We start from the raw sequence: 40,964 nt of genomic DNA on the forward strand, positions 1-40,964 counted from the left end.
ACATCCTCGACGGCTGGCACGGCGATTCCTCGCGCATGTACCCGGTCGGCACGATCAAGCGCGCCGCCGAGCGCTTGCTCGAAGTCACCCATGAATGCCTGATGCGCGGCATCGCGGCGATCAGGCCCGGCGCCCGCATCGGCGCCATCGGTGCAGCCATCCAGACCTATGCCGAGGGCGAGCGCTGTTCGGTGGTGCGCGACTTCTGCGGCCACGGCGTCGGCCAGCTCTTTCACGATGCCCCGAACATCCTGCACTATGGCAGCGCCAATGAGGGCGTCGAAATGCGGCCCGGCATGATCTTCACCGTCGAACCGATGATCAATCTCGGCCGCCCGCATGTGAAGGTCCTGTCGGACGGCTGGACCGCGGTGACCCGCGACCGTTCGCTGTCGGCGCAGTATGAACACACGATCGGCGTGACCGACACCGGCTGCGAGATCTTCACGCTGTCGCCCAAGAAGCTCGACCGCCCCGGCCTACCGGCTTAATCTTGTTCCGCCGGGTTCTTCCGGCCAGGAAATGCGGAGCGGGGTTGTGGGGACAGGAAGCGACGACGACGAGCGAGGCTTCTTTTCCGAAGTGCCGATGCGGCCGGCGGCGAAGGCCAAGCCGCTCGAGGAAAAACCGCACTATCTCGGCCATCGCGACCGCTTGCGCGAGCGCTTTGCCTCGGCCGGTTCGGACGCCCTGCCCGACTACGAATTGCTGGAACTTCTGCTCTTCCGTCTGATCCCCCGCGCCGACACCAAACCAGTCGCCAAGGCGCTGCTGGCACGCTTTGGCACGCTGGCCGAAGTGCTCGGTGCTCCGCTCGGCCTGCTGCAGGAGGTCAAGGGCATCGGCCCGGCGGTGGCGCTCGACCTGAAGGTCGTCGCGGCGACCGCGCAGCGCATGGCGCGCGGCGAGGTCCGCGGCCGCGAGATCCTCTCCTCATGGACGCAGCTTCTCGACTATTGCCGCTCGGCAATGGCGTTCGAGGAGCGCGAGCAGTTCCGCGGTCTTATGTAGCAAACGCACCAAACCCCGACGACCAAAGGAGGGGACCGTGAGCTAGGCGGCGCGCCGTGTGGGCGCAAGCGGCATGGGCCGCTGTCTTTTGCCGGCGCTTCCTACCTGCTAGTCTGTCGGGATGGGGTGGCTTTACAGAAAGATTCGAGAATTCGAGTGGATTGTGTCGCTATGGGCTTTGGCGACGACCTCTCCAACTTTCTGGCTTGTGGTTGCTGCGGTGGCCGCAGTGCTGACCGCAGTTGGATCAGTCCTCTACGATGCGGCATCGTGGATCAATGGGTATGGCCGGTCGGGATGGATACTGGCCGTTGTCGCGGCCATAATTTTGGTGTGCGGGGTTATCGTGAGTGTAACTGCGGCTTGGCGTGGCATCCGCAGCATTCGATCTGGAACCCGCACTCCCCAATCAAGCGAAGCGAATGGTCGGGCCGAAGCGCGTGAAAGCGCTAGGGATGAAACGCTTCGCAGAATAGACAGGTCGATCTTTCTGTTGCTTGTAAGCGCGACGGATGAAGGGACGCATAGAGCACTGTGGAAGGCTTATAAGGCGCTTCCGGAACGATCCAGCGGTGACAGCGATGACGCCTTGCTACGGATTGCAAACGGCCTGAAGGGTCACGAAAGTGAGACTGGCGCGGCATTGAACGGCACCCGATGGTGGGGTGAATTTTCGGTCGCGATGGCGGATGCGCTCTATCTGGCCGATGTTGAATTGCGCACGGCAAAACTGCCAGACGGCATCCATCCAATGATCTATCGTGAATATGCGATTGCGGATCGAAAACGCGAAGCCCTGAAAACGTTCCTAGAGAACGCAATCTCTACTTCTGACAACAATAGAGACTATACACTTGGCATGCTCAGGGATCAGAAAAAGTTTCACGACAAAGCCTAGCCCCCCAACATTAGGCTCTTGGTCCCTAAAGCCGTAAGGCATTGCAGGAGAAAGGCGGCTGTAAACTTGCCCCTAGAGAGCTTATTCCGCACGTTCACTTCCTTCTCGTCAACGCCAATCGCATTCAGCTTTTCTACGAGCTGCGAATAGGTCACACCCTTCCGCTTCAATTCGGCTTTCAGGAGGTTAGCCGCTAGGGCTTCGTAGTCCGTCTTTTCCGCCATGGTATCGCCTTTGCAGGAAAATGTATCGAAATCGATACATATGCCCTTGTATGGGATACGTCAACGTACTACATTCGTTACTTAGGTAACGGAAACAGTACGTCATGACCCAGCACTTCCTCCTTTCCGCCGAAAGCCGCACCCTATCTCTCAAGGAGATTTACAAGGGTGGCGAGGAAAAGGCTTACGACACGTTCAAGCGCCTTCGTTGGGCTTCGACGCAAGGCGAGCCTGTTTGCCCGAAATGCGGGTGCCTGGATCATTACGACATTCCGACCCGTCGCAAATTCAAGTGTGCCGCTTGCGGTGCGCAGTTCTCTGTCACGTCAGGCTCTATCTTCGCTTCGCGCAAGCTGTCGTTCACCGATTTGCTGGCGGCGATCTGCCTGTTTGTGAACGGCTCCAAGGGCATGTCGTCGGTCCAGTTCTCCCGCGATTTGGACGTCCAGTACAAGACCGCCTTCGTGCTGTCGCACAAGCTGCGCGAAGCCCTGTCGGCTGAAACCAAGAACGAAATCCTGGAAGGCGAAATCGAAATCGACGGTGCATTTTTCGGAGGTGTGGTGCGCCCTGAGAACCGCGTAGAGGACCGCAAGGACCGTCGCATGAAGGAACACCAGTCAGACCGTCGCCGCGTCGTCATCGCCCTGCGTGAGCGCGCTGGCCGCACCCTAACCTTTGTCCGCAACCGTGAAGCCGAAGGCGTCGAGATCGCCCGCGCTCGGATGCTGGCCGGATCAAAGCTGTTCGCCGACGAAGCCAATCATTGGGACGCCTTGGAAGTTGATTACGCTTCGACCCGCATCAACCACTCGGAAAGCTACAGCGACGGCCACGGCAAGCACACCAACATGGTCGAAAGCTATTTCAGCCGCCTTCGCCGCATGGTCGTCGGCCAGCACCACCACGTTTCGCACAAGTACCTCTATCAGTACGCGAACCATGCCGCTTGGCTGGAAGATCACCGTCGCCGCTCAAACGGCGGTAACGCCTTCGCCATCCTTGGCGGAGCGCTCAATCATCCGGTGTCGCGGGTGTGGGCTGGGTATTGGCAGCGTGAAAGTGCTTAACCCTCGCGCAAGCTAGACCGTGGTACAAGGAGCTATACGCCTGATGGCGTATTGCAACTACGCCAGTAACCTCTATATGCTGGCGTTGGACTTAACCCGTCCAACCACCGGAGAATACCATGAATCAGAAACTGCGAGTGATCTGCTATCAGGATCACGGCGTGTGGCTTGCGCAGGGACTGGAACACGATATCTGTGTGCAGGCCGAGACCCTAGACGACCTCTGCGGTCGTTTGGAGGTAGCCGTACGGTTAGAATGTGAAGACGGCGGGCTTGATCACATTGGGCCAGCACCCGAACACTTCCAGCGTATGTGGGACCGGAAATCGGGTAATTTTACGCCGATGGGCTCCAACGCCGGCGAATACGAACTGGCGCTAGCAGCATAAGGTTTCGCAGATGGCCTACCCTTTCGGAGGCCATCCGCGCCTTGCCGACTACATTGGACAAGCGCGACAAGATCACGGTGCCACGTGTCAAAGCGGCACCGCCGCTGACAGTTCGGGCAAGGCCCATGCCGTCAGCAAGATCAAAGTTCCGTCCGGTAAATCGGTCGTCGTCGTCGGAATGGACCAAACCGACCATCTGACCCCTTCGATGGTCGGATACCTTGATCGCCGGCTGGAAATCACTTCGCCGTGGTTTTCGGTCGATCCGGGCGATAACAACCCGTTTGCAGAATAGATGGGCTTTTCGCGTCGCTTAGCAGGCCTCTGGCCTTCCGCCTTCGCCGGACCTTGGCAGTATTGACGCACTGCCTGATCCGTTCGACCAGCGACGGCTCCCAGCCCTTCATTTGAACAATTCGCTGGGCCGTCTCTTTGTTGGCCTTGCTGCCTTCCGCCTCGCACTTCAGAATTAGCCGGTAAAGCTCGCCCTTGCGGAACCGATTCGGCTTCCGTCGCAGCGGCACGATTTGGGACGGGTCGCCCTTGTAGCCAAGGATTAGAAGCACCGCGTCTATGTGCTGGAGGTGGTGAGCCAGGTCCGCACCCTTGAAGCGGATTAGGCCGGATATCTCGGCCCGCTTGGCAACAAGCGTGTTGATGGCGTGCTGGTATCGGGTGGAGCGGACAGTCGGCGCTACTCTTGGCATCCCACGGATTTTATGGGAACCCACTCAAAAGAGCGCGCGGGAAGTTGGTGCGTTTGCTACATAAGACCGCAGTTCCGCATCCTGTTCCTCGACAAGAAGAACGCGCTGATCGCCGATGAGGTGCAGCAGGTCGGCACCGTCGACCACACGCCTGTCTACCCGCGCGAGGTGATCAAGCGCGCGCTCGACCTCTCGGCGACCGCGATCATTCTGGTGCACAATCATCCGTCAGGCGACCCGACGCCGTCGCGCGCCGACATCGAGATGACGAAGGAAATCGTCGACGCCGGCAAGCGGCTGGGTATCGCCGTGCATGACCACATCATCATCGGGCGCAAAGGCCATTCCAGCATGAAGGGCCTGCTGCTGATCTAAGGCCTCGCCAAACCTGGCGGCCGCACCATCCGCCGCCGCTGCCAGCAAGGCGCTAAGCCTCGTAGTAGTGAAGCTCGAGCAGCAGGCATCCGGTATGCGACCGGAAGGGGCCGTGATAGACGCCAGGCGGCCGGCAGGCGTAGGTGTTCGGGCCAAAACTCAGCGACGGCTCTTTGACAGAAGATCCACCGACGATGAGGTCTCCTGATACGAGAAATACCTCTTCCCAGTATTCATGCGCGAACGGCACCGTCGTATAGGCACCCGGCGCAAACCGCAGCAGCCGCGTGCGGTTCCCGGTCTTGCCCGCCTCGTCGAGCCGGCCGGCAAGAATCTTCTGCTCGATGTCGGGCGGGTAACCAGGCGGCGAATGCCAGCCCTCGCCGGTCATGTCGATCGTGTGAAATTCCTTGTGTTCCTTTCGGATCGGCATGGCAACCTCAAGCGGCAACCAGAGCGGCGCGGTCGACCTCGTCCTCAAGCGAATAGCTGTCCAGCATGTGATCGACGAGCTGCGTGCAGCGGTCCCAGTCGAAGGTGCGGAAGCTGTGCCCCTTGGTCACGAAGGTGGCGCCGGCATAGAACATCTCGTACTGCGTGTGGCGCGAGGCGAACTCCGAGCCGACTGCGTCCCAAGCGAGCTTGAAGAATTTTACCCGGCCCTCCGACGAGGCGACCGGCGATTGCTGCGTCTTTTCAATCAGACTGCGCAACTCCGGATCGGCGAAATCCTGGACGGAGGAAGGCAGCATGATCAGTCCGCCGCCCGCCAGCTCGCGCAGGGCGAGGATCACCCCGGCATAGAGTTGCTGTGTCAGCACCTGAGCTGAATAGAGCGTATGCGCGTCGGGCGCGAAATAGGCGCCGTGCATGTGGCCTTTCACCTCCATGGCGTGCACCAGCGCGTCGACCATCGTGTTCTGTGCCGCTAGCGCTCCCAGCGTCTCGCGCACCTGCGGAAAGTTGATGACACCGTTGGTCTCGACGATGCGCCGGGCGATGCCGACGAGAAAGCGCATCTTCACCATCAGGCGGATCTGGGCCTGGTAGTTCTGGAAGACATGCGCCGGCGTGGCATGGAACTGCCGTTGGCACATGGCGATGTCCCGGTTGACAAAGACGCGCTCCCAGGGAACTTTCACATCGGCGAAGTAGAGCACGGCATCGTTCTCGTCGAAGCGGCTGGCGAGTGGATTGTCGAAGACACTGACGGCGCTCTCCTCGTAGGATTTGCGAGACAGGATCTTCAGCCCGCCGGCGTTCATCGGCACGGCGAAGGACACTGCATAGGGCTCGTCGCCCTCGCGCAGCGGCTGGATGCAGGTGACGAACACCTCGTTTGCCATGATGCCGCCGGTGGCCAGCATCTTGGCGCCGCGGATCGTCAGGCCTGCGGCGTCCTGGTCGACGACGCCGGCGGTGAGGAAGCGGTCCTCCTGCTCGCCGGCGGACTTCGAGCGGTCGGCCTGCGGATTGAGGATGGCATAGGTGAGATAGAGGTCGTTGTCGCGAGCGTAACGGTAGTAGTCGGCAAGTGCCGCGGCGCGCGCCTTGTCATAGGCCTCGAAGACCTCGATCCCCATGAACATGCCGGAAATGCAGGAGGCGACGTGGTCCGGGGCGCGGCCGAGAAAGCCGTAGTGAAGCTCCGTCCAGGCTTCCAGCGCCTTGCGCCGCTCGACAAGGTCGGCATGGCTGCGCGGCAGCTGCCAAATGCGGTTGGCCCGCTGCCCGCCGCGTTCGGGGACTTCGAAGGTCATCAGCTCCCGGTTGTCCGGCCGCGCCTGGAAGTCGTAGAGCGTGCCGACAGACTGGATCGTGTGGCGGAAGGCGGTATGCGCAGTGACGTCACCGGCCGCCTGGCCGTTGATGTAGACCTGCCTGCCGTCCTTCAGCATCTCGATATGCTGTGCCCCGGTCTTGATCATCTTACCCTCCAAGATCAGTAGTGGATATCGAGCGGCCAGAGCGGCGCCTTGAACTCCGTCGCCTGCAGCGCCGCGTAGCGCCCCCTGTTGAAAACCAGTGGCTGCCGGTCGGCGAAGGACCGGAAGTGCTTCACCCTGGCGATGAACAGCACGTGGTCGCCGGCTTCGTGCCTGGCCCATGGCTCGCAATCGAACAGCGCCGCCGCGCCGGGCAACACCGGGGCGCCCGAGCGGCCCTGCTCGAACCGCACCCCTTCCCACTTGCTGGAAAGCGGCTTGGCGAAGCGGTTGGAAATGTCCTTCTGGTTTTCCGAGAGAACGTTGACCGCGTATCTCGCAGCCTTCTGCCAGAGCGGCAGGCTGGCTGAACGACGGTCGATGCTGAACAGCACGAGCGGCGGGTCGAGAGACAGCGAGTTGAACGAGCTCATCGTCATGCCGAGTTGCTCGCCGTCGGCCAGACAGGTGACGACGCAGACGCCGGTCGGAAACTGTGCCAGCGCCTGCCGGAACGCGCGCACGTCGAAAGCCGTTTCTCTTTCGATGATCATGTTCCGGCCCTTTCGGCACCGATCTGTTAAGTCACAAAATTCGATCTACCAATTCCGTTGACCAACTGCCCGCCGCCACTGTGTGTTTCGACCGTTCGGACGCCTCGCGGATGCGAACGCCGCGGCCCCTCTTACTGCGCCGCCACCGCCGGCCTGCGCACGGTTGCCGCCGACCCCCAGCCCGCCGCCACCGGCAGCCGCAAGGCGACGAGCGTCCGCGCCAGATGCTCGGCAACAGAAGCGGCCGCCTGCTCGGGCTGTCCGCGGCGTATGCCCTCGACAATCGCAGCGTGCTCGGCAAGCACGCTGTCGCCGCGCCCGCCGGAGATCGTGATGACATGCACGCCCATCCGCAACTGGCGGTCCCGCAGGCTCTCATAGAAGTCGGCGAGCACCGGATTGCCGGCGGCGCGCACGATCGTGCGATGAAACTCCCGGTCGCATTCGATGAACGCCACGGGATCGTGCCGCACCTCCACCTGTCGGGCGATCAGCCTGTCAAGTTCCGCCGCGAGCATGTCGCCGAAGCCGGCCGCCTGCCGCACGCACCACTCTTCGACCAGGCAGCGGGCCTGCATGACCGCTTCGATCTCCGCCTCGGTGATCGGCGGAACATAGGCACCCTTCTTCGGCACGATCTGTAGGAGGCCGTCGGCTTCGAGCCGCAATAGCGCTTCGCGCACCGGAGTCCGCGACGTTCCCGTCTCTCGGCAAACCTCCGCCTCGGTAAGGAACGTGCCCTCGCGGCTGGGCAAGGTAAGCACGTGCCGCTTCAGCCAGCGATAGACGACGTCCTGCGCAGCATCGGCGCGTTGCCCTATGGCAGGGCGTTGTGATTGATGTCGCCAACTCATAGACAGAATGTATACATGTTGTTTCCAAGAGATTCAAGCCCGAACTGCTGCTGGAAAATGCGTCTCCACCAGAGTAGCAGAGAAGCCGTTCAGCCGTTCCGAGCGGCGGAAGCGAGAAAGATAAGTGTTCGGAACCCGTGGTTGATCGGGACGTCAGAGTACTGAGAAAATGCGATCGTGCCTAAGCGAGGAAAATCACGAGTAGTCACTTGATACATACCCCAGTTAGCTGCCCCAGCTCTCCACCATAGGCGCACAAGTATTTGATATCCGTGACGATTTTATCAGTTATGCTTTGATCCACAATCATCCGTCAGGCGACCCGACGCCGTCGCGCGCCGACATCGAGATGACGAAGGAAATCGTCGACGCCGGCAAGCGGCTGGGCATCGCCGTGCATGACCACATCATCATCGGGCGCAAGGGATACGCCAGCATGAAGGGCCTGCTGCTGATTTAGCTGGGGCCACGACCAATATGCTGACGAAGTCGCGTTCGACGAGAGGAAAGCCAGGCGTTCGCCCGTGACGCGTCGGGTGGCGCCGCGCTTGAGTTCGCGCTGATCGCGCCTTTCATGCTCCTGTCCGGCATCTTCGCCTTCGGCTGGTCGATGAATGCCATGTCGAGCGTCCGCGATACGCTGGGCGCGTCCTCGCGCTCGCCGCAGTTCCAGTGCCGCCGGTTGGCGGCTAGGACCATGGTCTGGCCGGCATGGGACTTCAGTGCCGTCGCGGCTTTATGGCATTGATTTGTATGGAATATCAAATGATTATGGCACCTGCGGGTCGTTCCGCTCGCGCATTGAGAACGCATTTCTCTAAAGTTTACTCCGTAGAATTAGTGATTTCTCATATGACGCGATTCTAGCGGTTGGGCGGTGGCGGCGATTCATCGAGGAGACACCATGACAAACCGAAAAACTCTGTTCGCGGCGCTTGCCGCATTGGCGCTTCTGGCGTCTCCGGCGCTCGCCGGAGCCGGCGGCAACGGTAACGGCGGCGGCAATGCTGGCGGCCACGGCAACGGCGGCAACGGGCACGGCCATGCCGGCGGCAATGGCAAGAGCGGGGCTTCGCATGGCAAGTCTGCGTCGGCCCCAGGGCGGGTGGCCAAGGTGGAAACGGACACCACGACCGACACCACGGTCAATACGAAGTCCGTGCCCAAGGACAAGAACATCCATGCCAAGCTTGGCCGGTTGAACTCGCTGCAGCGCAACATCAACGCCTATCTGAACTCCAAGAGCCCGAAGTTCGCCGCCATTCAGGCCTTCGTGACGCAATCCGCGAAAGCCAAGAACGCTCAGGCCGCGGCTGACGAGGCAGCCGACAAGGCGGCCGCCGCCCAGACCCAACTGAATACCCTGAATGCTGAGCTGACCGCGCTGCAACTGGACCCGTCCGCCACGGCTGCACAGATCAAGGCTCTGCAAGATCAGATCACTGCTCAGCAGGCGATTGTCGACGCCGATAACGCGGCCGCCGACCAGGCTCAGGCCGCGGCTGACGCGGCAACGGTCGGCACCGATCAGGCATCGCTCGACGCGGCGCTGGCGGACATGGCCAACAAGCCCGTCGACGCCGAGGTCACGGATTGGGCCGAGGGCGTCCTTGCCGACAAGATCGACCAAATGGCCGCCGCGCTTCAAGCGCAGCAGACACCGTAGCCATCGCGAGCCGAACGGTAGCAGCAATCAAACAAGATGCCGCCAGGCCCTCGCCTGGCGGCATTGCTGTTTCCTGGTCGTCGAGAAGAGAATCGGTCGCCAACGCGACCCGGCGTGATCCATTTGTCAAAGAAGCCAATCTGTCGCCGGCCCTGAGCGGTTTTGGCGCGCACAGCGACATCGGCCCGCCGACCGGCCTTGGCACACTCCGACCGTCAAATTCGGCCCTGGCGATTCGACGCAGGCGCATCAGCCGAACGAACGCGTCTCGGTGCGCAATCGCCGTCGAGAAATGGCGCCGCTGGTCTGGAAACGGCCCTTTTCGAAGGGTCGCGGCGGCCAAAAGGCGGCATTTTTCCCGTCAAGATAGTCGGCTCTGGAATTTCGACCGAAAAGAGAGCTATGATGATCTTGGCATTCGCCGGAACAGCTTCGCGCTCCTTGAATGCCGGGAGGACGGGACATGGCCGTAGCGCTTGTACTCGTTTTGATCGTCGTGGGCTCGGTGTTGTTTCACCTCCTGAGCCCATGGTGGTGGACGCCGATTGCCTCGAACTGGAGCTATATCGACAGCACCATCATCATTACCTTCTGGATCACCGGCGTCGTCTTCGCCGCCGTGGTTCTATTCATGGCCTATTGCGTCTTCCGCTTCCGTCATCGGGAAGGAAACCAGGCTGCCTACGAACCGGAAAACAAGCGGCTCGAATCGTGGCTGACGATCGTCACCGCGGTCGGGGTCACGGCGTTGCTGGTTCCCGGCCTGTTCGTCTGGAGCCGGTTTGTCAACGTCCCGAGCGACGCGACCGAGGTCGAAGTCGTCGGCCAGCAGTGGCAGTGGAGTTTCCGCCTGCCCGGCAAGGACGGCAAGCTTGGAACATCCGACACCCGCGACGTCACCGCCGACAATCCGCTGGGCGTGATCGCCAAGGATCCCAATGGCCAGGACGATGTCGTGGTCGAAGCGGCCGATCTGCATCTGCCGGTCGGCAAACCGGTCAAGATGCTGCTCCGCTCGATCGATGTGCTGCATGATTTCTATGTGCCGGAATTCCGCGCCAAGATGGACATGATCCCGGGCTCGGTCACCTATTTCTGGTTCACCCCGACCAAGACCGGGACCTTTCAGGTCTTGTGCGCCGAACTTTGCGGCCAAGGCCATCCCATGATGCACGGTGTGGTCATGGTCGACACCCAGCAAGACTACGTGGCCTGGCTTGGCCAGCAGCAGACGTTCGCGCAGTTGTCGGCACCCCAGCAAACGGGCTCGGCAGACCAGGCGCCGGGCAAGACGATGGCGTCAGGTTTGAAAATTGCAGCAGGGCTCGAAACGGTCGGGTCTCGCTGAAAAGGACACGGAGGTGTTCCTATGGTCGACATCACGCCTGCAGATGGCATCCCGCCGGCCGAAGTCGCGGAAGTCGAACTCTATCATCCGCACAGTTGGTGGACGAGATACGTCTTCTCGCAGGACGCCAAGGTCATCGCCATCCAGTATTCGGCGACAGCAACGGGAATCGGCCTGGTCGCCCTGGTGCTGTCCTGGCTGATGCGGCTGCAGCTCGGCTTCCCCGGTACGTTCGACTTCATCACCCCTGAAGCCTACTACCAGTTCATCACCATGCACGGCATGATCATGGTGATCTACCTGCTCACCGCCCTCTTCCTCGGCGGCTTTGGCAACTATCTGATCCCGTTGATGGTCGGCGCGCGCGACATGGTCTTTCCCTATGTCAACATGCTGAGCTACTGGATCTACCTGCTCGCGGTACTGGTTCTGGTGTCGAGCTTCTTTGCGCCCGGCGGACCGACCGGGGCCGGCTGGACGCTCTACCCGCCGCAAGCCATCATGAGCGGCACACCAGGCGGCCAGGACTGGGGCATCATCCTGATGCTCTCCTCGCTGATCCTGTTCATCATCGGCTTCACGATGGGCGGCCTGAACTACGTGGTGACAGTGCTGCAGGGCCGCACGCGCGGCATGACAATGATGCGCCTGCCGCTGACCGTCTGGGGCATCTTCACCGCGACCGTCATGGCGCTGCTGGCCTTTCCGGCGCTGTTCGTCGCCTGCGTGATGATGCTGCTTGACCGCGCCCTCGGCACCAGCTTCTTCATGCCGGCGATCTCCGAAATGGGCGAGCAACTGCAGCACAATGGCGGCAGCCCGATCCTGTTCCAGCACCTGTTCTGGTTCTTCGGCCATCCCGAGGTCTACATCGTGGCGCTGCCGGCGTTCGGCATCGTATCCGACCTGATCAGCACCCATGCACGCAAGAACATCTTCGGCTACCGGATGATGGTCTGGGCCATCGTCGGCATTGGCGCGCTGAGCTTCGTGGTCTGGGCGCACCACATGTATGTCAGCGGCATGCACCCCTATTTTGGCTTCTTCTTCGCCACCACGACGCTGATCATCGCCATTCCGACCGCCATCAAGGTCTACAATTGGGTGCTGACCCTGTGGCGTGGCGACATCCATCTCACCATACCCATGCTCTTTGCCCTGGCTTTCATCGTCACCTTTGTGAACGGCGGGCTGACCGGGTTGTTTCTCGGCAATGTCGTCGTCGATGTTCCGCTGTCCGACACGATGTTCGTCGTCGCCCATTTCCATATGGTGATGGGTGTTGCGCCGATCCTCGTGGTGTTTGGCGCGATCTACCATTGGTACCCGAAGGTCACCGGCCGGATGCTCGACGAGATGTTGGGCCGGTTCCATTTCTGGGTCACCTTCCTCGGCGCCTACCTGATTTTCTTCCCCATGCACTACCTCGGCCTGATGGGCGTGCCGCGGCGTTACGCTGAACTGACCGACATGACCATCATGACGGAGTCGGCCCACCACCTGAACTCGTTCATCAGCATCATGGCGTTCATCGTCGGCTTTGCCCAAATGGTGTTCCTGTTCAACCTGATCTGGAGCATCCGCCATGGCCGCGAGGCCGGCGGCAATCCGTGGCGGGCCACGACCCTCGAATGGCAGACGCCTCAAACACCGCCGGCCCACGGCAATTTCGGCAAGGATCTGCCGATCGTCTATCGCTGGGCTTATGATTACAGCGTACCGGGCGCCAAGGAGGACTTCATCCCGCAGAACATGCCGGGCTCCTTCGGCCCCTCAAGGGAACCGGCATGAGCGTTATCCTGGTCTTCCTGCTCGTCATCGCCGGTTTTGCCGGATGGTGGCTTTCGCACCAGAGGCTGATGACCAAGCCATGGCTCGAGCAAGGTCTGGCCGGCGATTTTGTCGGCCTCGACCGCTCGGCCCTGCCCACCGCCAAGATCGGCCTCGGTGTCTTCCTCGCCGTCGTCGGCTGCCTGTTCGCGCTCTTCACCAGCGCCTATTTCATGCGGATGGCGGTATCGGACTGGCAGCCGCTGCCGCTGCCGCGGCTGCTCTGGCTCAACACCGGCGTGTTGGTCCTGAGCAGCATAGCCCTGCAATGCGCCGTCGTCGCCGCGCGCAAGGGTCAGATCGACATGGTCAGGCTCGGCCTTGCCACGGCCGGGCTCACGGCGCTTGCCTTCCTGGTCGGCCAGTTGATGGCATGGCGGCAACTGACCGAAGACGGCTATCTGCTGAGCTCCAACCCGGCCAACAGCTTTTTCTACCTGATCACCGGCATGCATGGCCTGCACATACTGGGAGGGCTGGTGGGCCTCGGCAGAACGACCGCCGGCGCCTGGAATGGAGCGCGGCCGGAACGGCTTCGCCTCGGCGTCGAGCTGTGCGCCATGTACTGGCATTTCCTGCTTTTCGTCTGGCTCGCCATCTTCGTCCTGCTGGCCGGGTGGGCCGCGACGTTCATCGACATTTGCCGACAGTTGCTGACCTGAGGGGATCAAGCGGATGGCAGAGACACTGACGCATATCGGCCAGACAGAGCCCCGGCCCACGGGCTGGCGAGGCATTGCCGCCGACTGGTCCTCGGATCAGCGCGCGTTCAAGAACGTGTCCTGGGGCAAGGCCATGATGTGGATCTTCCTGCTCAGCGACACCTTCATCTTCGGTTGCTTCCTGCTCTCCTACATGACCGCGCGCATTTCGACACGCGAGCCGTGGCCCAATCCGAGCGAGGTCTTCGCGCTGCGTATCGGCGGCTCGGAGATCCCGCTGATCCTTATTGCCATCATGACCTTCGTGCTGATCTCAAGCAGCGGAACAATGGCCATGGCGGTCAATTTCGGCTATCGCCGCGACCGCCGCAAGACGGCAATCCTCATGCTTCTGACTGCGGCACTCGGCGCGACCTTTGTTGGCATGCAAGCGTTCGAATGGACCAAGCTGATCACTGAAGGGGTCCGGCCCTGGGGCAATCCCTGGGGCGCTGCACAATTCGGTTCGTCTTTCTTCATGATCACCGGTTTCCACGGCACCCATGTGACGATCGGGGTGATCTTCCTGATCATCGTGGCGCGAAAGGTCTGGCGCGGAGATTTCGACACCGGACGGCGCGGCTTCTTCACCAGCCGCAAGGGCCGCTACGAGAACGTCGAGATCATGGGGCTGTATTGGCACTTCGTCGACCTGGTGTGGGTGTTCATCTTCGCTTTCTTCTATCTTTGGTGAGAGGCAGACATGGCTGAAGCAACCGCAAACGGCCTCGGACAACACGCACTTCATGCCGGTCATGCACATGAAGCGCCGGCGGTCGCCGCCCATGCCGACGTTCATCAGGAGCACCCGATCAAGCTCTATCTGGTGGTCTGGGCATGGCTGTTCATCCTCAGCACCGGCTCCTACCTGGTCGATTATTTCGGCTTGCAAGGCTATCTCAGATGGTCGTTGATCCTGATCTTCATGATCCTCAAGGCAGGGCTGATCGTCGCCGTCTTCATGCACATGGCCTGGGAACGGCTGGCGCTGGCCTACGCGATCATCCTGCCGCCGGTACTGGTGCTGGTGTTCGTGACGATGATGGTCTTCGAAGCCGACTACACGCTTTTCACCCGGCTGGCGTTTTTCGGATCCGGGCCCTGACGCGCAACCCGGATTGGCATGGCATTTCCCGTCAAGGTCCACGCAGGCGGGGTGCGCGTGCAGTTCGGTTGCCGGGTCTTGAAACAATCGGCAGCTGGTCCATTTTTGCTAGAGCATGATCCCGAAAAGTGGATCCGGTTTTTGCTGCGCTGATCTTCGGCACCGAAAAGATCATGCTCAAACAAAAAGAGAGAGCCGATTCGATCGGGATAGAACAGGCTCTGGTACCGGAAACGACGTTGCCCTCGTTTCCCGTGCGTCGCGAACCCCGGCAAGGGAGGCCAAGATGGCGATCGCAAACAGACTGAAGGACTTCATCGACGGCAAGGGAATTTCCTACGACACCGTCGCACATCATCGCACTTCAACGAGCCGGCAGTCGGCAATAGCCGCGCATGTGCCCGGCAGCATCATGGCGAAAACCGTGGTCGTTCACCACGAGCTTGGCTATACGCTGGCCGTGGTTCCGAGCACCCACAGGATCGAACTTGGCAGGTTGCAGGACGTCATGGACAAGCGTCTGGGACTCGCTTCCGAAGACGAGGTGGTTTCGCTCTTCGGTGATTGCGACACCGGCGCCATCCCGCCGATCGGCGCGGCCTACGATGTGCCGGTGATTGTCGATGAAAGCCTGGGCGATGCCGCCGACGTCTACTTCGAAGGCGGCGATCATAGAACACTGGTGCATGTCAGCGGCAAGGATTTCCGCAACCTGACGATGGGCGCATATCACGCCCGCTTCAGTCACCCGGCTTACTGACGGCTTCGATCAGACTTGCACCGGCTCCCCTCGCCGGTGCGAGCCAGAACGTCCTCAACTCGCCGGTCTGGCGGGCGACTCCACGACCTTGCGGTAGACATGCCAGGTGGCGTGACCGAGGATCGGCAACACGACGGCCAGCCCGGCGAACACCGGCAGCGAGCCGATGATCAGGGCGACGGCAACGATCAGTCCCCAGACGGCCATGGTGATCGGGTTCGCCAGCACCGCACGCACCGAGGTATGGATGGCCTCGTAGGCGCCGACGTCGCGGTCGAGCAACAATGGGAAGGCGACGACCGTTGTGCACAACACCACCACAGCGAAGACGAAGCCGATGGCGTGCCCCAGGATAATTAGCGTCCAGCCGCGTCCGGTGGCAAATATTTCATTGATGAAGCCGGATATCGATTCCGGCGGAGCCGGGCCAAAAAGATATTCGTAGAACATCTGCGCCGTCAGAAGCCAGGCGATGAAGATTGCAAACAGCATGATCCCGACCGCCGCGATGGCCGGCAGCGCCGGAGAATTCCTGACCTGGAAAGCGTGCCTCCAGGAGGTGTCGAGTCCGGCTTCCCGTCTGCGGCTGATCTCATAGAGGCCGATCGCCGCGAACGGGCCAATCAGCGCAAAACCGGAGACCAGCGGAAACAACAACGGCAATGCATTGGCGCCCGACGTCCAGGCGGCGAGCACGACGCCCACGAGCGGATAGATCAGGCAGAGAAAAACGATGTGCGACGGCTTGACCATGAAATCGTCGACGCCCCGCTTGAGCGCGTCGAAAAGGTCGGAAATACCGATTTTTCGAATTTTGGTATGTTCCAGCGTCTCGCTGGCGCCTGCTATCACATGAAAGCTTGCCATGACCATTCCTCCAGACCAGGTCCGGTAAGGTCGCGGTTTCGCGGTGCTGCCGTTCTGCGTAACTGGCCACGCAAAACCGCGACCTGCACCGCAACCAACATACTCTCTTGCCAGAGACTTGTCGCCCTTTGTCAGAAGAGTTCCGGCGATCTACTAGCTCTGGCAGTCTTTTTTCGATATTCTCGTACAGCGCCGCGCGCCCTTTTTTGGGCGCGCAAAGGTTGAAGGTCATGGACGGAAGGACGCTTCTCATACTCGGCCTTGGCATAGTCGCCCTGCTGATCCTGGGATTCTGTGCGATACCATCGTGATGTTCGAGCCTATCCTGGCCTGCAGCGTCTTCATGCAGCAATTACAAACCGGCCGTCTCGACCTGGCGAGCATTCCGACAACAGTTGTTATGCGGCTGACATGAGCCCTCGCATTGCGATGGTGTCGGCAAGCAGTATGGCGAAGATCGCGAAAAGATAGAGAATCGAGAAGGCAAACAGCGCCTTTGCGGGCTTCATCTCCTTGTCTGGAGCGACCAGGACCTTCCAGGCATGCCAGATGAAACCCGTGCCCAATGCGGCCGAAGCAATTCCGTAGAACCCGCTCGCGTATCCGAACGCCCAGGGCAGCACGCCGATTGGCGCCAGGAACAATGAATAGGCGAATATCTGTTTTCTGGTCGAGGCCTGGCCAGCCACGTTCGGCATCATCGGGATGCCGGCAGCGGCGTAGTCGCCGACCTTGAACAGCGCGAGCGCCCAGAAATGCGGCGGCGTCCACAGAAAGATGATCAGAAACAGGATCAGGCTTTCGACGCCGATGGCGCCAGTTGCGGCCGCCCAGCCAATGACGGGAGGAAGGGCACCCGCCGCGCCGCCGATGACGATGTTCTGCGGCGTCGAGCGTTTCAGCCACATCGTATAGATGACGACGTAGAAGAAGATGGTGAAGGCCAGCAGCGATGCGGCAAGCCAGCTCACCAGCACGCCGAGCGTCATGACCGAAAGCGCGGACAGCACCAGGCCGAAGCCGAGAGCTTCGCCCGGCGCGACGCGGCCCGACGGAACCGGCCGCTTTGACGTGCGCGACATCAGCGCGTCGATGTCCGCGTCGTACCACATGTTGAGGGCCCCGGCCGCTCCCGCTCCGATCGCAATCGCACCGATTGCAATCACGGCGATGACCGGATTCGTCGCGCCAGGCGCCACCATCAGGCCGACGAAAGCGGTGAACACCGCGAGCGCCATGACCCGCGGCTTCAAAAGCGCGAAGAAATCGGCCGCCGTCGCTTCCGAAAGGCGGATGCCGGTATCCTTGAGGCGGTTTTCCCTAGTCGACATCTCAGACCGATGGAAGCAGGCAACCCGGGCCATGATCCAGAACTGAAGGCGCGCGAGCGAAAACTGAAACCCGGTTTTTGCTTACGCCGCCCTCGGCTCGGATAAGATCACGATAAAACAAGAGGTTAGACGCCTGGCGGAAGGCCAGGTCACTTGGAGAACGTTTTCAGATAGGCAATGACGTTGGCCACGTCCGCATCGTTCTTGAGGCCGGGAAACGCCATCTTGGTCCCTTTGACCATGGCCTTGGGATCGTGAAGATAGGTCGTCAGCGTTGGTTCGTCCCATTTGACGCCGGACTTGCCGGCGGCAATCATGGCATCGGAATATTTGAAATCCGGATGCGTACCGGCGATGCGGCCGATGACGCCGTGCAGCGATGGACCGATCTTGTTCTTATCCTCGTCCGCGATGTGGCAGACCTTGCATTTGGTGAAGACCTTCTCGCCAGCCGCCGCGTCCTGGGCCTGCGATGGGTTGGCGACGAAGGTTGCAACAGACACGACGGCGAAAAACGCGACCAAGCGCATGACTTTTCCTCCCTGATCGTCAAATGTGCCTAAGGCGATCTGCGCATACCGGGACCACCAGCAACGCGCTTTGCACGGCACAACAGATTATCCGCTTCTCCCCCCATACGGAATTGCGGCATCTATATACCACAGAATCTGGCCGGCAGGTAGAAGAGGTCGGTCGTACAAAGGTTTAGGTGGCCTGCAGCGGCTCAAGGTACATCCGTGTTGCAGCTGCCGGCAATTTGGGCGACCGCCTCGCCAAGTCCGGTGAGGTCGAAATCGGCCTCGCCGCGTCCCGACAGCAGGCCGAACCGCCAGGACAGCCCCAACCGGCTCGCCGACACCAGTTGCTTGACGCCGTCCGCGCCATCCCTGACAAGCATTCTGCCACGGGCGCCGACGGACCAGCTTTCATTGACCCGGTCGCCCTGGTCGACCGAGACCGACATCGTGATTTTCCGGCTGGCGGAGACGGCATCGTTGAGCTGCAGCCATTCGCTCCAGCGCGGTTGGCCGCCGGGTCGGCAGGCGATGGTCAACACCGGGCTATAGCCCAAGGCGCCACCGCCGGTGAAAAGCTTGTTGGTGGCATAGAGCGAGGCAGTGACCAGACCGTCGCTGCCGGTGTCGAAGCGCCAGTTGTCGAGAACGTTGTCAGCCTGGGCGACGCCCCAGACCGAAGCGACAAGCAGCGCTGCGGCAACCACTCCACCCATCTGGACGAACAGTCTCAACGATGCCTCCAACGGCCTGCGTTCTGCAACACAGCAGATAATCATCAAGAGTTCGTACTACCAGCCGCCAACCAGCATTTGCCGGAGAGTCTGTTGCTTCGGCGCCACAACGAAAAAGGCCGCCTCGTGGGCGGCCTCTTTGAAATTCTGTTATCGGACGCTTATTCGGCGTCCTTGGCGGCCTTCTTCTTCGGCGCGGCCTTTTTCTTGGGCTCTTCCGCGTCGTCGGCCTTCTGGTCGTCGGCCTTCTTGGCGGCAGCCTTCTTCGCCGGCTTCGCCTTGACGGCGGTATCGGCCTCCTCGTCGTCGGCCAGCAGCTCTTCCTTGCTGACCTTGACGTCGGTGACCGAGATCTGGCCGAGCAGATGGTCGACCACCTTCTCCTCGAACATCGGTGCCCGCAGCGTGTTCAGCGCTTCCGGGTTGCTGCGGTAGAACTCGAAGACCTCCTGCTGCTGATTGCCCGGATAGCGGCGCACCTGCTCGAACAGGCCGCGCTGCAGTTCCTCGTCCGACACGGTGACGCCGGCCTTCTCGCCGATTTCGGCCAGCACCAGGCCAAGGCGCACGCGGCGCTCGGCAAGACGCAGATATTCGGCGCGTGCCTCTTCTTCCGTCGTCTCTTCGTCGGCGAAGGTGCGGCCGGCCGCTTCCAGGTCGCGATTGACCTGCGCCCAGATGTTGTTGAACTCGGCGTCGACGAGCTTCGACGGCGCCTCGAACGAATAGGACGCGTCGAGCTGATCGAGCAACTGGCGCTTGACCTTCTGGCGCGTCATGGCGCCGAACTGGTTTTCGATCTGGCCGCGCACGACGTCGCGCAGGCGCTCCAGCGACTCGAGGCCGAGGTTCTTGGCGGTCTCGTCGTTGATTTCCAGTGCGCCGGGCTGGGACACTTCCTTGACGGTGACGTCGAAGGTCGCTTCCTTGCCGGCCAGATGCGCCGCCTGATAGTTTTCCGGGAAGGTTACGGTGATCTGCTTTTCGTCACCGGCCTTGGCGCCGACCAGCTGATCCTCGAAGCCGGGGATGAACTCCTTCGAACCCAGCACCAGCGGCTGATCGGTGCCGGCGCCGCCATTGAAGGCCTCGCCGTCGATCTTGCCGACATAGTCGATGGTGACGCGGTCGCCATTGGCGGCCTTGCCGGTCTTCGGCTCGTAGCTGCGTGCCGATTCGGCAACCCGCTGGACCTGCTCGTCGATCTCGGTGTCCGGCACGTCGAACACCTGGCGTGTCACCTTGATGTCGGAGAAATCCTTGATCTCGATCGCCGGAATGACCTCGTAGTTGAGGCGGAATTCGAAGTCGGCGCCGCCGGCCAGGATCTTCTCGGCTTCCTTCTCGTCCTCCGTCATGATGACTTCGGGCTGCATGGCAGCCTTTTCGCCGCGCCCGGTAATGATCGTGCGGGTCGAATCATTGAGGATTTCGTTGACCACTTCGGCCATGAACGACTTGCCATAGACCTTGCGCAGGTGCTGCACCGGCACCTTGCCGGGGCGGAAGCCGTTGATGCGGACCTTGTTCCTGGCATCCGAAAGCCGCGCCATCAGCTTGGCTTCCATATCACCGGCCGGCACGGTGATCTTGATCTCGCGCTTGAGACCGGAGTTGAGTGTTTCGGTGACCTGCATCGTAAAACCTTTGTTTTCACCAATGAGACTGCCACGGCCTCTGCCGTTCACAGCCTGCCGGTATAATCTTGCCGGGAATGGCTTTTGGTACGGAACCTGGCGATTTGACCGAAAATGCGGCTCAAACTCTCCCAAACTGCGTTCCAAAATGTGAATAAGTTCTTGTTTTTCCTACTTCTTATCACATTTTGCAGAAGCGGATCGTCGCGTCCCGTCACATTCGACACGCCTTTTGTCACAGGCGGGGCCAATTTTCAACCATCTTCGCATTTCGGCGAATAACCAACATTTTGGCCCTGATCCAACCTTTGGCCCAGACCCCGACACTTTGTTCCTGACATTGACAGAATGATGGCTACATGGGATTGCCGGTCCATGCGGATGTGGCGGAACTGGTAGACGCCCTGGATTTAGGTTCCAGTGCCGAAAGGCGTGGGGGTTCGAGTCCCTTCATCCGCACCACCCTTCGCTCTTCGTGCTACGGGTGGCGGGTCACCTGAAGCTCGTTAGGCGAAGTCCTCCGAAGCCTTCGCGAAGAATGGCATTGTCGCGACGCTAGCTTCTGATGACCTCGTCAATGACCGCTATCGCGTCGACCTCTATGAGGTAGCCTGGGGACATTATCGCTACCCCGACCACCACATTGGCTGGTTTGTGATCTCCAAACAGCGAAATCTGCGCTTCTTCGATGATCGGAACGTGTTCATCGCGCTTATAATCGACAATGTAGATTGTGATCTTGCAAACTTGCTCAGGCCGTGCACCTGCCGCACTGAGCGCTCGGCCTAAATTGCCGAATGCCAGACGCGCTTGTGCCGCAAAATCACCATGCCCAACGCGCTTGCCGTGTATGTCTTCGGGCTGCTGACCTGAGACGAATACCAGCTTGGATCCCGTCGCGACGACAACCTGCGTGTACATCTCTGGAATTGGCAGATCATCGGGGTTGATGAGTTCGAGCGCCACTAAATAATCTCCTACTACGTTCGACTGATATCGACATTTGTGATCACCGCGTCGCTGGCACACAGGGCTAATAGGAAAGCGGCGGTGCGCGTGACGATCAGCGGCATGGCCCCGCGCGAATTCGTCCAGGGCGACGCGCTAGCGCCAGCGCCGATTGGGCTTAACGCCATCCCCCGGCTGACGCACTGCATCTCGCATGTGGTGTCCGGCGATGATTGATCAGTTGACAGTGTGCTGTCAATTGATCCGGTCATCGCCGCTGCGTTCGCCGTTCCGGCAGCGATCGCCGGATACCGCGCAGTGCTCGGGCTATCGCAGATCGGCGTGACCCTCACTCCTCTGACGCGTTCCGAAGCCTTGGCAAAGGAGGACCGGTGCAGGTTCCAACTCCATCCGTCGACAGGCACACAACCGATGGCCGCGACCGTCCTTGCATCGGCGCCTACACCGCGAACACTCTCCCCGTGAACCACTCGGCCAGGTTCGCCAGTTCGGGCCCCAGCACGCGATCGTCGTCGACAGGCGGCACGATGTCTCTGAGTTCATCGACGAATGACCGCAGTGCCGGCGGCGCGGCGCGTTCGGTGACGTAGAGCGCCTGCGAGGCCATCATCGCCAGCATCGCCATCGCCGCGTCGACGCAGCGGCCGGCGGTCGCCTCCTTGCTCCAGGCGAAGAACGCCGTCGTGGCGACGTCGTCCTGCCCGGCGCCGGCCGATTCCGTTCCAGGAATGAAGGTGCGCTGCGCGGCGAGCTTGGCCTGCTCGAGATAGCCGGTGATCGCCATCGGCACATAGCCGACATTGCCGTGGCCGTCGCTGTCGGCCCAATGCCGCCCGGTCATCAAGAGGTGGGGCAACAGCGACACCTTGCCGTTCAGAAGCTTGGAGGCATGACGGTCGCAGAGCAGGCAGATGTCGGCCCATATCGCCGCAAGATCGTCCAGCGCCGGCGTCGCCATGGCGTTGTGATAGCCGCCGGTGCTGATGCAGCGACCGAACGGGTGCGCGTCGTCCGGCGGGATAAAGACCGGATTGTCCGATATCGAGGCCAGCGACACGGTGGCGGCCCGCTCGGCGGTCGACAGTGCGCGATGCGCCTGGCCGAGCACGCGCGGCACGATCCGATAGCTGACCGGTGCCTGATAGTTGCGCCGCCCGTCTCCGGCGCCGGCCAGAAATTCCCGCAATCCCTGGAGGGCCGCTGCTTCATGTTCATCACCCCAGAGCGTGTCGAGCGCCGCGTCGTAGTGCTCGAGCGGGGCGCGAAACGCTTCGATCGACAGCGCGAACACCTTGTGCGCCATCCGGATGCGGCGGCGTGCCGCGAGCGCTGCGTCGGCCACCAGCGCGGCGGCGCAGGGCGAGCCGTTGATCAGCGAGCCCCGCTCCTTGACCTCCAGGTCAAAGCGCGCCGAAAGCTCGGCAAACAGGGGATAAAGCGCCAGGATTTCTCCGGCGCCGCCCTGACCGGAGGCCGGCACCGCTGGCATCGGGCCGCCGTCGAGCATCGCGGCAACGGCGAGCGCGATGCGCGGCGTGGTGGCGGCGTTGCCCTCGATGAAGTTCGTCAGGCGGGCAAGCACGATCGCCCTGACCACACGATCCGGCAAGGGATCGCCGAACGAGGTCGCCGCGGCGAACGCCTTGATGCGCGCATGGCGCTCCCGCTCGTCACGTTCGAGCTTGCGGCTCGCCAGTTCTCCCATGGCGGTGGTGACGCCATAGATGACCGGCGGCGGATCGGATTCGACGAGCTTCAGGAACAAGGCGCGGCATTCGGCGATGCGCTGCAAGGCCTTCTCGCCGATCTCCACCATGTCCTTCTTCCAGGCGACGCGGAAAACAGTGTCGAGGTTGATGTCTTCACGCGTCGACAGGGTGATTGGCATGCTTCTTACCGTTCAAGTGGGAGACCGCCGGGGGCGTCCGTCAACCGTTCCGATCGACATCATTGATCGGAGGCGTGTTGAGATTCAGGTCAGGCCGAGCCGAAAACGACGGTTTTCGAGAACCGGAGCGGAGCGTACTTGAAGTGCGTGAGCACCGGAAGCGCAGGAAACCGACGTTTGCAGGCCGGCCTCACCTGAATGTCAACACGCCTTAATAAAGCGGTTCCTCGAACAGTGTCTTGTCGCCGTCCACCAGCGCCTTGATCTGCGCGGTGCCGTCGCCCGCCAGCGCGAGGCGGATGCCGAACGGCCGCACCCGGATGTCGCCCTGGATCGCCATCCCCTGGCCTTCCGGCAGATAGAAGCGCTCGATGCCGTAGTCCGGCGCGATGGTCATCCCTTCGCTGCGAAGATCCCACCCTTCCGCGACATGGCCTGATATATCGGCCTCGTCGGCAGCGGCCGGCGTCGGCGCCTTGCCGAACCAGGCGATGGTCGGCTGCCAATAGCCGTCGGCCCCCTTCTTCAAGCGGACGACGATCGGCGTGTCGTCGCTCGAAAATTTGTCGGCCGGGATGTTGGCGATCATTTTCACCGGTATCCGCGAAATCGCGTAGCCGAGGATGATGTAGTCGCCGCGCAGCAGATCGCGCGGATCGATCGGCTGGATTTTCAGCAGCACTTCCTTGCCGTTGCGCAGGATCGCCGCCCGGCCGGCGATGATCCAGCTCAGGAATCCGATCTGGACGAGCGCCAGCACCAGCGCCGAGATGATCAGCCTCTTTCCGGTCATCATGCCGTGGCTCCCTTGGCGGCTGGGTTCTTCATGCGTTTTTCGATGCGGATGATGACGAGCGCAAGGATGCCGAGCAGCACCGCAGCGGCAAGGAAAAAGCCGGCCGTATCGAGCATCGATTGCAAGGTCACCACATAGATGATGGCCAGTTCGAAGGCGAAGCCGGCATAGCCAAGCCAGCGCAACCCGCGGCTCTCCCGCCCGGCCAGCACGATCGCAGCGACGATGCCCGCCAACGCAATCACCGACGCGATGGCGAATCCGCTGTTGTAGGTGCTTTCGTCAGCCAGTTCGAACTGGATCATCGCCAGGCCCGTGAGGAAGCCGAGCAAAGCGTGCAACGGCAAGCGGCCGCCAAGCTGCACGACCTTGTCGACCGGTTCCGGCGCGAAGACGGAAGCCGCAAACAGCAGCGCTGAGACAATGACAAGGGGGATCGCCACCTGCAGCGTCGCGTGATCCATGGCAAACAGCACGAGATAGAAGAGCAGCGACGGGATGATCAGATGCCGCGCCGGCTGGCTGCGGGTCCAGAACGAGACGGCAAACAGCACGATCGCCATGACCACGAAGGCATGTGGAAATTCGCTGCGGCTGTAATAGTCGAAGCCTTTCAGGAACAGCCAGGCATCGGCGATGCCGACCGCAGCGACGGTCAGCGGGTTCGAACGCAGCGCGACCGCCGCCAACGCCGTGCCGGCACCCCAGGTGACCAAAGCCGAGGCCTCGTCGCCGGAGAGATGATACATCTGGCCGATCAGCGCGATCGAGCCGCCGAAAGCCGCTGCCGACACGATCCACAGTGCCTCGCCGATCGCAGCATGGTCGCGCGTCTTCAACAGCGCGCCGCCGACATAGCCGCCAAGAATGATGGCAAAGAGTGCCGCGACCCGTGCCAGCCGCGGGATGGCATCCCAGTTCGCGGCGACGAAAATCAGGATTGCGGCGCCGAACAGCAAGGCAGCCATCATCGCCAGGATCGAGCCGAAGCTGAGCGATTTGCGCTCGTTGGCCTCGACATCGCGCGTCAGGGAATCGGCGGTGGCGGCGTCGATCAGGCCTGCCTGCCGCCAGCGCGCGATATCCGACCTCACTCGTGACGAATAGCCCGCCATCCCGCTTCTCCCCCAGTTTGGTCTTTTTTTCAGCCGACCCAGTCAAACCGTTGACGCCACGGCATTTTCCGATTCGGGCTTCTTTGTGTCAGGTCCGTGAACACGCGTTAATGCTGCATTGCACAATTTGCATTGCTGCCATGCAGCCATAGCGCTTTTAAATCGATATAGGCCCGCCTATCTATGCTTCGTACACAAAGACGGAATGATCCGGAAGAAAGACGAAACGAGAAATACCATGAACCTGATCCGCAACTACCGCAACTGGCGCCGCTACAGGGACACCGTGTCCGAGCTGAGCCGCCTGAGCAACCGTGAACTGACCGACCTCGGCATCAGCCGCAGCGACATTCCCTACGTCGCTCGCAAGGCGGTCTAATTCTTCGGACCGCGAATGGTCCGAACAAGTTTTGAAAAAGAGAACGACAATGAACCTGATCCGCAACTATCGTGACTGGCGCGTTTATCGCGAGACGGTTACCGAGCTGGGTCGCCTTTCGAACCGCCAGCTGCATGATCTCGGTATCGTCCGCGACGAAATCAAGATCGTCGCCCGCCGGGCGATCTAACCAGAATTTCGCCAGGGTCGACCTCCTCCCCGACCCTGACGGATCCGGTCAGCCTTCACCTCCTCCCGAGGGTTGACCACCAAAACGGCGCCCGCCGCACCTCCTCCCGCGGCGGGCGTTGTTTCCCGGGGCAAAACGAATTTTGCCCCAGAGGTTTCGCCCCTTTTAAAAATGGCGAAAGAGATTTCGTCAAAGCCGACCTCCTCCCCGGCGATGACGAATACGGTCGGCCTTCACTCCTCCCGAGGGTCGACCCCAAAAACGACACCCGCCGGACCTCCTCCCCCGGCGGGTGTTGTTGTTTTAAGGGGTTGGTTCCGCCCGCAGCTGTTTGCCCTGCGCCGCGCACGGCAATTGCAATCGCCGCACCAAGCGATTATTCCGGCCCTCATGAGCAAAAATCCTATCCACATCATCGGCGGCGGCCTCGCCGGTTCGGAAGCCGCATGGCAGGCTGCGCAAGCCGGCGTTCCGGTCGTGTTGCATGAAATGCGGCCCGTTCGCGGCACCGATGCGCACAAGACCGACGGCCTGGCCGAGCTGGTCTGCTCCAATTCGTTCCGCTCCGACGACGCCGAAAACAACGCCGTCGGCCTGCTGCATGCCGAAATGCGGCTGGCCGGATCGCTGATTATGAGCGCCGGCGACGCCAACCAGGTCCCGGCCGGCGGCGCGCTTGCCGTCGACCGCGACGGCTTTTCCGACGCCGTGACGAAAAAGCTCGAAGCGCACCCCCTGATCACCATCCAGCGCGAGGAAGTGCCTGATCTGCCGCCGGCTGACTGGGACCAGGCGATCATCGCCACGGGTCCGCTGACCGCGCCTTCGCTTGCCCAGTCGATCGCGCAAGCGACCGGCGCCGACGCGCTGGCCTTCTTCGACGCCATCGCGCCGATCGTCCATTTCGACACGATCGACATGGATATCTGCTGGTTCCAGTCGCGCTACGACAAGGTCGGGCCGGGCGGCACCGGCAAGGACTACATCAACTGTCCCCTGGACAAGGAGCAATATCTCGCCTTCGTGCAGGCGCTGGTCGACGGCCAAAAGACTGAATTCAAGCAATGGGAAGGCACGCCCTATTTCGACGGCTGCCTGCCGATCGAGATCATGGCCGAACGCGGCGTCGAGACGCTGCGCTACGGGCCGATGAAGCCGATGGGGCTGACCAATGCGCACAATCCAACGGTCAAGGCCTATGCCGTCGTACAGTTGCGGCAGGACAATGCGCTGGGCACGCTCTACAACATGGTCGGCTTCCAGACCAAGCTGAAGCATGCCGAGCAGGTGCGCGTGTTCCGCACCATACCGGGCCTCGAAAACGCCGATTTCGCCCGCCTCGGCGGCCTGCATCGCAACACCTATATCAACTCGCCGACCTTGCTTGACGCCTCGCTGCAGCTGAAATCGCGCCCCGGCCTGCGCTTTGCCGGCCAGATCACCGGCTGCGAGGGCTATGTCGAAAGTGCCGCGATCGGCCTGCTCGCCGGCCGTTTCGCCGCCGCCGAACGGCTCGGTCATGCAGCATCCCTGCCACCGCTCACGACGGCCTTTGGGGCGCTGCTCAACCACATCACCGGCGGCCACATCGTGTCCGACGACGAACCGGGAAAGCGCTCTTTCCAGCCGATGAACGTCAATTTCGGCCTGTTCCCGCCTGTCGAAGCGCCGAAAACCGAAGGCAAACGCTTGCGCGGCAAGGACAAGACATCAGCCAAGCGGCACGCCATCACATCGCGCGCGCTGGCCGACGCGCGGCAATGGCTGGGGCTACCGGCGCAAACGGCCGAAGCGGCCGAATAGTCCATGGCTGGACGCTCCAGTCTGCCTCAGCTTCTCCCGCCCGGCCTACCGGCAAGCGAGGAGCCTTTCGCTGGCGACTACGAAATTGTCTGGAGCATCTACGTCAGATGCAACAACCTGCAGAAGTTGCGCGGCACCCATATACCAGCACTTGAGTGCATTGATCGGCCAGCCCCACGGCGGCAAGGGGCTGGGTGATCGACAGCGAGAGTTACAATGAGAACCGCGATAGAAGTTTAAAGAGGATTATTGCCGTAAAGCGCCTCCAAGGCCCCTACACCGAACAGTTCCTCCTCGATTTCATGAAGACGCTCTATCTGCTGGCGCCGTCCTGGAACATACAAGCCCGGCTGAGCCCCTCCCATCCACATGGGGTGTATGTCTGCGCTCATTTCTCGCGGGAACCGCCTACCTCAGAGGCGCCGGCAGTTGTTGATGCACTTGTCGAGTTAACGGCTGCTTTCACGGGCGATGGTCAATCCGGCCGCTACATTGGCTCGGGTCAACGCATTAGCTGATAGACAGCCAACGACTATGAACAATGCCGACGAACCGTCCTATTCCGCCGGCTCGCCTGCCGCCATCGGTAGCCCCGGCTTTCCCGCCTCATCGGGATTTCGGCTCACATAACCTGCCTTCAGGCTCTCCGAGGTTTCGCGCGAGCCGTCATGGCTCCAGCCTGGCGGCTTGATCAGGTAGTTCAGGCGATCGCTTAAGGTCAGCCCCGGGGCAAAGGCATCCCTGAACATGCCTATCCATTCGTGGAACGCCACTTTCAGCGGATTGAAGGTGCCAAGATTTTTCACAATCCCATAGCGCGGCCGGTCCTCTTCCAACTCCTCGACGAAGGTGCCGAACAGGCGATCCCAGATGATCAGCGTGCCGGCATAGTTGGCGTCGAGATAACGCGGATTGGTGGCGTGGTGAACGCGGTGGTGCGACGGCGTGTTGAAGACGAACTCGAACCAAGTCCACATCTTGCCGATCGTCTCGGTGTGGATCCAGAACTGCCAGACGAGGTTGAATCCGAAGGTGAAGGCAATCACCGCCGGATGGAAGCCGAGCAGCACCAGCGGCGCCTGCAGCACGAACATGAAGGTGAACAGCCCGGTCCAGCTTTGCCGCAGCGCCGTCGACAGATTGTAGTGCTGGCTGGAATGGTGGTTGACGTGCTCGGCCCACACCCAGCGCACCCGGTGCGCTATGCGGTGATAGATGTAGTAGCGCAAATCATCGAGCAGGAAGGCAGCCAGGAACACCCAGACCGACAGGCCGAGATTGAAGACGCGGAACTGCCACAGCCACAGCAGCGCCCAATAGGACACCACGCCCAGCAGCAGCCCGGCGACGACATTGCCGGTGCCCATCATCAGGCTGGTCAAGGTGTCGCGCGTCTCGAACGAGCCCTTGGCGCGGCCGGTGCGCACCAGCCAAAGCTCGACCAGGATCGCGGCAACGAAGAACGGAATGGCCAGCTGGGTGACCTGCGGAAAGTTGTAGCTGTCCATCACGCGGCCTCCCCGGTGGAATTTGAATGGCGCGGTTCAAGCGCCTTCAGCAAGCCTTGCGCATCCGTTGCACTGGCGAAGCTGAAACGGCCACCCTTCCAGGTAAAATCGGCAAGCCGGAACGAGACGGTGCCTGCATCGTCGCCCGTCAGAGCCGTGACGTCTTGAGACGTGACGATGCGGGTCAAAAAACAGTCGCCAACGCTGTGAACGATCCCGACGCGCCCTCGCCCGATATCCAGGAACGCCGTCCTGGCATCAGCCGTCAGGCGAACCGTCGCGGCCACTTCGTCGGGAAAATCGTCGGCGAAACGGCTCAGCGCCTGATCCGCGCCAGTGAGCGTCGCTGTCTTGCTGCCACCGGTGAAGTGCACGGCGGCAACCGACAATGCCAAGGGCGACGATCGCGACTAGCACAGGCAAGCTCATGAATCTCCTCCGGGCCGGCCTGTCGTCTATGGCGACAGTTTGGCCCGGAGACTCCTTAGCATGATTGACGTTTACGTCAAAGTGCCGGCCAGCCCTTGCTCGCGCGACGCAGCAACAGCCAATGCCGGCGCAAGGCAGACAGGCGCCCCACACCGTCGAGCGGCGAGCCATTCTCCATTTTCGTGAGATAGGCACGCGACAGGGCCAGCGGCAGAAATGCCGGGCGCAACGAAACCGTCAGAGCCGACGCGCCCTGTTCGAAGGCGGAAAGATGGTCCCGCGCCAGCGCGATCATCGCCGCTACCGCGCGCTTCGCACCGGGCCCCCCATCGCCAACGACGAACTCCTCTGGAGAAGAGCCGGCCGCAGCCAGAATATCGGTCGGGATAAAACACTGGCCACGCTTGCGGTGCAGCGGCAACAGGAGCAGCAGGCCGGTCATCGCCTGCCCGCAGCCTGCCCTGCCCGCCAGCTCGGCAAAACGCGGCGCCTCGACGGGATCGAGCACCATTGCCGCAAGTTGGATGAGTGCTGCCGCGGTCTCGCCGCAGTAACCTTCCAGATCGGTGCGCGACGGCATCGGATCGTCGTACAGATCGAAGATGCGCGCTTCGAGCATGTTGTCGAAGGCCGGTTTCGGCAGGTTGAATGCAGCTATCGTGGCGTTCAGGGAATCGGCGACAGGGTGGCCGGCGCCCGCCGCGCCGCCGGCGGCGATGACATCGCGCCACCATTGCAGCCGCACTTCGCCCGGCAGCGCCTCATGGATGCGGTCGCGAATGCCTGCGATCTCGGCATTGAAGGCGTAGAGCGAAAACAGTGCGTCGCGCTTGTCGGCCGGCGCGTAGAGCGCGGTGAGATAGCGGTCATGGTCGGCGGCGCGCACCCCGTCCACGACGATTTCGGCATTTTCGGACATATCAATCGACGGCGATCAGCGCGGCGGCCACGGCGCGATCTTCCGCCAGCAGGACATTGTAGGTCCGCACCGCCGCACCGGTCGACATCGGGTCGGACGCAATGCCCGCCGCCTTCAGCGCGGCCCGCAATGCCGCCGGCAATGGCCTCAGATCCTTGCCCATGCCGACCAGCAGGATCTCGACCTTGTCGGCTTCGGCGAGAAGCTTGTCGAGATCCGCCACGGTCAACGCCAGAGGATCCGCCGGCTCCCAGCCATGGATGCCGGACGGCAGGCACAACAAGGAGCCGCGATGCGACATGTCGGCGAAGCGGAACCCGCCATTGCCGTAGGCCTCGATCGGCGCGCGGCCTGGGAAATGCGCCTCGCGGATGACGATGCCTTTGCCGGTCACCGTTCTGTCACCCCTTCGGGGCCGCGCGTCAGGTCGCGACCGCCTTGCCGCCGTTGACCGGTTTCTCGTCGTCGGCTGCAGCCTGCGGCCGCAGCTTGAACAGGATGAGCAGCGGTGCCGCGATGAAGATCGACGAATAGGTGCCGAAGACGACGCCGAACAGCATGGCCATGGTGAACGAGCGGATCACCTCGCCGCCGAACAACACCAGCGCCAGCAGCGCCAGGATCGTCGTCACCGAGGTCAGCGTCGTTCTCGACAGCGTCTCGTTGATGGCGTTGTTCAGGAGTTGCGGCAGCGGCATACGCTTGTATTTCCGCAGATCCTCGCGAACGCGGTCATAGACCACGATCGTATCGTTCAGCGAATAGCCGATGATGGTCAGGATCGCCGCCAGCGAGGACTGGTTGAACTCCAACCCGGTGATGACGAAGAAGCCGATGGTCATGACCACATCGTGCACCGTCGCGATGATGGCGCCGACCGCGAACTGCCATTCGAAGCGGAACCAGACGTAGATCAGGATGCCGAGCAGCGCGACCAGCATGGCAATGGTGCCTTGCTTGGCCAGCTCGCCGGAAACTGTCGGCCCAACCACTTCGACGCGGCGGAAATCATAATTGTCCTGCAGTTCGCCGCGAACCTTGTCGATGACCGTCTGCTCGGCATTCTCGCCGCCATCCTGCGTACCGACACGGATCAGCACGTCGTTGGGGTCGCCGAACTGCTGCACCTGCACTTCGCCGATGTTGAGTTCCGAGAGCCTGGCTCTGATATCGGCGATATCGGCGTTGCCGCTCTTGGCCTTCACCTCGATCAGCGAACCGCCCTTGAAATCGATGCCGTAGTTGATGTCGACGGTCATGAACAGCACGACCGACAGGACCGACAGGAAGCTGGACAGCGCGAACGTCCACCGGCGGATGCCCATGAAGGGGATCTTCGTGCCCGGCGGAATGAAGGTCACCGGCGCCCTCGGCAACTCCTTCGGGCGCGCCCGGCGCAGCCAGATCGAAACCAGCAGGCGGGTGAAGGTGAAGGCGGTGAAGACGGTGGTCAGGATGCCGATGGCGTAGGTGATGGCAAAGCCCTTCACCGGTCCCGTACCGAGATAGAACAGCACCACCGTGGCGATCAGCGAAGTGACGTTGGAATCGACGATGGTCGCCAGAGCCTTCGAAAAGCCGGTGTCGATCGCCTGGATCACGGAGCGGCCGTTTCGTCGCTCCTCGCGGATACGCTCATAGATCAGCACGTTGGAATCGACCGCCATGCCGATGGTCAGCACGATACCGGCGATACCCGGCAAGGTCAGCGTTGCGCCGAGCAGCGACAACAGCCCGACGATCATCGCCACGTGCACCGCCAGCGCGATGTTGGCAAGGAAGCCGAGGAAGCCGTAAGCAACGAACATGAAGGCAACGACGAGGATGGAGCCGATGATGCCGGCGACCTTGCCGGCATGGATCGAATCCTGGCCCAGGCCCGGGCCCACCGTGCGCTCTTCGATCACCGTCAGCGTAGCCGGAAGCGCGCCGGCGCGCAGCAGCACGGCAAGGTCGTTCGCGCTCTGGGCGGTGAAATTACCCGAGATCTGGCCGGTGCCGCCGAGGATCGGCTCGCGGATCTGCGGCGCCGAAATCACCTGATTGTCGAGGATGATGGCAAACAGCTTGCCGACATTCTGCGCGGTGGCCTGGCCGAAGCGCGCCGCACCTTTCGAATCGAAACGGAACGAAACCACCGGCTCGTTGTTCTGCGAATTGTAAGTCGCCTGGGCATCGACCAGGTTTTCGCCTGAAACGATGACGCGGTTCTCGATCAGATACGGGACCGGCGGATCGTCCTGCGAGTAGAGCACCGATGAGCCGGCAGGCGGGCGGCCGTTGAGCGCGTCCTGCACCGGCATCGACTGGTCCACCATCTGGAACGTCAGCTTGGCGGTCTGGCCGAGGATTTCCTTCAGCCTTTGCGGATCCTGAAGACCCGGCACCTGGACGAGGATACGGTCGTCGCCCTGCCGCTGCACGATGGGTTCAGTCGTGCCGAGTTCGTTGACGCGGCGCCCGACCACCTCGATCGACTGCGTCAATGCGGTCGATGTGCGGTATTTGATGCCGGCGTCGGTGACGCTGAATTTCAACAGGCCGGGCTCGGAATCGTCGAGCGTCATTTCCTGGATCGAGCCGCCGGTGAACAGGCCGGCGGCGACCGGATCGGTCAGCGACTTCAACGCTTTCTTGGCGGCATTGAGCTGAGCGGGATCGGTGATGCGGACCTGCAAGGTCCGCCCCGTGCCGGCAAGGCCGGTATAGCCGATCTTGGCGTCACGCAGCAGTGTGCGGATTTCGTCGCGCGTCGTCTCCAGCCGGTCCTTGATCAGATCGTTCTGATTCATCTCCAGCAGGATGTGCGAGCCGCCCTGCAGATCGAGGCCGAGCGTCATCTGCCGCTTCGGCACCCAGCTGGGCATTTGCGCCAGCGTGCTGGCGGAGAACAGATTGGGCGCGGCGAGGATCACTGTGATGGCCACGGCCACCCAGATCAGGATCATCTTGAAGCGCGAAAAATACAGCATATGGCGTCGTCCGTCAGAGCGTGTCCGCGGATCGCTCCGCCTGGAATTGGATTACTTCTTGGCGTTCTGGTTCGCCACCGGCTCGCCCTTGACGCGCACATCGGCGATCGTCGAGCGCAGTGCGGTCACCTTGGTGCCACCGCCGAGGTCGATCTCGAGCTCGTTGTCGTCGATCACCTTGGTCACCTTGCCGACGAAGCCGCCGCCGGTGACGACCGTGTCGCCGCGACGCACCGCGGCCAGCATCTCGCCGCGCTTCTTCAGCTGCGTGCGCTGCGGCCGGATGATCAGAAAATACATGATCACGAAAATCAGGACAAACGGCAAAATGCTGATGAACATGTCGGGAGAGGCCCCGACGCCTTGGGCGTATGCCGGTGTCACGAACATCGAGGTACTCCTGAATTTTGAAAACAGCCGCCAACCGTCCTTGTGGAGTTTGGCAGCCCCTTGAAATTTGGCCGGAATATAGTCGGTAAAGTTGCCAATGCAACTGCGTGGCCGGCCAAATCGGCTGCTTTTCCGGCCTGTCGGGCCGTGTTAGAGCATGATCGCGAACAGCACGAGCCGGTTTTCGGAAAAGATCACGCTCGAACAAAAGGTTGCAACCGGTTTCGAACGCGACGGAATCGGCACGCCCTACACTTCAGACGCGAAAAACAAAAGACCGACATGACCGACAGCAGCATAGACGCACTCAACAAGAAGCTCGACCGCCTGATCGAGGCGGTTACCCGCCTCGCCCCGCCGCCGGTGCCTGAAACGGACCTCGGCGAGGCCGACTGCTTCGTCTGGCAGGCGGATCCCGGCTATCTGGAGCCGGTGCGCAAGGTCAACCGCGTCGACATCGGCTTGATCCGTGGCGTCGACCGTGTCCGCGATATCCTTGTCGACAACACCGAACGCTTCGCCGCCGGCTACGCTGCCAACAACGTTCTGTTGTGGGGCGCGCGCGGCATGGGCAAATCGTCGCTGGTCAAGGCCGTGCATGCCGAGATCAACGCCAGGGCCAAGTCCGACCTGCCGTTGAAGCTGATCGAAATCCACCGCGAGGACATCGACACGCTGCCGAAGCTGATGGGCCTGCTGAAGGCCGTGCCCTTCCGCATCATCCTGTTTTGCGACGACCTGTCCTTCGACCACGACGACACCTCCTACAAGTCGCTGAAGGCAGCGCTCGAAGGCGGCGTCGAGGGCCGCCCGGCCAATGTCATCTTCTACGCCACCTCGAACCGTCGCCATCTGTTGCCGCGCGACATGATCGACAATGAGCGCTCGACCGCCATCAATCCGTCCGAAGCGGTCGAGGAAAAAGTGTCGCTGTCCGACCGGTTCGGCCTGTGGCTCGGCTTCCACAAATGTTCACAGGACGAGTATCTCGACATGATCGACGGCTATATCAGCCATCACGGCCTCGTCATCGATCCCGAACAGTTGCGGGCAGAGGCGCTGGAATGGGCAACGACGCGCGGCAGCCGCTCCGGCCGCGTCGCCTGGCAGTTCACCCAGGACCTGGCTGGACGGCTCGGCAAGCCGTTGAAGGACTGAAGCGCAATCAAGCGACAATGTCATTTGGGCGGCTGCGCCCGTCGCAAGTCACGCGGCGTCTGACCAATCTCGCGGCGCATCCAATGCGCCAGATGTGACTGGTGTGCGAAACCCGTCAATTCCGCGACCTCGCTTGTGCTGAGATCGCCTTGCTGCAGCAGAACGCGGGCGCGTTCCACGCGACGTCGCAACACGTAGCGATGCAGGGTGACGCCCGTCGCCACCTTGAACCATGTCCGCAAGTGCGAGCTGCTCGCGCCGGCAACCCGGCTTAGTCGATGGATCGAAAGCGGCTCGTGGAGAGCGGCCTCAATGTGCTCCAGAACCCGCTTGAGCTGGCTATCCGACAACCGGTTCGTTCGACCGATGTCTGCACCATCGAGGCCAAGCAGCCTCACCGCGAGCGCGGCGCCAATGCTGTCGGCAAACAAAGGGCCACTCGGCGCATCCGCATCGAGATCGCTCTGGAGTGCTCGAGCGAGATGTTCGATACGCTGGTCACGAAGCAAATGGCGCGTGTCGAGCCGCGATGCCCGCGCCCTGCCCCCAAGTTCCGCCACTACCCTTTCCATCAAGGCTGGCTGCAAGGCGATCTCGATCGTGTCGAACGGGGTTTCAGCCTCGAACCCGCCCTCCTCGCCGGCCGGCACCAGGTCGATATCGCCGGCGCGCCTGACGAAATATCGCCCAACCTGATTGCAGTAGGAACGCGTCGCCGCGCTGGCATGCACCATGATGCGATGGTGTGGCGCCCGGGACAGGCGATGGACGCCTGCTTCGACATGCCGGGAAACCATTGTTACGTCGGACGGGGATCGGGCCGGAGCGAATTGCGGACGCATGCTCTCTCGATTTCATGGCAAAACCTGCTCAAGATTTGGCAATTCCCGCGCGATTTTCAATACCGCGAACCTGTACTCACGCCTCTCCATCAAGCTTGGAAGAGAGGTTGCCATGAGTTTCTATGTTGTTGTCGGCGCAGGCCCGGTTGGACGCGAGACCGCTCGCCTTCTTGGCGAAGAAGGACATGATGTCGTTCTCACAAGCCGAAGCGTCGGTTCGAACGCGTTGCGGAACGTGCGGGCCATACAGGCCAACGCCACGGATGCCTCGGAACTGTCGCGTATCTGCCGGGGCGCAGAGGCCATCTTCATGTGCGCCATGGCCACTTATCATCGGTGGCCTACCGACTTTTTCCCCATCATCGACGGCACCGTGCGCGCGGCGGAAGCGGTCGGCGCGAAGCTCATCGTGCTCGGAAACCTCTATGGTTATGGGAAAAATGCCGATGGCCCGCTTCGCTCCGACCTGCCCCTGGACCCGACTTCGAAGAAGGGAACCGCCAGGACGATCATGTGGCAGCGGGCGGTCCGTGCCGATGTACCGGCGATCGAGGTGCGCTCCAGCGACTATCTCGGACATGGCGCGATCAGCTACTTCTCGCTGGTCGCGCTGCCCTCCATCATCGAGGGCAAGCCTACCGCCTTCATCGGAGACCTCGACGCAACTCATGCCTGGACCTTCACCAAAGACGTCGCCAGGACACTTGTCGCGGCCTCCCGTTACACGGGTGAATGGGGACGGGCGTTTCATGTTCCCTCGCAATACGCCTCCCCCCGGGAGCTCATCCAGAAAACCGCGGCGATGCTCGCACGAGAGGTTTCAGAGACACGTTCCTATTCCGTCCCCGAGATGGAAGCATTGGGCATGCATGAGCTCATCGAGATGAGCTACCTCTTCGAGAGCCCCTTGCTGGTTGATTCCTCCGACGCCGAGGCACTTCTGGGCGTCAAAGCCAGCAGCCTCGAGGAGATGCTTGCCGACACGCTCCGTGATCATCTTTGAGCCTACTGCATGTCGCCCAAAAGTGGCCCCGGTTTTGGAGAACGACATGCATGAACACAAAGACCTAAAGCGCGTCGCATGATTCCGTTTCAATGCGACGCGCTTTAGGCAGGCATTTCGCCCAAACTGAAAAAGCCCGCTCCTTGCGGGGCGGGCTGAGCCGGCGGGCTGGACTGGAGGTCAGGCAGCCCGCAAAATCGCTTTCTTGTTCTATTCGAGATAGCCAGAGGGGTCGACCGGGGCGGAATTCTTGCGCACTTCGAAGTGCAGCTTCGGCGAGTCCGTCGTGCCGCTCATGCCCGACAGCGCGATTTCCTGGCCGCGCTTGACCTTCTGGCCGCGCTGCACCTCGATCGAGCTGGCGTGGCCGTAGACGGTGACCAGGCCGTTCTCGTGACGCACCAGCACGGTGTTGCCGAATTCCTTGAGGCCGTCGCCGGCATAGATGACGACGCCATTCTCGGCCGCCTTGACCGGCGTGCCCGCCGGCACGGCGATGTCGACACCGTCCTTGCCGGAGCCGAAACCGGAGATCACCCGGCCGCGCACAGGCCAGCGCATCTTGCCGATGCCGGTGGCGTCGGGCGCGACGGCGTCGTCGTCCTCGGCCTGCTGGATGACCTTGGAATCTTTCTTCGGCGGCGTGTAGGACGCCAGCGTTTCCGACGGCGTGGTCTTCGCCGCGGGCTGGGTGGTGGCCGTGGTCACCGGATCGATCTTCGCCGGCTTGGCGCTGGCGACGGTCGCGGTTCCGCCGGCCGGCACCTTCAGGGTCTGGCCGATCTTGAGCAAGCCGTCCTGCATGCCATTCGCCTGCTTCAGCGCAACGGTGCCGACGCCGGTCTTCCTGGCGATGGAGGAAAGCGTGTCGCCCGACTGGACCGTATAGGTGCCGGCCGCATTGGTCGCCTTGGCCGCGGCCATTTGCGGCTTGGTCTTGGGCTCCTTGGGCTGGCTTGCCGCGGCCGAGGTATCGACCTGGGCGGCGGACTTGCCCTCCTTGAGCTTCGGCTGCTGCGGCAGCACGGCGACCTTGTCCGGTGCAGTGGCCGGCCGATCGTGCTTGCCGTCCTTCACCGGCTTGGCATCGGCGACTTTCGGCTCGGCCTTGCTCGAATAGGCATAGGCCGGGATGACCAGCTTCTGGCCGGTCTTCAGCCCCTTGGTCGCGCTCAGCCCATTGACCTTCATGATCACGTCGGCCGGGACTTTGTAGTGCTGCGCCAAGCCGGAAATCGTTTCGCCATCCCTGACGACGATCTCGGTTGCATGCGCGGTGCCGGCCGTCGTAGCCACGCGCAGCGCGTCGGGCTGCGCGACCTTGAACGGCGATGCCGCCGGAGCGACGGTACCGGTCGCGGTCCGGTCGACATGCGGCGCCGGCGCCAATGCGGTGCGTACAGGCTTTGAAGCAGGCGCCAGTGCGGGAGCCGGCTGTGCCTGGGCAACAGGCGCAGGCAGCGGCCGCGTCGAGACCGGTTCGAGACTGGAGCGGCTGACCGACTGGGTATGGCTGCCATCGAGCGGAGCGGCCGCGGTATCGCCCGGATAGGGCTGCACGGCGTCCTGCTTGTTGATGATGGCGCGCTGATTGTTGGTCGACGAGGTAAAGACGTCATCGACACTGTTGAAGCGTGAAGCCTGGGAGCTGCACCCCGCCGCAGCACCGGCAATCATAAGGACGGCGCAACCACGCATCAGATTGCGTCCGTTTGTCTTCAAAACACTGAGTTGCATCGCACTGACCCGCACATACCCGGTACAAACTAGGCATGATTAAAGCGCGTTAATGTTACTCGTCGGTTAACCCCATGGAATCCGACGCGATTTTTCTTAAAATATTAGAGGACGGACTCGGGTGTGTTGAGATTGAGGTCGGGCCGGGCCGACGCGCGCCTTAGGTCTTCGTTTCATGCCCAAAACCGCGGCCACTTTTGGACGACATGCGCTAAGGTGTGTTGAGATTCAGGTCAGGCCGAGTCGAAAACGCTGGTTTTCGAGAACCGGAGCGGAGCGTACTTAAAGTACGCGAGCACCGGAAGCGCAGAAAACCAGCGTTTGCAGGCCGGCATCACCTGAATATCAACACGCCTTAGATGACTGCGGCGACGCTGGGCAGGATCGGCTGCAGGCGCACAAGCCCGATGTCCTCGCGTTCGAACCGGCTGCCGACCTTGGTCAGCTTGGCCAGCACCTGTTCGCCCTCTTCGGGTCCGATCGGGGCGATGACGATGCCGCCGCTCGACAACTGGTCGAGCAGGAAGCGCGGCAGGCTGTCGAAGGCCGCCCAGGCGACGATGCGATCGAACGGGCCTTCGTTCGGCAGGCCGCCGGAACCATCCGCCTGGCGCACGATGACATTGCCGATGCCGAGCGCCTCGAAACGCTGTCTGGCCTGCTCGACGAGCGTCTTGTAGCGATCGGTGGTGACGACCCGCGCCGCCAGCCGCGACATCACCGCCGCCGTGTAGCCGGAGCCGGTGCCGATCTCGAGCACGCGGTTGCCCGCCTCGATGGCAAGAGCCGCGATCACCGCCGCCTGCATATCGGCGCCTTCGATCGCCTCGCCGCATTCGATCGGCAGCATGCGGTCCGACCAGGCGATCGGATGGAACTGGGCGGCCAGGAAACCGCGCCGTGGCGTCGCCTCGAACGCCGCGATCAGCGCCTTCGGCACCGTCCCCCTGCCGCGCAAGCGCAGCAGAAAGGCGGCAAAACCTTCGCGATCATCGATTGGGAGGCCCTGGTTCATGCAAGCGCCTTGCTCAGCTGGTCTCGGATTTCATGCGCGGTGAGGTCGAGCTGCAATGGCGTCACCGACACCAGCCTGTTGCGCAAGGCATGGAGATCGGTGCCTTGCTTGCCTTCGACCGGCTCGCGGCCGAAGCGCAGCCAGTAGTAGGGCAGGCCGCGCCCGTCGCGACGTTCGTCGACCCACAGGGAGTGCACGAGCTTGCCTTGCGAGGTCACCACCGTGCCGGCGACTTCTTGCGGAAGGCAGTTCGGAAAATTGACGTTGAGCAGCACGCCGGCCGGCAGCGGCGCCGCGACAAGCTTCTTCAGCAGCGCCGGCGCCAGCGCCTCCGTGGTCTCGTAAGGGACGACGCGATCCTCGCCGACAGTGCTGTAGCCCTGGCTGAGCGCGATCGAGCGAATGCCGAGCAGCGCGCCTTCCATGGCGCCGGCGACGGTGCCCGAATAGGTGACGTCGTCGGCGATATTGGCGCCGGAATTGATGCCGGACAGGATCAGGTCGGGTGCGCCGGGCAGGATCTTCTTGACGCCCATGATGACGCAATCGGTCGGCGTGCCGCGCACGGCAAAATGCTTCTCGCCGATCTTGCGCAGCCGCAGCGGCTCCGAGATCGACAGCGAATGCGCGTAGCCCGACTGGTCCTGCTCCGGCGCCACCACCCAGACATCGTCGGACAGGGTGCGCGCTACCCGCTCGAGCGACGCCAGGCCCTCGGCATGAATGCCGTCGTCATTGGTCAGGAGAATGCGCATTATTTCGATTCGATCTTTTCCCGGCCGCCCATGTAAGGCCGCAGCACTTCAGGAATGGTTACGCTGCCATCCTCGTTCTGGTAGTTTTCGATGACAGCTATGAGCGCGCGGCCGACCGCGGTGCCCGAGCCGTTCAGCGTGTGGACGAAGCGATTGCCCTTGCCGTCCTTGTCCTTGTAGCGGGCGTCCATGCGGCGCGCCTGGAAATCGCCACACACCGAGCAGGACGAGATCTCGCGATAGGCGTTCTGGCCGGGCAGCCAGACTTCGATGTCGTAGGTCTTGCGCGCGCCGAAGCCCATGTCGCCGGTGCACAGCGTCATGGTGCGGAACGGCAGCTCAAGTCGCTTCAGCACTTCCTCGGCGCATTGCGTCATCCGCTCATGTTCGGCCAGCGACGACTCCTGATCGGTGATCGACACCAGCTCGACCTTGTAGAACTGGTGCTGGCGCAGCATGCCGCGCGTGTCGCGCCCGGCCGAGCCGGCTTCCGACCGGAAGCACGGCGTCAGCGCGGTATAGCGCAGCGGCAGCTTTTCATGCGCGGTGATCTCTTCGCGCACCAGGTTGGTTAGCGGCACCTCGGCGGTGGGGA

The 40,964-nt window shown here is 62.0% G+C and carries 44 protein-coding genes, 1 tRNA gene and 4 pseudogenes; 24 read left to right on the forward strand and 25 right to left on the reverse strand.

Translation table 11 applies throughout. The features are described 5' to 3' along the window. The 3 genes and pseudogenes from map to ACFSQT_RS27130 all read left to right on the forward strand — a co-directional run. The coding region (map, locus tag ACFSQT_RS27120) for a type I methionyl aminopeptidase (protein ID WP_379023918.1) at nt 1–491 on the forward strand (491 nt) is incomplete at its 5' end. 46 nt (nt 492–537) lie between these two features. Continuing rightward, nucleotides 538–999 (forward strand): annotated as a pseudogene (locus tag ACFSQT_RS27125) (UPF0758 domain-containing protein); the annotation flags it as partial. A 133-nt stretch (nt 1,000–1,132) separates the two neighbouring features. Next, on the forward strand, nt 1,133–1,909 hold the full coding sequence (locus ACFSQT_RS27130) for a hypothetical protein (protein ID WP_379023623.1): 777 nt from the start codon (nt 1,133–1,135) through the stop codon (nt 1,907–1,909). On the opposite strand, the gene ACFSQT_RS27135 is transcribed toward ACFSQT_RS27130, so the two are convergent. Further along, the gene (locus ACFSQT_RS27135) at nt 1,906–2,133 is read right to left on the reverse strand and encodes a DUF6471 domain-containing protein (protein WP_379023920.1); all 228 of its coding nucleotides are present in this window, start codon (nt 2,131–2,133) and stop codon (nt 1,906–1,908) included. The genes ACFSQT_RS27130 and ACFSQT_RS27135 overlap by 4 nt on opposite strands. 104 nt (nt 2,134–2,237) lie before the next feature. On the opposite strand from ACFSQT_RS27135, the gene ACFSQT_RS27140 reads away from it, so the two are divergent. The 4 genes and pseudogenes from ACFSQT_RS27140 to ACFSQT_RS27155 form a co-directional block, all read left to right on the forward strand. Beyond that, on the forward strand, nt 2,238–3,203 hold the full coding sequence (locus ACFSQT_RS27140; protein WP_379023627.1) for an IS1595 family transposase: 966 nt from the start codon (nt 2,238–2,240) through the stop codon (nt 3,201–3,203). 119 nt (nt 3,204–3,322) lie between these two features. Then, entirely contained in the window at nt 3,323–3,592 is a 270-nt protein-coding gene (locus ACFSQT_RS27145) for a hypothetical protein (RefSeq protein WP_379023629.1), read from the forward strand. A 10-nt stretch (nt 3,593–3,602) separates the two neighbouring features. After that, nucleotides 3,603–3,887 (forward strand): hypothetical protein, encoded by a 285-nt coding sequence (locus tag ACFSQT_RS27150; protein ID WP_379023631.1) that lies wholly within the window; start codon nt 3,603–3,605, stop codon nt 3,885–3,887. A 475-nt stretch (nt 3,888–4,362) separates the two neighbouring features. Next, nucleotides 4,363–4,674, forward strand: a pseudogene (locus ACFSQT_RS27155) (JAB domain-containing protein); the annotation flags it as partial. A 52-nt stretch (nt 4,675–4,726) separates the two neighbouring features. On the opposite strand, the gene ACFSQT_RS27160 reads toward ACFSQT_RS27155, so the two are convergent. The 4 genes from ACFSQT_RS27160 to ACFSQT_RS27175 form a co-directional block, all read right to left on the reverse strand. After that, complete coding sequence (locus tag ACFSQT_RS27160) at nt 4,727–5,107, reverse strand: cupin domain-containing protein (protein WP_379023922.1); 381 nt, start codon at nt 5,105–5,107, stop codon at nt 4,727–4,729. 7 nt (nt 5,108–5,114) lie between these two features. Next, nucleotides 5,115–6,602, reverse strand: coding sequence for a 4-hydroxyphenylacetate 3-hydroxylase family protein (locus tag ACFSQT_RS27165; RefSeq protein ID WP_379023924.1), 1,488 nt, complete (start codon nt 6,600–6,602; stop codon nt 5,115–5,117). 14 nt (nt 6,603–6,616) lie between these two features. Continuing rightward, nucleotides 6,617–7,153: a flavin reductase family protein gene (locus ACFSQT_RS27170; RefSeq protein ID WP_379023926.1), complete on the reverse strand. Its 537-nt coding sequence runs from the start codon at nt 7,151–7,153 to the stop codon at nt 6,617–6,619. Nucleotides 7,154–7,284: 131 nt separating this feature from the next. Next, nucleotides 7,285–8,007, reverse strand: coding sequence for a GntR family transcriptional regulator (locus ACFSQT_RS27175; protein WP_379023928.1), 723 nt, complete (start codon nt 8,005–8,007; stop codon nt 7,285–7,287). Nucleotides 8,008–8,302: 295 nt separating this feature from the next. On the opposite strand from ACFSQT_RS27175, the pseudogene ACFSQT_RS27180 reads away from it, so the two are divergent. The 9 genes and pseudogenes from ACFSQT_RS27180 to ACFSQT_RS27220 form a co-directional block, all read left to right on the forward strand. Continuing rightward, a pseudogene (locus ACFSQT_RS27180) lies at nt 8,303–8,467 on the forward strand (JAB domain-containing protein); the annotation flags it as partial. Nucleotides 8,468–8,554: 87 nt separating this feature from the next. Further along, nucleotides 8,555–8,755: pseudogene (locus ACFSQT_RS27185) on the forward strand (hypothetical protein); the annotation flags it as partial. A 129-nt stretch (nt 8,756–8,884) separates the two neighbouring features. Continuing rightward, on the forward strand, nt 8,885–9,673 hold the full coding sequence (locus ACFSQT_RS27190; RefSeq protein WP_379023930.1) for a hypothetical protein: 789 nt from the start codon (nt 8,885–8,887) through the stop codon (nt 9,671–9,673). Between the two features lie 463 nt (nt 9,674–10,136). Further along, a complete protein-coding gene (coxB, locus tag ACFSQT_RS27195) occupies nt 10,137–11,021 on the forward strand; it encodes a cytochrome c oxidase subunit II (protein ID WP_379023932.1) in 885 nt (294 codons plus the stop codon). 21 nt (nt 11,022–11,042) lie between these two features. Next, on the forward strand, nt 11,043–12,812 hold the full coding sequence (gene ctaD, locus ACFSQT_RS27200) for a cytochrome c oxidase subunit I (protein WP_379023934.1): 1,770 nt from the start codon (nt 11,043–11,045) through the stop codon (nt 12,810–12,812). Next, nucleotides 12,809–13,513 (forward strand): cytochrome c oxidase subunit 3, encoded by a 705-nt coding sequence (locus ACFSQT_RS27205; protein ID WP_379023936.1) that lies wholly within the window; start codon nt 12,809–12,811, stop codon nt 13,511–13,513. Before ctaD ends, ACFSQT_RS27205 begins: the two co-directional genes overlap by 4 nt. Nucleotides 13,514–13,526: 13 nt before the next feature. Beyond that, a complete protein-coding gene (locus ACFSQT_RS27210; protein ID WP_379023938.1) occupies nt 13,527–14,246 on the forward strand; it encodes a heme-copper oxidase subunit III family protein in 720 nt (239 codons plus the stop codon). A 9-nt stretch (nt 14,247–14,255) separates the two neighbouring features. Then, nucleotides 14,256–14,657, forward strand: a complete 402-nt coding sequence (locus ACFSQT_RS27215) for a cytochrome C oxidase subunit IV family protein (protein ID WP_379023940.1) — start codon at nt 14,256–14,258, stop codon at nt 14,655–14,657. Nucleotides 14,658–14,943: 286 nt separating this feature from the next. Beyond that, the gene (locus tag ACFSQT_RS27220; protein WP_379023942.1) at nt 14,944–15,417 is read left to right on the forward strand and encodes an aminoacyl-tRNA deacylase; all 474 of its coding nucleotides are present in this window, start codon (nt 14,944–14,946) and stop codon (nt 15,415–15,417) included. Nucleotides 15,418–15,471: 54 nt separating this feature from the next. Here ACFSQT_RS27220 and ACFSQT_RS27225 read toward each other — a convergent pair whose 3' ends face one another. The 5 genes from ACFSQT_RS27225 to tig form a co-directional block, all read right to left on the reverse strand. Further along, nucleotides 15,472–16,284: a DUF2189 domain-containing protein gene (locus ACFSQT_RS27225; protein ID WP_379023944.1), complete on the reverse strand. Its 813-nt coding sequence runs from the start codon at nt 16,282–16,284 to the stop codon at nt 15,472–15,474. 398 nt (nt 16,285–16,682) lie between these two features. Continuing rightward, nucleotides 16,683–17,615, reverse strand: coding sequence for a heme o synthase (locus ACFSQT_RS27230; RefSeq protein ID WP_379023946.1), 933 nt, complete (start codon nt 17,613–17,615; stop codon nt 16,683–16,685). A gap of 149 nt (nt 17,616–17,764) precedes the next feature. Further along, on the reverse strand, nt 17,765–18,145 hold the full coding sequence (locus ACFSQT_RS27235; protein ID WP_379023948.1) for a c-type cytochrome: 381 nt from the start codon (nt 18,143–18,145) through the stop codon (nt 17,765–17,767). Nucleotides 18,146–18,339: 194 nt separating this feature from the next. Next, the gene (locus tag ACFSQT_RS27240; protein WP_379023950.1) at nt 18,340–18,864 is read right to left on the reverse strand and encodes a hypothetical protein; all 525 of its coding nucleotides are present in this window, start codon (nt 18,862–18,864) and stop codon (nt 18,340–18,342) included. Between the two features lie 161 nt (nt 18,865–19,025). Beyond that, a complete protein-coding gene (gene tig / locus ACFSQT_RS27245; protein ID WP_379023952.1) occupies nt 19,026–20,501 on the reverse strand; it encodes a trigger factor in 1,476 nt (491 codons plus the stop codon). Between the two features lie 377 nt (nt 20,502–20,878). Here tig and ACFSQT_RS27250 point away from each other — a divergent pair. Continuing rightward, nucleotides 20,879–20,963, forward strand: a tRNA-Leu gene (locus tag ACFSQT_RS27250). Between the two features lie 93 nt (nt 20,964–21,056). On the opposite strand, the gene ACFSQT_RS27255 is transcribed toward ACFSQT_RS27250, so the two are convergent. Beyond that, a complete protein-coding gene (locus ACFSQT_RS27255; RefSeq protein WP_379023954.1) occupies nt 21,057–21,467 on the reverse strand; it encodes a RidA family protein in 411 nt (136 codons plus the stop codon). Between the two features lie 84 nt (nt 21,468–21,551). Here ACFSQT_RS27255 and ACFSQT_RS27260 point away from each other — a divergent pair, with 84 nt between their 5' ends. After that, nucleotides 21,552–21,686, forward strand: a complete 135-nt coding sequence (locus ACFSQT_RS27260; RefSeq protein WP_379023956.1) for a hypothetical protein — start codon at nt 21,552–21,554, stop codon at nt 21,684–21,686. A gap of 223 nt (nt 21,687–21,909) precedes the next feature. Here the strand turns inward: ACFSQT_RS27260 and ACFSQT_RS27265 are convergent, their stop codons facing one another. The 3 genes from ACFSQT_RS27265 to ACFSQT_RS27275 form a co-directional block, all read right to left on the reverse strand. Beyond that, nucleotides 21,910–23,358: an aromatic amino acid lyase gene (locus tag ACFSQT_RS27265; protein ID WP_379023958.1), complete on the reverse strand. Its 1,449-nt coding sequence runs from the start codon at nt 23,356–23,358 to the stop codon at nt 21,910–21,912. A 211-nt stretch (nt 23,359–23,569) separates the two neighbouring features. After that, entirely contained in the window at nt 23,570–24,154 is a 585-nt protein-coding gene (locus ACFSQT_RS27270) for a GDYXXLXY domain-containing protein (RefSeq protein WP_379023960.1), read from the reverse strand. Continuing rightward, nucleotides 24,151–25,269, reverse strand: a complete 1,119-nt coding sequence (locus ACFSQT_RS27275) for a DUF2157 domain-containing protein (RefSeq protein ID WP_379023962.1) — start codon at nt 25,267–25,269, stop codon at nt 24,151–24,153. The genes ACFSQT_RS27270 and ACFSQT_RS27275 overlap by 4 nt, the downstream gene beginning before the upstream one ends. A 238-nt stretch (nt 25,270–25,507) precedes the next feature. Between ACFSQT_RS27275 and ACFSQT_RS27280 the strand changes: the two genes are divergently transcribed. The 4 genes from ACFSQT_RS27280 to ACFSQT_RS27295 all read left to right on the forward strand — a co-directional run bounded on the left by ACFSQT_RS27280 (nt 25,508) and on the right by ACFSQT_RS27295 (nt 28,159). After that, on the forward strand, nt 25,508–25,648 hold the full coding sequence (locus ACFSQT_RS27280) for a DUF1127 domain-containing protein (RefSeq protein ID WP_013531315.1): 141 nt from the start codon (nt 25,508–25,510) through the stop codon (nt 25,646–25,648). Between the two features lie 49 nt (nt 25,649–25,697). After that, a complete protein-coding gene (locus ACFSQT_RS27285; protein WP_352673012.1) occupies nt 25,698–25,838 on the forward strand; it encodes a DUF1127 domain-containing protein in 141 nt (46 codons plus the stop codon). A gap of 390 nt (nt 25,839–26,228) precedes the next feature. After that, entirely contained in the window at nt 26,229–27,641 is a 1,413-nt protein-coding gene (gene trmFO / locus ACFSQT_RS27290; RefSeq protein WP_379023965.1) for a methylenetetrahydrofolate--tRNA-(uracil(54)-C(5))-methyltransferase (FADH(2)-oxidizing) TrmFO, read from the forward strand. Nucleotides 27,642–27,835: 194 nt separating this feature from the next. Continuing rightward, the gene (locus tag ACFSQT_RS27295; protein WP_379023967.1) at nt 27,836–28,159 is read left to right on the forward strand and encodes a hypothetical protein; all 324 of its coding nucleotides are present in this window, start codon (nt 27,836–27,838) and stop codon (nt 28,157–28,159) included. A 39-nt stretch (nt 28,160–28,198) separates the two neighbouring features. On the opposite strand, the gene ACFSQT_RS27300 is transcribed toward ACFSQT_RS27295, so the two are convergent. The 6 genes from ACFSQT_RS27300 to yajC form a co-directional block, all read right to left on the reverse strand. Continuing rightward, on the reverse strand, nt 28,199–29,149 hold the full coding sequence (locus tag ACFSQT_RS27300; protein WP_379023969.1) for a sterol desaturase family protein: 951 nt from the start codon (nt 29,147–29,149) through the stop codon (nt 28,199–28,201). After that, nucleotides 29,149–29,538, reverse strand: coding sequence for a hypothetical protein (locus tag ACFSQT_RS27305; protein WP_379023971.1), 390 nt, complete (start codon nt 29,536–29,538; stop codon nt 29,149–29,151). Before ACFSQT_RS27305 ends, ACFSQT_RS27300 begins: the two co-directional genes overlap by 1 nt. 116 nt (nt 29,539–29,654) lie before the next feature. Beyond that, nucleotides 29,655–30,497, reverse strand: a complete 843-nt coding sequence (locus ACFSQT_RS27310) for a phytoene/squalene synthase family protein (RefSeq protein WP_379023973.1) — start codon at nt 30,495–30,497, stop codon at nt 29,655–29,657. Nucleotide 30,498: 1 nt separating this feature from the next. Then, on the reverse strand, nt 30,499–30,891 hold the full coding sequence (locus ACFSQT_RS27315) for an Mth938-like domain-containing protein (RefSeq protein WP_379023974.1): 393 nt from the start codon (nt 30,889–30,891) through the stop codon (nt 30,499–30,501). A gap of 28 nt (nt 30,892–30,919) precedes the next feature. After that, nucleotides 30,920–33,469 carry a protein translocase subunit SecDF gene (gene secDF, locus ACFSQT_RS27320; RefSeq protein WP_379023976.1) on the reverse strand — a complete coding sequence of 850 codons (2,550 nt, stop codon included), beginning with the start codon at nt 33,467–33,469 and terminating at the stop codon, nt 30,920–30,922. Nucleotides 33,470–33,520: 51 nt separating this feature from the next. Continuing rightward, a complete protein-coding gene (gene yajC, locus ACFSQT_RS27325) occupies nt 33,521–33,859 on the reverse strand; it encodes a preprotein translocase subunit YajC (protein ID WP_008876289.1) in 339 nt (112 codons plus the stop codon). A gap of 282 nt (nt 33,860–34,141) precedes the next feature. Here yajC and ACFSQT_RS27330 point away from each other — a divergent pair, with 282 nt between their 5' ends. Beyond that, nucleotides 34,142–35,017, forward strand: a complete 876-nt coding sequence (locus ACFSQT_RS27330) for an ATP-binding protein (protein WP_379023979.1) — start codon at nt 34,142–34,144, stop codon at nt 35,015–35,017. Between the two features lie 20 nt (nt 35,018–35,037). On the opposite strand, the gene ACFSQT_RS27335 is transcribed toward ACFSQT_RS27330, so the two are convergent. Next, complete coding sequence (locus ACFSQT_RS27335) at nt 35,038–35,859, reverse strand: AraC family transcriptional regulator (RefSeq protein WP_379023981.1); 822 nt, start codon at nt 35,857–35,859, stop codon at nt 35,038–35,040. A gap of 112 nt (nt 35,860–35,971) precedes the next feature. Between ACFSQT_RS27335 and ACFSQT_RS27340 the strand changes: the two genes are divergently transcribed. Beyond that, entirely contained in the window at nt 35,972–36,862 is an 891-nt protein-coding gene (locus ACFSQT_RS27340) for an NAD-dependent epimerase/dehydratase family protein (protein ID WP_379023983.1), read from the forward strand. Nucleotides 36,863–37,072: 210 nt separating this feature from the next. Here the strand turns inward: ACFSQT_RS27340 and ACFSQT_RS27345 are convergent, their stop codons facing one another. The 4 genes from ACFSQT_RS27345 to serS form a co-directional block, all read right to left on the reverse strand. Then, nucleotides 37,073–38,599 (reverse strand): peptidoglycan DD-metalloendopeptidase family protein, encoded by a 1,527-nt coding sequence (locus tag ACFSQT_RS27345; RefSeq protein ID WP_379023985.1) that lies wholly within the window; start codon nt 38,597–38,599, stop codon nt 37,073–37,075. Nucleotides 38,600–38,954: 355 nt separating this feature from the next. Beyond that, nucleotides 38,955–39,614 carry a protein-L-isoaspartate(D-aspartate) O-methyltransferase gene (locus tag ACFSQT_RS27350; RefSeq protein WP_379023987.1) on the reverse strand — a complete coding sequence of 220 codons (660 nt, stop codon included), beginning with the start codon at nt 39,612–39,614 and terminating at the stop codon, nt 38,955–38,957. Beyond that, nucleotides 39,611–40,369, reverse strand: coding sequence for a 5'/3'-nucleotidase SurE (surE, locus tag ACFSQT_RS27355; protein WP_379023989.1), 759 nt, complete (start codon nt 40,367–40,369; stop codon nt 39,611–39,613). Before surE ends, ACFSQT_RS27350 begins: the two co-directional genes overlap by 4 nt. Then, nucleotides 40,369–40,964: serine--tRNA ligase (gene serS, locus ACFSQT_RS27360; RefSeq protein WP_379023991.1), on the reverse strand; the 596-nt coding region annotated here is incomplete at its 5' end. The genes surE and serS, both read right to left, overlap by 1 nt.

Source organism: Mesorhizobium calcicola, from assembly GCF_042682105.1.
Taxonomy (GTDB): Bacteria; Pseudomonadota; Alphaproteobacteria; order Rhizobiales; family Rhizobiaceae; genus Mesorhizobium; species Mesorhizobium calcicola.

Excerpts from the sequence above, each read along its gene's own strand:
- ACFSQT_RS27330 (WP_379023979.1), top strand. The coding sequence starts at position 34,142 with ATGACCGACAGCAGCATAGACGCACTCAACAAGAAGCTCGACCGCCTG.
- ACFSQT_RS27220 (WP_379023942.1), top strand. The coding sequence starts at position 14,944 with ATGGCGATCGCAAACAGACTGAAGGACTTCATCGACGGCAAGGGAATT.
- ACFSQT_RS27340 (WP_379023983.1), top strand. The coding sequence starts at position 35,972 with ATGAGTTTCTATGTTGTTGTCGGCGCAGGCCCGGTTGGACGCGAGACC.
- ACFSQT_RS27300 (WP_379023969.1), bottom strand. The coding sequence starts at position 29,149 with ATGGACAGCTACAACTTTCCGCAGGTCACCCAGCTGGCCATTCCGTTC.
- ACFSQT_RS27280 (WP_013531315.1), top strand. The coding sequence starts at position 25,508 with ATGAACCTGATCCGCAACTACCGCAACTGGCGCCGCTACAGGGACACC.
- ACFSQT_RS27170 (WP_379023926.1), bottom strand. The coding sequence starts at position 7,153 with ATGATCATCGAAAGAGAAACGGCTTTCGACGTGCGCGCGTTCCGGCAG.
- ACFSQT_RS27335 (WP_379023981.1), bottom strand. The coding sequence starts at position 35,859 with ATGCGTCCGCAATTCGCTCCGGCCCGATCCCCGTCCGACGTAACAATG.
- ACFSQT_RS27160 (WP_379023922.1), bottom strand. The coding sequence starts at position 5,107 with ATGCCGATCCGAAAGGAACACAAGGAATTTCACACGATCGACATGACC.
- ACFSQT_RS27265 (WP_379023958.1), bottom strand. The coding sequence starts at position 23,358 with ATGCCAATCACCCTGTCGACGCGTGAAGACATCAACCTCGACACTGTT.
- ACFSQT_RS27275 (WP_379023962.1), bottom strand. The coding sequence starts at position 25,269 with ATGGCGGGCTATTCGTCACGAGTGAGGTCGGATATCGCGCGCTGGCGG.
- ACFSQT_RS27215 (WP_379023940.1), top strand. The coding sequence starts at position 14,256 with ATGGCTGAAGCAACCGCAAACGGCCTCGGACAACACGCACTTCATGCC.
- trmFO (WP_379023965.1), top strand. The coding sequence starts at position 26,229 with ATGAGCAAAAATCCTATCCACATCATCGGCGGCGGCCTCGCCGGTTCG.
- ACFSQT_RS27140 (WP_379023627.1), top strand. The coding sequence starts at position 2,238 with ATGACCCAGCACTTCCTCCTTTCCGCCGAAAGCCGCACCCTATCTCTC.
- surE (WP_379023989.1), bottom strand. The coding sequence starts at position 40,369 with ATGCGCATTCTCCTGACCAATGACGACGGCATTCATGCCGAGGGCCTG.
- ACFSQT_RS27230 (WP_379023946.1), bottom strand. The coding sequence starts at position 17,615 with ATGTCGACTAGGGAAAACCGCCTCAAGGATACCGGCATCCGCCTTTCG.
- secDF (WP_379023976.1), bottom strand. The coding sequence starts at position 33,469 with ATGCTGTATTTTTCGCGCTTCAAGATGATCCTGATCTGGGTGGCCGTG.
- ACFSQT_RS27345 (WP_379023985.1), bottom strand. The coding sequence starts at position 38,599 with ATGCAACTCAGTGTTTTGAAGACAAACGGACGCAATCTGATGCGTGGT.
- ACFSQT_RS27175 (WP_379023928.1), bottom strand. The coding sequence starts at position 8,007 with ATGAGTTGGCGACATCAATCACAACGCCCTGCCATAGGGCAACGCGCC.
- ACFSQT_RS27225 (WP_379023944.1), bottom strand. The coding sequence starts at position 16,284 with ATGGCAAGCTTTCATGTGATAGCAGGCGCCAGCGAGACGCTGGAACAT.
- ACFSQT_RS27270 (WP_379023960.1), bottom strand. The coding sequence starts at position 24,154 with ATGATGACCGGAAAGAGGCTGATCATCTCGGCGCTGGTGCTGGCGCTC.
- ctaD (WP_379023934.1), top strand. The coding sequence starts at position 11,043 with ATGGTCGACATCACGCCTGCAGATGGCATCCCGCCGGCCGAAGTCGCG.
- ACFSQT_RS27150 (WP_379023631.1), top strand. The coding sequence starts at position 3,603 with ATGGCCTACCCTTTCGGAGGCCATCCGCGCCTTGCCGACTACATTGGA.
- ACFSQT_RS27350 (WP_379023987.1), bottom strand. The coding sequence starts at position 39,614 with ATGAACCAGGGCCTCCCAATCGATGATCGCGAAGGTTTTGCCGCCTTT.
- ACFSQT_RS27235 (WP_379023948.1), bottom strand. The coding sequence starts at position 18,145 with ATGCGCTTGGTCGCGTTTTTCGCCGTCGTGTCTGTTGCAACCTTCGTC.
- tig (WP_379023952.1), bottom strand. The coding sequence starts at position 20,501 with ATGCAGGTCACCGAAACACTCAACTCCGGTCTCAAGCGCGAGATCAAG.
- ACFSQT_RS27145 (WP_379023629.1), top strand. The coding sequence starts at position 3,323 with ATGAATCAGAAACTGCGAGTGATCTGCTATCAGGATCACGGCGTGTGG.
- coxB (WP_379023932.1), top strand. The coding sequence starts at position 10,137 with ATGGCCGTAGCGCTTGTACTCGTTTTGATCGTCGTGGGCTCGGTGTTG.
- ACFSQT_RS27210 (WP_379023938.1), top strand. The coding sequence starts at position 13,527 with ATGGCAGAGACACTGACGCATATCGGCCAGACAGAGCCCCGGCCCACG.
- ACFSQT_RS27165 (WP_379023924.1), bottom strand. The coding sequence starts at position 6,602 with ATGATCAAGACCGGGGCACAGCATATCGAGATGCTGAAGGACGGCAGG.
- ACFSQT_RS27135 (WP_379023920.1), bottom strand. The coding sequence starts at position 2,133 with ATGGCGGAAAAGACGGACTACGAAGCCCTAGCGGCTAACCTCCTGAAA.
- ACFSQT_RS27285 (WP_352673012.1), top strand. The coding sequence starts at position 25,698 with ATGAACCTGATCCGCAACTATCGTGACTGGCGCGTTTATCGCGAGACG.
- ACFSQT_RS27205 (WP_379023936.1), top strand. The coding sequence starts at position 12,809 with ATGAGCGTTATCCTGGTCTTCCTGCTCGTCATCGCCGGTTTTGCCGGA.
- yajC (WP_008876289.1), bottom strand. The coding sequence starts at position 33,859 with ATGTTCGTGACACCGGCATACGCCCAAGGCGTCGGGGCCTCTCCCGAC.
- ACFSQT_RS27130 (WP_379023623.1), top strand. The coding sequence starts at position 1,133 with ATGGGGTGGCTTTACAGAAAGATTCGAGAATTCGAGTGGATTGTGTCG.
- ACFSQT_RS27310 (WP_379023973.1), bottom strand. The coding sequence starts at position 30,497 with ATGTCCGAAAATGCCGAAATCGTCGTGGACGGGGTGCGCGCCGCCGAC.